Origin of the sequence: Escherichia sp. MOD1-EC6098, from assembly GCF_002965865.1 — a bacterium.
In the GTDB taxonomy this organism is placed as follows: domain Bacteria; phylum Pseudomonadota; class Gammaproteobacteria; order Enterobacterales; family Enterobacteriaceae; genus Escherichia; species Escherichia marmotae.
On record NZ_PTSN01000019.1, the window covers coordinates 56174 to 97508 of the forward strand.

45 protein-coding genes and 1 other annotated feature (1 of these 46 only partly in view) are annotated in these 41335 nt (G+C 46.4%); of the genes, 26 read left to right on the plus strand and 19 right to left on the minus strand.

The features are described from left to right. The 16 genes in view from C0K55_RS18985 to C0K55_RS19060 are tightly spaced (at most 23 nt apart) and all read left to right on the plus strand, a layout consistent with a single transcriptional unit that may run on beyond the window. Positions 1 to 137, plus strand: the 3' portion of a protein-coding gene (locus C0K55_RS18985) for a propanediol/glycerol family dehydratase medium subunit (RefSeq protein WP_000405038.1). It extends 532 nt beyond the left edge of the window; 137 of the gene's 669 nt are visible here — the last part of the coding sequence; its start codon lies off the left edge, out of view; it ends in the stop codon at positions 135 to 137. A gap of 14 nt (positions 138 to 151) precedes the next feature. Further along, a complete protein-coding gene (gene pduE / locus C0K55_RS18990; RefSeq protein ID WP_001090590.1) occupies positions 152 to 670 on the plus strand; it encodes a propanediol dehydratase small subunit PduE in 519 nt (172 codons plus the stop codon). Positions 671 to 679: 9 nt separating this feature from the next. Then, positions 680 to 2512, plus strand: a complete 1833-nt coding sequence (locus tag C0K55_RS18995) for a diol dehydratase reactivase subunit alpha (protein WP_061090453.1) — start codon at positions 680 to 682, stop codon at positions 2510 to 2512. Continuing rightward, positions 2502 to 2852, plus strand: coding sequence for a glycerol dehydratase reactivase beta/small subunit family protein (locus C0K55_RS19000; protein ID WP_061090452.1), 351 nt, complete (start codon positions 2502 to 2504; stop codon positions 2850 to 2852). Before C0K55_RS18995 ends, C0K55_RS19000 begins: the two co-directional genes overlap by 11 nt. A gap of 19 nt (positions 2853 to 2871) precedes the next feature. Further along, a complete protein-coding gene (gene pduJ / locus C0K55_RS19005) occupies positions 2872 to 3147 on the plus strand; it encodes a propanediol utilization microcompartment protein PduJ (RefSeq protein WP_001057752.1) in 276 nt (91 codons plus the stop codon). 23 nt (positions 3148 to 3170) lie between these two features. Then, a complete protein-coding gene (locus C0K55_RS19010) occupies positions 3171 to 3593 on the plus strand; it encodes a BMC domain-containing protein (RefSeq protein ID WP_105266576.1) in 423 nt (140 codons plus the stop codon). Positions 3594 to 3595: 2 nt separating this feature from the next. Next, positions 3596 to 4228 (plus strand): phosphate propanoyltransferase, encoded by a 633-nt coding sequence (locus C0K55_RS19015; RefSeq protein WP_000361033.1) that lies wholly within the window; start codon positions 3596 to 3598, stop codon positions 4226 to 4228. Beyond that, positions 4225 to 4716, plus strand: coding sequence for a microcompartment protein PduM (pduM, locus tag C0K55_RS19020; RefSeq protein WP_001067061.1), 492 nt, complete (start codon positions 4225 to 4227; stop codon positions 4714 to 4716). Before C0K55_RS19015 ends, pduM begins: the two co-directional genes overlap by 4 nt. A 3-nt stretch (positions 4717 to 4719) precedes the next feature. Beyond that, positions 4720 to 4995, plus strand: a complete 276-nt coding sequence (locus C0K55_RS19025) for a EutN/CcmL family microcompartment protein (protein WP_000549830.1) — start codon at positions 4720 to 4722, stop codon at positions 4993 to 4995. Positions 4996 to 5006: 11 nt separating this feature from the next. Next, the gene (pduO, locus tag C0K55_RS19030) at positions 5007 to 6014 is read left to right on the plus strand and encodes a two-domain cob(I)yrinic acid a,c-diamide adenosyltransferase PduO (protein ID WP_001516597.1); all 1008 of its coding nucleotides are present in this window, start codon (positions 5007 to 5009) and stop codon (positions 6012 to 6014) included. After that, positions 6011 to 7396, plus strand: coding sequence for a CoA-acylating propionaldehyde dehydrogenase PduP (gene pduP / locus C0K55_RS19035; protein ID WP_061090451.1), 1386 nt, complete (start codon positions 6011 to 6013; stop codon positions 7394 to 7396). Before pduO ends, pduP begins: the two co-directional genes overlap by 4 nt. A 10-nt stretch (positions 7397 to 7406) precedes the next feature. Beyond that, positions 7407 to 8519, plus strand: coding sequence for a 1-propanol dehydrogenase PduQ (locus tag C0K55_RS19040; RefSeq protein ID WP_001091444.1), 1113 nt, complete (start codon positions 7407 to 7409; stop codon positions 8517 to 8519). After that, positions 8516 to 9859, plus strand: coding sequence for a 4Fe-4S dicluster domain-containing protein (locus tag C0K55_RS19045; RefSeq protein WP_016262095.1), 1344 nt, complete (start codon positions 8516 to 8518; stop codon positions 9857 to 9859). Before C0K55_RS19040 ends, C0K55_RS19045 begins: the two co-directional genes overlap by 4 nt. A 2-nt stretch (positions 9860 to 9861) precedes the next feature. Then, positions 9862 to 10416, plus strand: a complete 555-nt coding sequence (gene pduT / locus C0K55_RS19050) for a propanediol utilization microcompartment protein PduT (protein ID WP_105266577.1) — start codon at positions 9862 to 9864, stop codon at positions 10414 to 10416. Next, entirely contained in the window at positions 10416 to 10766 is a 351-nt protein-coding gene (gene pduU, locus C0K55_RS19055) for a propanediol utilization microcompartment protein PduU (RefSeq protein WP_000107121.1), read from the plus strand. The genes pduT and pduU overlap by 1 nt, the downstream gene beginning before the upstream one ends. Positions 10767 to 10770: 4 nt before the next feature. Beyond that, the gene (locus C0K55_RS19060; RefSeq protein ID WP_085449036.1) at positions 10771 to 11214 is read left to right on the plus strand and encodes a EutP/PduV family microcompartment system protein; all 444 of its coding nucleotides are present in this window, start codon (positions 10771 to 10773) and stop codon (positions 11212 to 11214) included. Between the two features lie 108 nt (positions 11215 to 11322). Here C0K55_RS19060 and C0K55_RS19065 read toward each other — a convergent pair whose 3' ends face one another. From C0K55_RS19065 to dacD, 4 genes are all read right to left on the minus strand, one after another. Continuing rightward, positions 11323 to 11652 carry a DUF496 family protein gene (locus tag C0K55_RS19065; RefSeq protein WP_000450409.1) on the minus strand — a complete coding sequence of 110 codons (330 nt, stop codon included), beginning with the start codon at positions 11650 to 11652 and terminating at the stop codon, positions 11323 to 11325. A 168-nt stretch (positions 11653 to 11820) separates the two neighbouring features. Beyond that, positions 11821 to 12879, minus strand: a complete 1059-nt coding sequence (locus C0K55_RS19070; protein WP_001516604.1) for an FUSC family protein — start codon at positions 12877 to 12879, stop codon at positions 11821 to 11823. A gap of 208 nt (positions 12880 to 13087) precedes the next feature. Next, positions 13088 to 13561: a DNA gyrase inhibitor SbmC gene (gene sbmC / locus C0K55_RS19075; protein WP_001105399.1), complete on the minus strand. Its 474-nt coding sequence runs from the start codon at positions 13559 to 13561 to the stop codon at positions 13088 to 13090. 118 nt (positions 13562 to 13679) lie between these two features. Next, a complete protein-coding gene (dacD, locus tag C0K55_RS19080) occupies positions 13680 to 14846 on the minus strand; it encodes a serine-type D-Ala-D-Ala carboxypeptidase DacD (protein ID WP_001516605.1) in 1167 nt (388 codons plus the stop codon). A 208-nt stretch (positions 14847 to 15054) separates the two neighbouring features. On the opposite strand from dacD, the gene sbcB reads away from it, so the two are divergent. After that, entirely contained in the window at positions 15055 to 16482 is a 1428-nt protein-coding gene (sbcB, locus tag C0K55_RS19085; protein ID WP_105266578.1) for an exodeoxyribonuclease I, read from the plus strand. 74 nt (positions 16483 to 16556) lie between these two features. Here the strand turns inward: sbcB and plaP are convergent, their stop codons facing one another. From plaP to C0K55_RS19105, 4 genes are all read right to left on the minus strand, one after another. After that, a complete protein-coding gene (plaP, locus tag C0K55_RS19090; RefSeq protein WP_000019194.1) occupies positions 16557 to 17915 on the minus strand; it encodes a putrescine/proton symporter PlaP in 1359 nt (452 codons plus the stop codon). Continuing rightward, entirely contained in the window at positions 17905 to 17967 is a 63-nt protein-coding gene (gene yoeI / locus C0K55_RS19095) for a membrane protein YoeI (protein WP_097433929.1), read from the minus strand. Before yoeI ends, plaP begins: the two co-directional genes overlap by 11 nt. A gap of 214 nt (positions 17968 to 18181) precedes the next feature. Continuing rightward, on the minus strand, positions 18182 to 19111 hold the full coding sequence (locus tag C0K55_RS19100; protein ID WP_000803328.1) for a LysR substrate-binding domain-containing protein: 930 nt from the start codon (positions 19109 to 19111) through the stop codon (positions 18182 to 18184). A 45-nt stretch (positions 19112 to 19156) separates the two neighbouring features. Further along, on the minus strand, positions 19157 to 19981 hold the full coding sequence (locus C0K55_RS19105; protein ID WP_038355108.1) for an SDR family oxidoreductase: 825 nt from the start codon (positions 19979 to 19981) through the stop codon (positions 19157 to 19159). A 426-nt stretch (positions 19982 to 20407) separates the two neighbouring features. Between C0K55_RS19105 and hisL the strand changes: the two genes are divergently transcribed. The 9 genes from hisL (at position 20408) to hisIE (ending at position 27637) form a co-directional block, all read left to right on the plus strand. After that, on the plus strand, positions 20408 to 20458 hold the full coding sequence (hisL, locus tag C0K55_RS19115) for a his operon leader peptide (RefSeq protein WP_001364200.1): 51 nt from the start codon (positions 20408 to 20410) through the stop codon (positions 20456 to 20458). Further along, positions 20434 to 20557: a sequence feature (His leader region), on the plus strand. Its footprint overlaps the gene before it by 25 nt. 46 nt (positions 20558 to 20603) lie before the next feature. Beyond that, the gene (gene hisG, locus C0K55_RS19125; protein WP_000131781.1) at positions 20604 to 21503 is read left to right on the plus strand and encodes an ATP phosphoribosyltransferase; all 900 of its coding nucleotides are present in this window, start codon (positions 20604 to 20606) and stop codon (positions 21501 to 21503) included. 5 nt (positions 21504 to 21508) lie between these two features. Next, the gene (gene hisD, locus C0K55_RS19130; RefSeq protein ID WP_000009579.1) at positions 21509 to 22813 is read left to right on the plus strand and encodes a histidinol dehydrogenase; all 1305 of its coding nucleotides are present in this window, start codon (positions 21509 to 21511) and stop codon (positions 22811 to 22813) included. Continuing rightward, complete coding sequence (gene hisC / locus C0K55_RS19135; RefSeq protein WP_105266579.1) at positions 22810 to 23880, plus strand: histidinol-phosphate transaminase; 1071 nt, start codon at positions 22810 to 22812, stop codon at positions 23878 to 23880. The genes hisD and hisC overlap by 4 nt, the downstream gene beginning before the upstream one ends. Beyond that, entirely contained in the window at positions 23880 to 24947 is a 1068-nt protein-coding gene (gene hisB, locus C0K55_RS19140; RefSeq protein ID WP_105266580.1) for a bifunctional histidinol-phosphatase/imidazoleglycerol-phosphate dehydratase HisB, read from the plus strand. Before hisC ends, hisB begins: the two co-directional genes overlap by 1 nt. After that, positions 24947 to 25537 (plus strand): imidazole glycerol phosphate synthase subunit HisH, encoded by a 591-nt coding sequence (gene hisH / locus C0K55_RS19145; protein ID WP_001103550.1) that lies wholly within the window; start codon positions 24947 to 24949, stop codon positions 25535 to 25537. Before hisB ends, hisH begins: the two co-directional genes overlap by 1 nt. Further along, complete coding sequence (hisA, locus tag C0K55_RS19150; protein ID WP_016248872.1) at positions 25537 to 26274, plus strand: 1-(5-phosphoribosyl)-5-[(5-phosphoribosylamino)methylideneamino]imidazole-4-carboxamide isomerase; 738 nt, start codon at positions 25537 to 25539, stop codon at positions 26272 to 26274. Before hisH ends, hisA begins: the two co-directional genes overlap by 1 nt. Then, complete coding sequence (hisF, locus tag C0K55_RS19155; RefSeq protein ID WP_000880156.1) at positions 26256 to 27032, plus strand: imidazole glycerol phosphate synthase subunit HisF; 777 nt, start codon at positions 26256 to 26258, stop codon at positions 27030 to 27032. The genes hisA and hisF overlap by 19 nt, the downstream gene beginning before the upstream one ends. Then, the gene (hisIE, locus tag C0K55_RS19160) at positions 27026 to 27637 is read left to right on the plus strand and encodes a bifunctional phosphoribosyl-AMP cyclohydrolase/phosphoribosyl-ATP diphosphatase HisIE (protein ID WP_085449041.1); all 612 of its coding nucleotides are present in this window, start codon (positions 27026 to 27028) and stop codon (positions 27635 to 27637) included. Before hisF ends, hisIE begins: the two co-directional genes overlap by 7 nt. A gap of 181 nt (positions 27638 to 27818) precedes the next feature. Here the strand turns inward: hisIE and wzzB are convergent, their stop codons facing one another. The 11 genes from wzzB to C0K55_RS19220 all read right to left on the minus strand — a co-directional run bounded on the left by wzzB (position 27819) and on the right by C0K55_RS19220 (position 41250). Then, the gene (wzzB, locus tag C0K55_RS19170; RefSeq protein ID WP_105266582.1) at positions 27819 to 28796 is read right to left on the minus strand and encodes an LPS O-antigen chain length determinant protein WzzB; all 978 of its coding nucleotides are present in this window, start codon (positions 28794 to 28796) and stop codon (positions 27819 to 27821) included. A 145-nt stretch (positions 28797 to 28941) separates the two neighbouring features. Further along, positions 28942 to 30108, minus strand: coding sequence for a UDP-glucose 6-dehydrogenase (gene ugd, locus C0K55_RS19175; RefSeq protein WP_105266583.1), 1167 nt, complete (start codon positions 30106 to 30108; stop codon positions 28942 to 28944). A gap of 247 nt (positions 30109 to 30355) precedes the next feature. Continuing rightward, a complete protein-coding gene (gndA, locus tag C0K55_RS19180; RefSeq protein WP_105266584.1) occupies positions 30356 to 31762 on the minus strand; it encodes an NADP-dependent phosphogluconate dehydrogenase in 1407 nt (468 codons plus the stop codon). Positions 31763 to 31896: 134 nt separating this feature from the next. Then, positions 31897 to 33525: an LTA synthase family protein gene (locus C0K55_RS19185; protein ID WP_236942222.1), complete on the minus strand. Its 1629-nt coding sequence runs from the start codon at positions 33523 to 33525 to the stop codon at positions 31897 to 31899. 88 nt (positions 33526 to 33613) lie between these two features. Further along, positions 33614 to 34750 carry an ISAs1 family transposase gene (locus tag C0K55_RS19190; RefSeq protein ID WP_105283422.1) on the minus strand — a complete coding sequence of 379 codons (1137 nt, stop codon included), beginning with the start codon at positions 34748 to 34750 and terminating at the stop codon, positions 33614 to 33616. Positions 34751 to 35204: 454 nt separating this feature from the next. Continuing rightward, on the minus strand, positions 35205 to 35765 hold the full coding sequence (locus C0K55_RS19195; protein WP_105283073.1) for an acyltransferase: 561 nt from the start codon (positions 35763 to 35765) through the stop codon (positions 35205 to 35207). A gap of 253 nt (positions 35766 to 36018) precedes the next feature. Further along, positions 36019 to 37149, minus strand: a complete 1131-nt coding sequence (locus C0K55_RS19200) for a glycosyltransferase family 4 protein (RefSeq protein ID WP_105283423.1) — start codon at positions 37147 to 37149, stop codon at positions 36019 to 36021. A gap of 9 nt (positions 37150 to 37158) precedes the next feature. Continuing rightward, positions 37159 to 38094 carry a glycosyltransferase gene (locus tag C0K55_RS19205; RefSeq protein WP_105269012.1) on the minus strand — a complete coding sequence of 312 codons (936 nt, stop codon included), beginning with the start codon at positions 38092 to 38094 and terminating at the stop codon, positions 37159 to 37161. An 89-nt stretch (positions 38095 to 38183) separates the two neighbouring features. Beyond that, positions 38184 to 39227 carry an EpsG family protein gene (locus C0K55_RS19210; RefSeq protein WP_105269013.1) on the minus strand — a complete coding sequence of 348 codons (1044 nt, stop codon included), beginning with the start codon at positions 39225 to 39227 and terminating at the stop codon, positions 38184 to 38186. 69 nt (positions 39228 to 39296) lie between these two features. After that, a complete protein-coding gene (locus tag C0K55_RS19215; protein WP_105269014.1) occupies positions 39297 to 40217 on the minus strand; it encodes a glycosyltransferase family 2 protein in 921 nt (306 codons plus the stop codon). Between the two features lie 109 nt (positions 40218 to 40326). After that, on the minus strand, positions 40327 to 41250 hold the full coding sequence (locus tag C0K55_RS19220; protein ID WP_105267059.1) for a WavQ: 924 nt from the start codon (positions 41248 to 41250) through the stop codon (positions 40327 to 40329). Between the last annotated feature and the right edge of the window lie 85 nt (positions 41251 to 41335).

A 41335-nucleotide genomic window follows, 5' to 3' on the forward strand; every position in this document is an offset into this window, starting at 1 on the left:
CTCCACAACCCGTTCCGACCCTCAACGATCAGATGGCGCGACCGAAATACCAGGCCAAATCTGCCATTTTGCATATCAAAGAGACCAGGTACGTGGTCACTGGCAAAAAGCCGCAAGAACTGCGCGTGACGTTTTAACAAAGGAAACCTTCATGAATACCGATGCAATTGAGTCGATGGTCAGGGACGTGTTGAACCGTATGAATAGTCTACAGGATACAACTCCTGTTTCTGCGGCCCCCCACTCATCAACACTGAGCGCCAAAGTGACTGATTACCCGCTGGCAAATAAACACCCAGAATGGGTCAAAACGGCAACCAATAAAACGCTCGACGATTTCACTCTGGAAAATGTACTCAGCGATAAAGTTACCGCCCAGGATATGCGCATAACCCCTGAAACATTGCGTATTCAGGCCGAGATTGCCAGAGATGCTGGTCGTGATCGCCTGGCGGTGAATTTTGAACGTGCTGCCGAACTTACCTCAGTGCCGGATGATCGCATCCTTGAAATCTACAATGCGTTGCGCCCTTATCGTTCGACTAAGCAAGAACTCATTGCCATTGCCGACGATCTTGAACAGCGTTATCAAGCCCAAATTTGCGCTGCATTTGTCCGTGAAGCCGCAGAACTCTATGTCGAGCGTAAAAAACTGAAAGGCGACGATTAAGGACGAACTATGCGCTATATAGCAGGCATTGATATCGGCAATTCATCGACAGAGGTTGCGCTGGCAACGCTCAGTGCGTCTGGAGAATTGTCGTTCGTGAGCAGCGCTCTGGCAGAAACCACCGGAATCAAAGGTACGTTGCGTAACGTACATGGTATTCAGGAGGCGCTCGCACAGGCAACGAAAAAAGTCGGTATCACTGTCAGCGATATTTCGCTTATTCGTATCAACGAAGCAACTCCGGTCATTGGTGATGTAGCGATGGAAACCATTACGGAAACCATCATCACCGAATCAACCATGATCGGCCACAACCCGAAAACGCCAGGCGGAGTAGGTCTGGGAGTGGGACTCACCATCACTCCGCAAGAGTTGTTAACACGCCCGGCGGAAGCACCATACATCCTGGTCGTGTCATCGGCATTTGATTTTGCCGATATCGCGACCATGATAAACGCCTCCGTGCGTGCCGGATATCAACTGACTGGCGTAATTCTGCAACGCGATGATGGCGTGCTGGTCAGTAACCGACTGGAAATCCCTTTACCCATTGTTGATGAAGTCCTCTATATCGAGCGTATTCCACTCGGTATGCTGGCCGCGATTGAAGTTGCCGTTCCCGGGAAAGTTATCGAAACCCTGTCTAACCCGTATGGGATTGCCACTGTTTTTGCCCTCAATGCTGAAGAGACTCAAAACATTGTTCCTGTGGCACGAGCGCTTATCGGCAACCGTTCAGCAGTAGTAGTGAAAACACCGTCTGGTGACGTTAAAGCTCGTTCGATACCCGCCGGAAACATTGAGCTGCTTTCTGCCGGGCGCACAATGCGGGTCGATGTTGCCGCAGGTGCCGACACCATTATGAAAGCGGTCGGTGAGTGCCCAAAACTGGAGAACGTGACGGGCGAACCGGGCACCAACATCGGCGGAATGCTGGAACATGTTCGCCAGACCATGGCGGTGCTGACCAATAAACCCAGCCACGAAATTTTTATTCAGGATTTGCTGGCGATAGATACGTCTGTTCCGGTCAGCGTAACCGGTGGTCTGGCTGGAGAATTTTCACTGGAACAGGCAGTGGGTATCGCCTCAATGGTGAAATCAGACCGCCTGCAAATGGCGATGATCGCCAGTGAAATTAAGCAAAAACTGCATATTGATGTTCAGGTCGGAGGCGCAGAAGCAGAAGCCGCAATTCAGGGAGCATTAACTACCCCGGGGACAACGCGCCCTCTGGCAATTCTGGACTTAGGCGCCGGTTCTACCGATGCCTCCATCATCAATCAGAAAGGGGAAATGATTGCCACTCACCTTGCAGGAGCAGGCGACATGGTGACGATGATTATCGCCCGGGAACTGGGCTTAAATGATCGTTATCTGGCTGAAGAAATCAAAAAGCACCCGTTGGCAAAAGTAGAAAGCCTGTTCCATTTACGCCATGAAGACGGCAGCGTTCAGTTCTTCCCTACTCCGCTATCCCCTCATGTCTTTGCCCGCGTTTGTGTGGTGAAACCCGACGAGCTGGTGCCGCTTCCCGGCGATTTAACACTGGAAAAAGTGCGTGCCGTTCGTCGCAGTGCGAAAGAGCGCGTCTTCGTAACAAACGCTCTGCGTGCGTTACGTCAGGTAAGCCCAGGTGGAAATATTCGCAACATTCCATTCGTCGTGCTGGTGGGCGGCTCTTCGCTGGATTTTGAAGTACCACAGTTAGTCACCGATGCGTTGGCGCATTATCGACTGGTCGCCGGGCGGGGGAATATCCGTGGCAACGAAGGACCGCGCAATGCGGTAGCTACCGGGCTACTCATCGCCTGGCACAAGGAGTCGGCTTATGGAAAGTAAAGGACGAGCCCCCGCCATTGTCGTCATGGTAATCGGTGCTTACACCAACGCATGGGATGAGGTGCTTTTCGGTATTGAAGAAGAGGGGATCCCCTTTAGCATTCAACAAATCCCGTCAGGTGCGGTGATCGATAGCGCCTGGCAGGCCGCTCGTCAGTCCCCCCTGTTGGTTGGCATAGCCTGCGACCGGGAAAAACTGATTGTACATTACAAAAATTTACCGGCATCAGCACCGTTGTTTACGCTGATGTATCAACAAGATAACTATGCCCGGCGTAGCATCGGCAATAACGCCGCCCGCCTGGTCAAAGGCATTCCCTTCAGGGAATACCACCCATAATCCACAGGAGAAATGCTGTATGAATAACGCACTAGGACTGGTTGAAACAAAAGGGTTAGTTGGCGCAATTGAAGCCGCGGATGCCATGGTTAAATCCGCCAACGTGCAACTGGTTGGCTATGAAAAGATTGGTTCGGGTCTGATTACGGTGATGGTCCGCGGCGATGTCGGCGCAGTAAAAGCCGCCGTTGATGCGGGGAGCGCAGCAGCAAGCGCCGTTGGTGAAGTGAAATCCTGCCATGTCATTCCACGACCGCACAGCGATGTTGAGGCCATTTTACCTAAATCTGCATAACCCCATTCGCTAAGGAGCACAGCGTGAAGCAATCACTGGGATTACTTGAAGTCAGTGGTCTGGCACTCGCCATCAGTTGCGCGGACGCTATGGCTAAGGCCGCGTCCATCACGCTGGTTGGCCTTGAGAAGACCAATGGTTCGGGCTGGACGCTCATCAAAATTATCGGTGACGTCGCCTCGATTAATGCAGCGATCGCAACAGGCGTCAGTTTCGCCAGACAGCGAAATGGTCTTGTCGCGCACAAAGTGATTGCCCGACCTGGAGAAGGAATACTGCCCCGCACAACAGAAGCATTGGATGCGACAGTCGAAGCAAGCGAAACTCCTGCAACAACAGTCACCGCAGAAATTATCAGTTGTAATTTGTGTCTTGACCCGGCGTGCCAACGGCAAAAAGGTGAACCCCGTTCACTTTGCCTGCATTCCGATAAGCGAGGGATGTAGTAATGGATAAACAAACCTTGCAGGAGGCTGTTAGCCTGGTCCTGGATGAGATGCGCGAGCGCCCTATCCCTCTGGGCGTCTCCAGTCGTCACATTCATCTTTCAACGGCGGATTATGTGCGCCTTTTTCCTGAACAACCGATCAGCGAGAAAAAGTCGTTATTACAACCTGGTCAGTTCGCTGCTGAACAGGTTGTTACGCTGGTGGGACCAAAAGGTAAATTACACAACGTTCGCTTGTTGGGGCCATTACGTAACTCAAGTCAGGTGGAGATTTCCCGGACTGACGCCAGAACGTTAGGGATCGCCGCTCCGCTACGCATGTCTGGCGATCTCAGCGACACACCGGGAATTCGTCTGATAAGCCCTTTTGCAGAGCTGGAAATCGCTTCTGGCGTTATTGTCGCGCAACGGCATATTCATATGTCTCCGCTTGATGCCCTGATTTATGGCGTTACACATGGTGATAAGGTGGCGGTCGCCATTGAAGGGGATGAGCGACGACTGATATTCGATAACGTTGCCGTTCGCGTCTCACCGGATATGCGTCTTGAAATGCATATAGATACCGACGAAGCCAACGCTGCAGGCGCTGATAATCCTGACGTTTTTGCCACGCTGGTGTCGGTGCCATGAATAACGTGCTGATGCAACACATTGTTGACGAAGTGATTTTTCGCCTGAAACAGCGTGCGGGAAAAACACTCGCGCTAACTGTTTCGCAACTGCGAGAAGCCAGCGTTCACGAGATAGTTCATCAGTATGCATCGTTACAAATTCAATATGTCGATCTGCCGTTGTTGCGACAACTCGCGGAAAACGAAACGTCAGATCGTGCAGCAATCCACATTCACGAGGCGTTAGCCTGGGGAATGCACATTCAATTGTCGTTGCAGCATCATTTTCTGAACGCCATCAAATTAAAGTCACTCGCCCGTCTACCGTTAACCTGGTGCGACGAACAAGGGCAACCGGTCTACCTTCATCGTGGTCGACTTTTAAGTTATGTCGACATAGCGCAGTTATGCACGGGAATACTGGTGCTGCAACGGAAATGTTGTGTGACCGCTCTTGCGCGTGAAGCGGCAATTACCCGAAACATTCAGTTAATCAGGCAGGAGTAACCCATGCATCTGGCTCGAGTCACTGGCGCGGTGGTATCCACGCAAAAATCACCTTCTCTGGTCGGGAAAAAACTGCTGTTGGTTCGCCGGGTCAGCGCTGACGGTGAACTGCCTCTCACGCCATTAACCGGTGACGAAGTTGCCGTTGATTCAGTCGGTGCTGGCGTCGGTGAGTTGGTACTCCTCAGCAGCGGTTCCAGCGCCAGACATGTGTTTTCCGGACCTAACGAAGCCATCGACCTGGCAGTGGTTGGCATTGTCGATACGCTTTCGCGCTAAGGAGTTGAAAGATGGCGATTTATACCAGAACAGGCGATTCAGGAAATACGTCCCTATTTACCGGGCAACGTGTCAGCAAAACTCATCTACGTGTCGAAGCCTATGGCACGCTGGATGAACTGAACGCGACACTCAGTCTGTGTTATTGCGCCACCACCATCGAAAGTCATCGCATCTTACTGGAAGCCATTCAGCAACAGATATTCTGGTTTAGTGCCGAGCTCGCCAGTGAAAGCGAACAGCCATCAGCGCAGCAACGTTACATCAGTACGGAAGAAATCGCCGCGCTGGAAAAAGCGATCGACAGTGCAATGAACGCGGTTCCTCCAGTTCGCAGCTTCATTCTACCTGGTCGTTGTGAAGCCGCAAGCCGCATGCATTTCGCCCGCACAGTGGCTCGCAGGGCCGAAAGACGTCTGGTTGAACTGACAACGGAAGCCACCGTTCGCCATGTTTTACTGCACTACATCAATCGGCTTTCCGATTGCCTGTATGCCCTCGCCCGCGTGGAAGACAATGTTGCTCATCAGAACCTGATGATTCAGGAAATAACAAAACGTTATCACGAAGCTAACCACACTCCAGCATTGAAGGAACGCACGATGCCGCTCACTTTTCAGGATCTTCATCAGCTCATTCGTAGCGCGGCAATGCGCGCAGATGAACTGCATATTCCCGTAGTCATTAGCATCGTTGATGCCAACGGTACGGAAAGCGTTACCTGGCGGATGCCTGATGCGCTGCTGGTTAGCAGTGAACTGGCACCGAAAAAAGCCTGGACCGCCGTGGCGATGAAAACGGCAACACACAAGCTTGCTGACGCCGTGCAACCCGGAGCGCCGCTTTATGGACTCGAAAGCCATATGCAAGGCAAAGTTGTCACTTTTGGTGGCGGTTTCCCCCTCTGGCGTGACGGAATATTGCTTGGAGGGCTTGGTATCAGCGGCGGTAGCGTTGAACAAGACATGGATATTGCACAAACCGCAATGGCAGCAATTAACGCAGGAGCAAACCTATGAATACCACTGAATTAGAAACGATTATCCGCAATATCCTGCGCGAACAAATGATGCCCACTGCGTCACAAACGCAAAGAAATGGTATTTTCCAGACTGTCGATGACGCCGTCTGCGCTGCACACCAGGCCTTTTTGCGCTTTCAACAGTGCCCACTTAAAACCCGCAGTGCCATTATCAACACCATTCGCGAAGAATTATCCCCCCGCCTTACCGAACTGGCAGAAGAGAGCGCTATCGAAACGGGGATGGGAAATAAAGAAGATAAGTATCTAAAAAACAAAGCGGCTCTCGATAACACACCTGGAATTGAAGACTTAACCACCACTGCGCTAACCGGTGATGGTGGCATGGTTTTATTTGAATACTCTCCGTTTGGGGTTATTGGCTCAGTCACGCCAAGTACCAATCCAACGGAAACCATCATTAACAACAGCATCAGCATGTTGGCTGCAGGCAATAGTGTCTATTTCAGTCCTCACCCGGGAGCCAAAAACGTATCGCTGAAACTGATCGCCATAATCGAAGACATCGCGTTTCGCTGTAGTGGCATTCATAACCTTATCGTTACCGTGTCTGAACCAACCTTTGCCGCCACCGAACAGATGATGACGCACCCTAAAATCGTCGTTCTGGCAATTACTGGCGGTCCAGGTATCGTCGCGATGGGAATGAAAAGTGGCAAGAAAGTGATTGGTGCCGGTGCGGGTAACCCGCCCTGCATCGTCGATGAAACGGCGGATATTGTGAAAGCCGCCGAAGACATCATCAACGGCGCTTCATTCGATTACAACCTGCCGTGTATCGCTGAAAAAAGCCTGATAGTCGTTGAATCAGTAGCAGATTACCTAATCCAACAGATGCAAAGTTTTGGCGCTTTTCTTCTTAACCGGGAACAAACTGACCAATTGCGTGCTATTTGCCTTCCTGGCAATGTTGCCAACAAAAAGCTGGTGGGTAAAAGTCCTTCAGCCATGCTGGAAGCAGCGGGAATTCCTTTACCGCAGAAAGCCCCTCGATTACTAATTGCTATTGTCGACGCCGATGATAGCTGGGTTACCTGCGAACAACTGATGCCAATGTTGCCCATTGTAAAAGTTAATGATTTTGATAGCGCCCTCACCCTGGCGCTGAAAGTGGAAGACAGCTTGCACCACACGGCAATTATGCACTCGCAGAATGTCTCTCGGCTCAACCTTGCCGCGCGCGTTATGCAAACCTCCATCTTTGTCAAAAACGGCCCCTCCTGGGCAGGCATTGGCGTCGGCGGTGAAGGATTTACGACCTTCACCATTGCTACACCGACCGGAGAGGGGACAACGTCAGCACGGACTTTTGCCCGCTCACGACGCTGCGTGTTGACCACTGGTTTTTCCATTCGCTAGAGAAACGGAAATGAATACTTTTTCACTGCAGACGCGTTTATACAGCGGACCTGGAAGTCTTAAAGTGCTTAGCCGTTTCACCAATAAGCACATCTGGATTATTTGCGACGCCTTTCTGGCACGCTCACCACTGATTGACACGTTGCGCCAGGCGCTGCCTGACAGCAACCGCCTCAGTATTTTTAGCGAAATAACACCCGACCCAACTATCCAGACCGTGGTAAAAGGCATTGCACAAATGCAGACTTTACGCCCGGATGTGGTTATCGGTTTTGGCGGCGGCTCTGCGCTGGACGCCGCAAAAGCGATTGTCTGGTTTAGTCGCCAGTGTGCTATTGAGATTGACACCTGCGTAGCCATTCCCACCACCAGCGGCACCGGCTCAGAAGTGACCAGCGCCTGTGTCATCAGCGATCCAGAGAAAGGGATTAAATATCCCCTTTTCGATAATGCACTTTATCCGGATATTGCAGTCCTCGATCCCTCGCTGGTCGTCAGCGTGCCTCCCGCGATAACTGCCAATACCGGAATGGATGTTTTAACCCATGCGCTAGAAGCCTATGTTTCTCCACGCGCCAGTGATTTCTCGGATGCTCTGGTCGAAAAAGCCGTGCAAATTGTTTTTCACTACCTGCCTACAGCAGTGAATAAAGGCGATTGTCTTGCTACTCGCGGCAAAATGCATAATGCCTCGACGCTTGCCGGAATGGCCTTTAGCCAGGCTGGGCTTGGGTTAAATCATGCAATTGCCCATCAACTCGGCGGGCAGTTTCATCTGCCACACGGCCTGGCGAATGCTCTCCTGCTCACGGCGGTTATCCGCTTTAATGCTGGCGATCCGCGCGCCGCCAAACGCTACGTCCGGCTGGCAAAAACGTGTCATTTATGCCCTGATAACGCCAATGACACCGCCAGCCTGAATGCACTCATTCAACATATTGAACAGCTTAAAAAAGCCTGTGCAATACCGACTCTCGCTAATGCACTGAAAGAAAAAAAAGCAGAATGGTCAGCACGTCTTCCAGATATGGTTCAGGCAGCGCTGGCGGATGCAACATTGCGTACCAACCCACGAGCGGCTGATGCCTCCGCTATTGAGGAACTGCTTGAGGAGTTGTTATGAACGTCGAGTTAACGTCCTGTGACAGTCAGACGATCCGTGAGCGAGTTCAGGCAGCCGGGGTTGTGGGTGCTGGCGGCGCAGGCTTTCCAACACATATCAAGCTGCAGGCGTGTGTTGACACTTTCCTGGTAAATGCCGCGGAATGCGAACCAATGTTGAAAGTGGACCAGCAGTTAATGGCACAACAAGCCAGCCGCCTGCTGCGCGGTGTTCACTATGCGATGAAAGCCACCGGGGCTGCTAGCGGAATCATCGCGCTGAAAGAGAAGTATCAACCCGCAATAAAAGCACTTACACCATTACTTCCAACGGATATCCGCCTGCATATTTTGCCCGACGTTTATCCCGCTGGGGATGAGGTGCTGACCATCTGGATGGCAACAGGTCGTCGCGTTCCACCCGCCGCGTTGCCCGTTAGCGTCGGCGTGGTGGTGAATAACGTCCAGACCGTGCTGAATGTTGCCAGAGCCGTTGAGCAACAGTATCCGGTAACGCGCCGCACGTTAACCGTTAATGGTGCAGTTGCTAAACCAGTAACAGTGACCGTTCCCATCGGAATGTCTTTACGCGAGGTACTGGCGCTGGCGGGAGGCGCTACGGTAGATAATCCCGGTTTTATCAATGGCGGGCCGATGATGGGGAGTTTGATCCCATCGCTCGATACGCCAGTCAGCAAAACCACCGGCGGCTTGCTGGTCTTACCCAACTCTCATTCACTGATCCAACGTCGAATGCAGGATGATCGCAACGTACTTGCCGTCGCGAAAACCGTTTGTGAACAATGCCGCTTATGTACCGATCTCTGTCCACGTCATTTAATCGGTCACGAACTGTCACCACATTTGTTAGTACGTGCGGTTAACTACCAACAGCTCACTACACCGCAACTGTTACTGACAGCACTCACCTGTTCGGAGTGCAACGTCTGTGCCAGCGTCGCCTGCCCGGTAGGTATTTCACCAATGCGCATAAATCGCCTGCTTAAGCAGGAATTACGCGCTAAAAATCTCCGCTACGAAGGCACCTTAAACCCTGCGGATGTCATGGCAAATTATCGACTGATTCCCGTAAAACGGCTGGTAACCAGACTGGGCTTAGCACCGTGGTATCAGGATGCGCCATGGTCTGAACACGTGCCACAGCCCGAAAAAGTGACGCTATTGTTACGCCAGCACATCGGAGCCAGCGCAATTGCGTGTGTCCAAAAAGGCGATCGTGTCGTTCGTGGGCAATGTGTAGGCCAAATTCCACACGGCACATTAGGTGCCCCCATTCATGCCAGTATTGATGGCACGATCAGTGATGTGACAGAAAACGCGATTACGGTTGTGAGAGGTTAACCATGTCAAAAGCGGTAGGTATTTTAGAACTTAGCAGTATCGCGAAAGGGATGGAAACCGGCGATGCCATGCTGAAAAGCGCCAACGTTGAGTTACTGGTCAGCAAAACGCTATGCCCCGGTAAATTTCTGCTGATGCTCGGTGGCGATGTCGGTGCGGTGCAACAGGCCATCGATAATGGCACGTCCCTTGCTGGTGAAATGTTGGTCGACAGTCTGGTTCTTCCTAATATTCATCCCACTATCCTGTCTGCAATCAGCGGTCTGAACCATGTTGACCAGCGACGGGCTGTCGGTGTAGTAGAAACCTGGAGTGTAGCAGCCTGCATTAACGCTGCCGATTGTGCAGTGAAAGCGGCAAACGTCACGCTCGTGCGGGTGCATATGGCCTTCGGTATTGGCGGTAAATGCTACATGGTAGTGGCAGGCGATATTTCTGATGTTAATAACGCGGTCTCTGTCGCCAGCGAGCGCGCGGGGGAAAAAGGTTTGTTGGTCTATCGTTCGGTGATTGCCCGTCCGCATGAAGCCATGTGGCATCAGATGGTGGAGGGATAATGTCAACTCAACACACGACTGAACGGATGATTCAGGAATATGTTCCCGGTAAACAGGTCACACTGGCGCATGTGATTGCGAATCCCGGAAAGGATCTGTTTAAGAAATTAGGTTTACCAGACACCGTTTCTGCCATTGGCATTCTGACGATTACCCCCAGTGAAGCATCTATCATCGCGTGTGATATCGCCACAAAATCAGGCGCTGTAGAGATTGGTTTTCTTGATCGTTTTACCGGCGCGGTAGTTCTGACTGGCGATGTTTCTGCTATCGAATATGCACTTAGCCAGGTTACACGCACGCTGGGCGAAATGATGCACTTTACCGCCTGTTCCATTACACGGACCTGACACTATGCAACGGATGATGCTCATCGGCCCCAGTCAGTGCGGAAAAACGTCACTCACACAATGCCTGCGCGGAGAGAATATTCAGTATCAGAAGACGCAGGCAATCGTCTGGTCACCGGCCACCATTGACACACCCGGGGAATACCTCGAAAACCGCAGCCTTTACAGCGCACTGCTGGTCTGTGCCTGCGAAGCGGACATTATCGCACTGGTACTTAATGCGAACGCACCGTGGTCCCCTTTTTCGCCAGGCTTTACTACATCGATGAATCGCCCGGTCATTGGGGTAGTAACCAAAGCGGATTTAGCCAGCGTAGAACAAATATCTTTGGTGAAATGCTGGTTACGGGAAGCCGGGGCACGCAACGTATTAGTAACCAGCGCGATAAATAACATCGGGGTTGCAGAACTTTTTACCTTGTTACATACAGAAGAAGGTTGTCGTTAATTTCGACATTTCAATATGTTATCAGATGGGAATGATGACTTGTGACACAGAGAAAGGAATCATGAACAATGAGGGTTGCCGGGCAACCCTCATTGAATAAAGCAGAAATTACTTCGCTTCGCCGTTTTTCATTTCACCCATAGCTTTCAGCTTTTTGGAGATATCGCGGCGTTCTTTGGAAAGCTCAGCATTTTTGATGATGTAATCATCAACGCGATCTTCATAGTCGCCTTTCATGCTGGCGATGATGCCCTGAATTGCTTCGACGCTCATACCCGGTTTGATGTAATCGCTCAGGTTGTCCAGCAGCAGAACGCGTTTCTGGTTGTCACGGATCTTTTTCTCAACGTCCTGGATTTCACGTTGCAGTTTGTTCTTACGACGGAACAGGCGAACAAATTCCAGTACGTCCTGGAATGAAGGCTTGGTAGTTTCCATTTTTATACCCCTGATAATGTGAGAGTCGGATTCGTTTAAGCAGCCACTATTCGTTAGGGCCAACATTACTCATAGCTGCCGCAGATGACAATGCTTTTATCCCTTTTCACTATCATACCCTTTATCTTTGCTGAATCGAAGCAGCAAGATGATTCTGAAGATCGGGAATTATTTGCGCAAGGCCCGGCAAATCAGATTTGACAACAACTCCAGTTGATGCGCCGTTTCCATGTTAAGCCACACATAGCCATAAATCGGGGTCTCAACGACCTTGAGATCATGGTGGTTATCGAGCAACTGACGCAGCTCTTCCACAGCATCGTTCAATTTTTCCGTATTAGCAAAAACCGGCTGCGGATTACCTTCGTACAGGGCATGAACAAGGCTCAACACGATTTGCTGCATCATGTGCTGTGTATCGCGCAGTTTTTGCGCGTTCAATAACACGAAATGGCTGGGGCGCGTGGCCCAGTAAGCATTGATTTGCAGTTCCAGCATACAAACCAGATTACGGTTAATTGTCTGGATCCCTTCATATATCGATTTTGGGATACGGGTTTCTTTGCTGGCGGGCGCAATCAGCCCACGCATTTTCACGGCATCGGTCAGGAGTTTTTGCAGATGTTTTTCCAGACGTGGACGTTCGAGTAAGTTCGGTGAGAACGCTGACTGATAGACGCGATTATATTCAGTGAGACTTTTCGCCAGTTGAATGCGCCAGTGGATAAAAGCACGTTGCGGCCAGATGCCGGTAAACAACATTGCCAGTAAAGAGCCGAGGATCACATCGCCGCTTCGCCATAATGCAGTATCAATTTCACCGGTTGGCGAGCCAACAACAATTGCCAGCGTCACACCAATCAATAAACCTTGATATGGCTTCTTACCCAGCGCCAGCCAACCGCAAAGGAACATGGCTGCAGCACACCAGACTAACATCAACGGTAAAGAGATTAACTCCAGTTGCAGAGCGATAAGACCTAATATCGAACCCAACACAGTACCGCCAATACGTTCAAAGGCGCGAGGGACAACGTTGCCCCAGAACGAAATTGGCCCCATGATCACCACCATAGTGACCAGCGGCCAGGTGCTTTCCGGGATGGTAAACAAGCGAATGATGAGAAAGGTGAGCAAGAACGCCAGCGCAACTCGCGTACCATGCACAATGCGGTAATGGCGGTACACTCGAATTTCAAACGGGCTTAAGGACTTATCGGCACGCACGCGGGCACTCCGTGGAATAAGAGAAAAAACGGTCATAATGCAATCTGGCAGTCCGGGAACGATAACGCTATGTAACAAATCTGTCCGGCAAACCGGGAATAGCAGACGTTCCCGGTTTGGTTGTCAGAAAACTGCAGACGAATCTTACTCTTTTACATAACGAAAAACAGCGTAGCAATCGGGTTATCCTCTGATCCAGTGCCACTTATCAGCGCTGTTTAGGCTGCACCGCAACATACATTTCGATATCCCAATACCCCTCTTCCGCACCATTGTTCAGATAAACCTCAAAGCAGGGCTTTGGCAACATTTCGTAAGCGCTGTCCTGCAAGAGAGTATTAAAGAACTGATACCAGGGTTTAGCAAAGTCATCACCCACTACGCGTGCAACCGCCACCGCATACTGACCTCCAGAAATTTCCGTCAGGATGACGCCCTCACTGTTTTCGGGGAGAGTGAAGTCATCTGCCACCGAGACGACGGTGTCACAACGTAACTTTTCGGCGGGTGTTTCGTCTGGATTATCGTAATAGACCGCTACCCACTCCTTTGGCACGATATTTTTGTCGTCTACCCACATCATCAACTGCTCAAAACCTTGCTTTACCGTCTGTTCCCACGGGCCAACGAGATGGAAACCTGCAACGGTACGTTTATCTTCCTGTTTAATCTCGTAGTTCATGATGCCTCCATTAATACTGGTTTTATGTACAGTATATTTGCAATATAAAAACCACAAGGAATGAGTGTTGATTATGCGAGCAGACTCGCACTCCTGCCAGTCTGCTGCAAAAGAAAGGTCAGGCCTTATGGTGGAAATAATCGCTCAACCGGGAAAACATGCCGCCTTCACTGACGGATTCCAGGGTGACCAGCGGCCAGTGCGCCACCTGTTTATCCCGATCGTAAAGTTCAATTTCCCCAACCTGCTGATGGGCATTAATTGGCGCGGTCAGTTCTTTATCATTAAGGGTGTATTTTGCTTTGATATTCGGAATCTCCGCTTTTGGCAGCACCATCCAGAACTCTTGTTCGGTTCCAAGCGCAATCTTTTCTTTATCGCCATACCAGATGCGTTCTGTGCCAATCTTTTTCCCACGATGTAAAATTTGCACCGTAGTAAAGTTCTGTTGTCCCCAACGCAGTAGCTTTCTCGCCTCTTCTTCACGACCTTTTGCGCTTTCAGCCCCCATCACCACCGCAATGAGTCGACGCTGACCATCCACAGCCGAAGCAATGAGATTAAACCCGGCCCCGGAAGTATGTCCGGTTTTCAGGCCATCGACATTCATGGTTTTATCCCATAATAAGCCGTTACGGTTTTGCTGGGTGATGCCGTTCCAGGTGAGGCTTTTCTCACTGTACATATGATAAAACTCAGGTTCACCATGAATGATGGCGCGCGAAAGTACGGCTAAATCGTAGGCTGAACTATGCTGACCCGGCGCATCCAGACCATGTACCGTTTCAAAATGCGTATCCTTTAGATGCAACTTCTCGGCGTAATTGTTCATCATTTCAACAAACTGCCGTTGCCCACCAGCAATATAATCAGCCAGCGCAACACAAGCATCATTGCCGGAGTCGACAATTAATCCACGGCTTAAATCACGTACCGATACGCGATCCCCCTCTTTCAAAAACATCAGTGAAGAACCGACAAATACCGGGTTATCTTTTGCCCACGCATCACGCCCCACAGTGACAATATCGTCTGGTGTAATGCGATGACTATCGATAGCACGATCAACGACATAGCCAGTCATCAGCTTAGTCAGGCTGGCAGGATTACGTTGTTGATGCTCATTACCCGCCGTGAGGATCTGTCCGGTTGTGTAATCCATCAATACCCATGACCCCGCATGAATTTCTGGAGGCTGGGGTGAAAAAGGAATATTTTCTGCTGCAAAAGCAGACGATAAATTAAAAACGAACAAAGAAGCAGCAATAACAAGACGGCGTTTCAACAGCAAATCCTCAGGAGTTTCAAATAGCTGTTCTTTTTACGGAAATCCTGATGAACTGGCTGGAATAAAGTGCAAGAAAATGTGACATTTATCTCATTTTAATCTGACATTATCTGTTTCCACACGCTGCCAAATTGTCGCTCTAAAGCTGATTAGCGTTGTGATATTTGGTACTCTGGCATACAGCAGAAATAACGGATTTAACCTAATGATGAATGACGGTAAGCAACAATCTACCTTTTTGTTTCACGATTACGAAACCTTTGGCACGCACCCCGCGTTAGATCGCCCTGCGCAGTTTGCCGCCATTCGCACCGATAGCGAATTCAATATCATTGGCGAACCAGAAGTCTTTTACTGCAAACCTGCTGATGATTATTTACCTCAACCAGGGGCGGTGTTAATCACCGGCATCACACCGCAGGAAGCACGGGCGAAAGGAGAAAACGAAGCCGCCTTTGCCGCCCGCATCCACTCGCTTTTTACCGTACCGAAAACCTGCATTCTTGGTTACAACAATGTGCGTTTCGACGACGAAGTCACGCGCAATGTTTTTTATCGTAATTTCTACGATCCCTATGCCTGGAGCTGGCAGCATGATAACTCTCGCTGGGATCTGCTGGACGTCATGCGTGCCTGTTATGCCCTACGTCCGGAGGGGATCAACTGGCCTGAAAATGATGACGGTCTGCCGAGTTTTCGTCTTGAACATTTAACCAAAGCGAATGGTATAGAGCATAGCAACGCCCACGATGCGATGGCCGATGTATACGCCACTATCGCGATGGCGAAGCTGGTGAAAACGCGTCAGCCACGCCTGTTTGATTATCTCTTTACCCATCGTAATAAGCACAAACTGATGGCATTGATTGATGTGCCACAGATGAAACCACTGGTGCACGTTTCCGGCATGTTTGGTGCGTGGCGCGGCAATACCAGTTGGGTTGCGCCGCTGGCGTGGCATCCTGAAAATCGCAATGCCGTGATTATGGTGGATTTAGCTGGAGATATTTCGCCATTACTGGAACTGGATAGCGACATGCTGCGCGAGCGTCTGTATACCGCAAAAGCCGATCTGGGCAATAACGCCGCAGTCCCGGTTAAGCTGGTGCATATTAATAAATGTCCGGTGCTGGCACAGGCGAATACACTTCGCCCGGAGGATGCCGACCGTCTGGGAATTAATCGTCAGCATTGCCTTGATAACCTGAAAATTTTGCGTGAAAACCCGCAAGTGCGCGAAAAAGTGGTGGCAATATTTGCTGAAGCCGACCCGTTTATGCCTTCAGATAACGTGGATGCCCAGCTTTATAATGGCTTTTTCAGTGACGCCGATCGCGCGGCAATGAAAATTGTGCTGGAAACCGAGCCACGTAACTTACCGGCACTGGATATCACCTTTGTCGATAAACGCATAGAGAAGCTGTTGTTCAATTATCGGGCGCGTAACTTCCCCGGCACGTTAGATTACGCCGAACAGCAACGCTGGCTGGAGCATCGCCGTCAGGTCTTCACTCCAGATTTTTTGCAAGGCTATGCTGATGAACTGCAGATGCTGGCGCAGCAATATGCCGATGATAAAGAGAAAGTGGCACTGTTAAAGGCGCTTTGGCAGTACGCGGAAGAGATCGTCTGATACAAAAAAGCCGGAGCGTTAAACTCCGGCTTTTTGAGACTTACCGGATGATGACACCATCCGGTTTTATAAAATTATGCAACGTCTTCGTACTGCGGAACCGGGTTGCGGAAGCTCTTAGTTACGCAAGCCAGGTAAATCAGACCGATAGCCGCCCAAATCAGCCCCAGAACCATCGAGCTTTCTTCCAGGTTAACCCACAGCGCACCAACGGTCAGCGCACCACACATCGGCAGGAACAGATACTGGAAGTGATCTTTCAGCGTCTTGTTACGCTTCTCACGGATCCAGAACTGCGAGATAACCGACAGGTTAACGAAGGTGAACGCCACCAGCGCACCAAAGTTAATCAGCGCCGTTGCCATTACCAGGTCAAAGTTGATTGCCAGCAGAGCAATCGCACCAACCAGGATGATGTTCATCGCCGGAGTACGCCATTTCGGGTGTACATAACCGAAGAAGCTTTTCGGGAACACGCCGTCACGCCCCATCACGTACATCAGACGCGCTACGCCTGCGTGCGCCGCCATACCAGACGCCAGTACGGTAATGGTGGAGAAGATCAGCGCGCCAACCTGGAATGCTTTACCCGCAACATACAGCATGATTTCAGGCTGTGACGCATCCGGATCTTTAAAGCGAGAGATATCCGGGAAGTACAGTTGCAGGAAGTAGGTCGCAAAGATGAAGATCATACCGCCAATCAGCGCGGTCAGGAAAATCGCACGCGGGATCACGCGCTCTGCATCTTTGGTTTCTTCCGACAGGTTGCTGATGCCGTCAAAACCGGTAAAGGAGAAGCACAGGATCGTCGCACCGGTAATCATCGGGATGACATGCGCATCGCCAGACCAGAACGGACGGGTGCTCGCCAGCGTACCAGCGCCTTCACCTTCAAATACGCCGTAGACCACCATGCCCAGAATCACCGCGATCAGCACAATCTGCAACACCACAATGACGGTGTTGAAGTTCGCTACGGATTTCAGGCTACGCAGGTTAAAGGCTGTCATAAAGGCCACCAGCGCCACCACAAACATCCACGATGGGATGGAAGGCACCAGAGCTTCAAAATAGATTTTCGCCAACAGGATGTTGATCATCGGCGCGAACAGATAGTCGAGCAGAGAAGACCAACCCACCATAAAGCCAACGGTCGGGCTAATAGATTTCTGGGCGTAAGTGTACGCAGAGCCAGCAGAAGGATAGCGGCGAACCAACTTCCCGTAGCTCAGAGCCGTGAACAGGATCGCAATCAATGCGAACGCATAGGCTGTCGGCACATGACCATCCGTGAGGCCTGAAACGATACCAAAAGTATCAAACAGCGTCATCGGCTGCATATAGGCAAGACCCATCATTACAACCGGAACTAACGTAAGCGTTTTACGCAATTCCACGCGAGAGGTGTTTGGAGTAACGTTATGCGACATGGTTATTCTCCTTTACGGTGATAACCGTCGCGTAAGCAAAAAATTGCCCCATTTTTTTGGATTCCTCAGCGACAACAACTGTCGATTTTTAGTAAATATCTATCCGGTACGAAGCCCGGCCTCTTGGTATGAATGATTGGTTTGAAGCAAAAAATAACCGACGCGGATAAAACGTCGGTTTTTAGTCATTTTTTGACAGCGGCGCATTGTGCCTAAATGGGGGGTAAATGACAAGAGAATGAGGGGCTTGACAGATGATTTTTTATTTAAATGGCTGATTTTCCGTCACCAGATTTTGCATAAACACCGGCGATAGCACTATTTGCTAAAATCTCGTCTCGCCACCACGCACTGGCAAGCCCTGCGGTTTGTTCGTTCCAGCCAATCCAGACAGGTTCAAAGAGGGTTTGCGCGACCACTTTCTTCTCGATTAACGCACCACTATCAAGAAAGCGTTGCGCCAGATAACGGGGTAAATAACCACAACCAAGACCACTGATTTGCAGCTCCAGCTTGGTTTTAAAATCAAATACGGTAATAGCTTCTTGTTCATCAAGTATTTGTGAAGCTGTAGACGCGGCTGCCTGCGCAGTGTCACCGACGACTATCGCCCGATATCGTTTAATGATTCGTCGATTTAACGGTTCTTCTTCCAGCGCTAACGGATGATGGGGTGCCACAACGAACACTTGCTCCAGATCACCCAGACGAGAAAAACCAAATTCGCTGGAAGATGGCGGCTCGTGCATAGCGCCGACAATAATATCTGCCCGGCCCTGGGTCAGCGCCTCCCAGGAACCACCGAGCACGCCATTGATAAATTTCAACCGCGTTACACTGTGATGTTGATAAAAGAGTTCAATAAGCGGCGCAAGCAGAGAAAAAGGAAAGGTGTCATCAACCCCGATAATCAGCTCGTTCTCCCAGCCTTCGTGAAGTTTTATTGCCTGTTTTTCCAGCTCATGAACAGTGTGAAGAATTTCCCGCCCTTTCTCTAATAACATTTTTCCGGTGCGGGTGAATTTAGCGCGGTGACCGCTGCGATCAAGCAATTGAATATTAAGATCACTTTCCAGCTTATGAACGGTGTAACTCAGTGCAGACGGCGTCTTGTACAGTTTGGCTGACGCCGCCGCAAAACTGCCCTCTTTTTCTAAGGCATCGAGGATCATCAACACATCCAGCAGTGGTTTCATACACGCCCCCTTGCGGTGTATGCGGCATTCTGCTGGCGTGATGCTTTACTCCAGCGGCATTACCAGTGGATCGGGATACTGGTATTCAAATCCCAATTCATTACAGATCCGGCTGCCATCAATAATTTTACCTTTGCCGCTGTCCAGGCTGTTTCTGAACTGCGGAGGTTCCAGCCCCAGTAAACGGGCCATCTGCGGATAGAAAACATTACGCGCAGGGTGAGCTGGCGCACATATATTATAGATGTGTCCGCCTTTAGGTGCCTGTAACAACAGAGTGATAGCGCCAATAACATCTTCCAGGTGAACTAAATTGACACCATGTTCACCGTCTGGCGCAGTTTTTCCGGCAAAGAAGCGCCCTGGATGACGCCCCGGCCCCACCAGGCCAGCAAGACGCAAAATATCGACCGAAGTTCCAGGTAAATTGTGCAGCCAGTCTTCGAGTTCTTTTAACACTCGTCCACTGTTGGTCACGGGATTGCGTGGTGTGGTTTCTTTTACTATGCCTTGCGTATCGCCATAGACAGAGGTTGAACTGGTGAAAATAATGCGGGGAATATGGTGAGCCAGCGCGCTGTCTACCAGCTCTTGCACTGCCTGCAAATAGAACTCGTCGCCAGGACCGCTGCGTCGCGCCGGAAGCGTAATGACCAACGCATCAGCATCCATCAGGGCATCCAGATCGTCAGAATCGCAAACTAACTCGGGATCCATGCGAAGCGTATAGCTATCAATCCCACTCATTCGGGCCGCTTCGACGCCATCTTGTGTGGTTTTACTCCCGGTGACTTGCCAGCCCCGCGCTGAAAGTGACATCGCCAGCGGCATACCTAACCACCCTAACCCGACAATTGCGACCTTTTTCATCCGTTTTCTCCTGATACACCTTAGATCTATAAGGCTACGCCAGCGTATCAAAACTGACAATTCATTCTATGAATGAATCGAAGCTGTTAGCAAATGTACAATTGCCTGATGCGCTCCGCTTATCAGGCCTACAAAAACACCAATATATTGAATTTAGGCAACATTTGTAGGCCAGATAAGGCGTTCACGCCGCATCCGGCATGAACAAAGGCCACTTTAGTTACAGAACACAATGTTCTTGAGGGCTTTAAAGACATATTTTCACGATTACTTTTTTTAACGTAGTCACTCTTAGCGCCCTTCTTTCCCTGCTCATTCATTAAACAAATCTATCGCCGCAAAATATATAAAAAAGCCCTTGCTTTCTATCGTGAAAGTGGTTTAGGTTAAAAGGCATCAGTTGAATAAACATTCACAGAGATTTTTATGACACGCGTTCAATTTAAACACCACCATCATCACCATCATCCTGACTAGTCTTTCAGGCGATGTGTGCTGGAAGACATTCAGATCTTCCAGTGGTGCATGAACGCATGAGAAAGCCCCCGGAAGATCACCTTCCGGGGGCTTTTTTATTGCGCGGTTGATAACGATTCAGACAGGTTAAAAGAGGAATAAGAAAATGACAGACAACACTCGTTTACGCATAGCTATGCAAAAATCCGGCCGTTTAAGTGATGATTCACGCGAATTGCTGGCGCGCTGCGGCATTAAAATTAATCTTCACACCCAGCGCCTGATCGCGATGGCAGAAAACATGCCGATTGATATTCTGCGCGTGCGTGACGACGATATTCCCGGTCTGGTAATGGATGGCGTGGTAGACCTCGGGATCATCGGTGAGAACGTACTGGAAGAAGAGTTGCTCAACCGCCGCGCCCAGGGTGAAGATCCGCGCTACTTTACCCTGCGCCGTCTTGATTTCGGTGGCTGTCGCCTTTCACTGGCAACGCCCGTTGATGAAGCCTGGGACGGCCCGCTCTCCTTAAACGGTAAACGTATCGCCACCTCTTATCCTCACTTGCTCAAGCGTTATCTCGACCAGAAAGGTATCTCTTTCAAATCCTGCTTATTGAACGGTTCTGTCGAAGTTGCCCCGCGCGCCGGACTGGCGGATGCGATTTGCGATCTGGTTTCCACCGGTGCCACGCTGGAAGCCAACGGCCTGCGCGAAGTGGAAGTTATCTACCGCTCGAAAGCCTGCCTGATCCAGCGCGATGGTGAAATGGAAGAATCCAAACAGCAACTAATCGACAAGCTACTGACCCGTATTCAGGGCGTAATTCAGGCGCGTGAATCGAAATACATCATGATGCATGCACCAACCGAGCGTCTGGATGATGTCATCGCCCTGCTGCCAGGTGCCGAACGACCAACCATTCTGCCGCTGGCGGGTGATCAACAGCGCGTCGCCATGCACATGGTGAGTAGCGAAACCCTGTTCTGGGAAACGATGGAAAAACTGAAGGAACTGGGCGCGAGTTCGATTCTGGTCCTGCCAATTGAGAAGATGATGGAGTAATAGCCATGAGCTTTAACACAATCATTGACTGGAATAACTGTACTGCGGAGCAACAACGCCAACTGTTAATGCGCCCGGCGATCTCCGCCTCTGAAAGCATCACCCGTATCGTCCGTGAAATTTTAGATAACGTGAAAGCACGCGGCGATGACGCCTTACGGGAATACAGCGCGAAGTTTGATAAAACCAAGGTTACCGCGCTGAAAGTGTCTGCTGAAGAAATCGCCGCAGCCTGCGAACGCCTGAGCGACGACCTGAAACAGGCGATGGCGGTAGCAGTAAAGAACATTGAAACCTTCCACAATGCGCAAAAACTGCCGACGGTAGATGTCGAAACCCAGCCAGGCGTACGTTGCCAGCAAGTCACGCGCCCGGTAGCTTCAGTGGGTTTGTATATTCCTGGCGGCTCTGCCCCACTCTTCTCAACCGTATTAATGCTGGCGACTCCAGCGCGTATTGCAGGTTGTAATAAAGTGGTGCTGTGCTCACCGCCGCCGATTGCCGATGAGATCCTCTACGCGGCGCAACTGTGCGGCGTGCAGGACGTGTTTAACGTCGGTGGCGCACAAGCCATTGCCGCACTGGCCTTTGGTACTGAATCCGTACCAAAAGTGGACAAAATTTTCGGACCGGGTAACGCCTTTGTGACTGAAGCGAAACGTCAGGTGAGCCAGCGTCTGGACGGTGCAGCAATCGATATGCCCGCAGGCCCGTCGGAAGTGCTGGTGATTGCCGATAGCGGCGCAACGCCGGACTTCGTGGCTTCAGATTTGCTCTCTCAGGCTGAGCACGGCCCGGATTCACAGGTGATCTTACTGACGCCCGACGCCGATATGGCACGCCGCGTTGCCGAAGCTGTAGAACGTCAACTTGCAGAGTTACCGCGTGCTGAAACTGCACGCCAGGCACTGCTCACCAGCCGCCTGATTGTGACCAACGATTTAGCGCAGTGCGTGACAATCTCCAATCAGTACGGCCCGGAACACCTGATTATTCAAACCCGCAACGCCCGCGAACTGGTCGATAGCATCACCAGCGCCGGTTCGGTATTTCTTGGTGACTGGTCACCGGAATCGGCAGGTGACTACGCCTCCGGCACCAACCACGTTCTACCGACTTACGGTTACACCGCCACCTGTTCCAGCCTCGGACTGGCGGATTTCCAGAAGCGCATGACCGTGCAGGAATTGTCGAAAGAGGGTTTCTCTGCGTTGGCTTCGACCATTGAAACGCTGGCTACCGCCGAACGCCTGACAGCCCACAAAAATGCCGTGACTTTACGTGTCAACGCCCTTAAGGAGCAAGCATGAGCACCGTGACTATTACCGATTTAGCGCGTGAAAACGTCCGCAACCTGACACCATATCAGTCAGCGCGCCGACTGGGCGGTAACGGCGATGTCTGGCTGAACGCCAACGAATATCCTACAGCCGTGGAGTTTCAGCTCACTCAGCAAACGCTCAACCGCTATCCGGAATGTCAGCCAAAAGCGGTTATTGAAAATTACGCGCAATATGCTGGCGTAAAACCGGAACAAGTGCTGGTCAGCCGCGGCGCAGACGAAGGCATTGAACTACTGATTCGCGCCTTTTGTGAACCGGGTAAAGATGCCATCCTCTATTGCCCGCCAACGTACGGCATGTACAGCGTCAGCGCCGAAACTATTGGCGTCGAGTGTCGCACGGTGCCGACGCTGGAAAACTGGCAACTGGACTTGCAGGGGATTTCCGACAAGCTGGACGGCGTGAAAGTGGTTTATGTTTGCAGCCCTAACAACCCGACCGGGCAACTGATCAATCCGCAAGATTTTCGCACTCTGCTGGAGTTAACCCGCGGAAAAGCCATTGTGGTTGCCGATGAAGCCTATATTGAGTTTTGCCCGCAGGCATCGCTGGCGGGCTGGCTGGCGGAATATCCGCACCTGGCTATTTTGCGCACCCTTTCGAAAGCTTTTGCTCTGGCGGGTCTCCGTTGTGGGTTTACGCTGGCAAACGAAGAAGTCATCAACCTGCTGATGAAAGTGATCGCCCCCTACCCTCTCTCAACGCCGGTTGCCGACATTGCGTCCCAGGCGTTAAGCCCGCAGGGGATCGTCGCCATGCGCGAACGAGTGGCGCAAATTATTGCAGAACGCGAATACCTGATTGCCGCACTGAAAGAGATCCCCTGCGTGGAGCAGGTTTTCGACTCCGAAACCAACTACATTCTGGCACGCTTTAAAGCCTCCAGCGCAGTGTTTAAATCTTTGTGGGATCAGGGCATTATCTTACGTGATCAGAATAAACAACCCTCTTTAAGCGGCTGCCTGCGAATTACCGTCGGAACCCGTGAAGAAAGCCAGCGCGTCATTGACGCCTTACGTGCGGAGCTAGTTTGATGAGTCAGAAGTATCTTTTTATCGATCGCGATGGAACCCTGATTAGCGAGCCGCCGAGTGATTTTCAGGTGGACCGTTTTGACAAACTCGCCTTTGAACCGGGCGTGATCCCGGAACTGCTGAAGCTGCAAAAAGCAGGCTATAAGCTGGTGATGATCACCAACCAGGATGGTCTTGGAACACAACGTTTCCCGCAGGCGGATTTCGATGGCCCGCACAATCTGATGATGCAGATCTTTACCTCGCAAGGCGTGCAGTTTGATGAAGTGCTGATTTGCCCGCACCTGCCCGACGATGAATGTGACTGCCGCAAGCCGAAGGTAAAACTGGTGGAGCGTTATCTCGCTGAGCAGGCGATGGATCGCGCCAGCAGTTACGTGATTGGCGATCGTGCGACCGATATTCAACTTGCTGAAAACATGGGTATTAATGGTTTACGCTACAACCGCAAAACCCTGAACTGGCCAATGATTGGCGAGCAACTCACTAAACGCGATCGTTATGCCCATGTAGTGCGCAACACCAAAGAGACACAGATTGACGTTCAGGTATGGCTGGATCGCGAAGGTGGCAGCAAGATTAACACTGGTGTTGGTTTCTTTGATCACATGCTGGATCAGATTGCCACCCACGGCGGTTTCCGTATGGAAATCAACGTTAAAGGCGATCTCTATATTGACGATCACCACACCGTCGAAGATACCGGGCTGGCGCTGGGCGAAGCGTTAAAAATTGCCCTTGGCGACAAACGCGGCATCTGCCGCTTTGGTTTTGTCTTGCCGATGGATGAATGCCTCGCACGCTGCGCGCTGGATATCTCTGGTCGCCCGCACCTGGAATATAAAGCTGAGTTTACCTACCAGCGCGTGGGCGATCTCAGCACCGAAATGATCGAACACTTCTTCCGTTCACTCTCTTACACCATGGGCGTGACTCTGCACCTGAAAACCAAAGGTAAAAACGATCACCACCGTGTAGAGAGCCTGTTCAAAGCCTTTGGTCGCACCCTGCGCCAGGCCATCCGCGTGGAAGGTGACACCCTGCCCTCGTCGAAAGGAGTGCTGTAATGAACGTGGTGATCCTTGATACCGGCTGCGCCAACCTGAACTCGGTGAAGTCTGCCATTGCGCGTCACGGCTATGAACCAAAGGTCAGCCGTGACCCGGACGTCGTGTTGCTGGCCGATAAACTGTTTTTACCCGGCGTTGGCACCGCGCAAGCGGCGATGGACCAGGTGCGTGAGCGCGAACTGTTTGATCTCATCAAAGCCTGTACTCAACCGGTGCTGGGCATCTGTTTAGGAATGCAACTGCTGGGGCGACGCAGCGAAGAGAGTAACGGCATCGATTTGCTGGGCATCATCGACGAAGATGTACCGAAAATGACCGACTTTGGTCTGCCATTGCCGCATATGGGCTGGAACCGCGTTTACCCACAGGCTGGCAACCGCCTGTTTCAGGGGATTGAAGACGGCGCGTACTTTTACTTTGTTCACAGCTACGCCATGCCGGTCAATCCGTGGACCATCGCCCAGTGCAACTACGGCGAACCGTTCACCGCGGCGGTACAAAAAGATAACTTCTATGGCGTGCAGTTCCACCCGGAACGCTCCGGTGCCGCTGGCGCTAAGTTGCTGAAAAACTTCCTGGAGATGTGATGATTATTCCGGCATTAGATTTAATCGACGGCACCGTGGTGCGTCTCCATCAGGGCGATTACGGCAAGCAGCGTGATTATGGCAACGACCCGCTGCCGCGCTTACAGGATTACGCCGCCCAAGGTGCTGAAGTGCTGCACCTGGTGGATCTGACCGGGGCAAAAAATCCGGCTAAACGTCAAATCCCGCTGATTAAAACCCTGGTCGCGGGCGTTAACGTTCCGGTGCAGGTTGGCGGCGGCGTGCGTAGCGAAGAAGACGTGGCGGCGTTACTGGAAGCAGGCGTTGCGCGCGTGGTGGTTGGCTCCACCGCGGTGAAGTCACCAGAAATGGTGAAAGGCTGGTTTGAACGTTTTGGTGCCGATGCGTTAGTGCTGGCGCTGGATGTCCGTATTGACGAGCAAGGCAACAAACAGGTGGCGGTCAGCGGCTGGCAAGAGAACTCAGGCGTTTCGCTGGAACAACTGGTGGAAACCTATCTGCCCGTCGGCCTGAAACATGTGCTGTGTACCGATATCTCGCGCGACGGCACGCTGGCAGGTTCTAACGTCTCTTTATATGAAGAAGTCTGCGCCAGATATCCACAGGTGGCGTTTCAGTCCTCCGGCGGTATTGGCAACATTGAAGATGTCGCGGCTCTGCGTGGCACTGGCGTGCGCGGCGTAATAGTTGGCCGGGCATTACTGGAAGGTAAATTCACCGTGAAGGAGGCCATCGCATGCTGGCAAAACGCATAATTCCGTGTCTTGACGTTCGTGATGGTCAGGTGGTGAAAGGCGTACAGTTTCGCAACCATGAAATCATTGGCGATATTGTGCCGCTGGCAAAACGCTACGCCGAAGAAGGTGCAGACGAACTGGTGTTCTACGATATCACCGCTTCCAGCGATGGCCGCGTGGTAGATAAAAGCTGGGTATCTCGCGTGGCGGAAGTGATCGACATTCCGTTCTGCGTGGCGGGTGGGATTAAGTCGCTGGATGACGCCGCGAAAATTCTTTCCTTTGGCGCGGATAAAATCTCCATCAACTCCCCTGCACTGGCCGATCCGACATTGATCACCCGTCTGGCAGATCGTTTTGGCGTGCAGTGTATTGTGGTCGGTATTGATACCTGGTACGACGCCGAAACCGGCAAATATCACGTTAATCAATATACCGGCGATGAAAGCCGTACCCGCGTTACACAGTGGGAAACGCTCGACTGGGTACAGGAAGTGCAAAAACGCGGTGCCGGAGAAATCGTCCTCAACATGATGAATCAGGACGGCGTGCGTAACGGTTACGACCTCGAACAACTGAAAAAAGTGCGTGAAGTTTGCCACGTCCCGCTGATTGCCTCCGGTGGCGCAGGCACTATGGAACACTTCCTTGAAGCCTTCCGCGATGCCGACGTTGACGGCGCGCTGGCAGCTTCCGTATTCCACAAACAAATAATCAATATTGGTGAATTAAAAGCGTACCTGGCAACACAGGGCGTGGAGATCAGGATATGTTAACAGAACAACAACGCCGCGAACTGGACTGGGAAAAAACCGACGGACTGATGCCGGTGATTGTGCAACACGCGGTATCTGGCGAAGTGTTAATGCTGGGCTACATGAACTCGCAAGCGCTGGATAAAACCATCGAAAGCGGCAAAGTCACTTTTTTCTCACGCACCAAACAGCGACTGTGGACTAAAGGTGAAACGTCGGGGAACTTCCTCAACGTAGTCAGCATTGCACCGGACTGCGACAACGACACCCTGCTGGTGCTGGCGAATCCCATCGGCCCAACCTGCCACAAAGGCACCAGCAGTTGTTTTGGCGATACCGCTCACCAGTGGTTGTTTCTCTACCAGCTTGAACAACTGCTCGCTGAACGCAAATCTGCCGATCCGGAAACCTCCTACACCGCCAAACTGTATGCCAGTGGCACCAAACGCATCGCGCAGAAAGTAGGAGAAGAAGGCGTGGAAACCGCACTGGCCGCGACAGTACATGACCGCTTTGAGCTGACTAACGAGGCGTCTGACTTGATGTATCACCTGCTGGTGTTGTTGCAGGATCAGGATCTGGATTTAACGACGGTGATTGAAAACCTGCGCAAACGGCATCAGTGAGTTACGGGGTAAGCGGATGCGATATTGTTGTCGCATCCGGAGCCATTGCCCGATGCACAAGCTTATCGGGCCTACACATTCTCTCTGCACACACAGGCTGGATAAGATGCCCAGCATCACATTCGGCAAAAAAATGGGCAAGGTGTCACCACCCTGCCCATTTTGTTTAAAACCGAAAAGATTACTTCGCGTTGTAATTACGCAGCGCATTACGCCCCAGCACAATCCCCGCGCCAACCATACCGCCCAGCAGCACAGCCAGAATCAGAGTGATAGCCTTTTTCGGGCTATCGCGACGCACTGGCAGTGTGGGTTTCATAACGTAACGGTAGGCATGAATATCAAGATCATCAACCTTCAGACTTTCAATATCCAGCAGGTTTTGACGAGTCTGATAATAGTTTGACGAGAACACCAACGGACGGCTCGCTTCGTGCTTAACCATCGACTCCAGTGCATCACTCCCCAAAAGGAACATAGTGTCCTGGGTCACGTCCTGTGTCTGCTGAATCTGCGGCTTTGTCACCTGCGCCTGATTCGCATACTGCAACGCTTCCTGAATCTGACGGATACGCAGATCTTTCTGCTCCTGCGCGACCACTTCCTGCGTTTTCAAAGAATCCTGCAAGTTTTTCACACTCAGTGCGATGTTGTCTTTCAGGTCTTTTTCCAGCTCTTCATTCACCTGTTCATCAACTTGCTGAATATATTGAGCTAGCTGTTTCTGCGCACCTTCAGGCGTTTGCCCGACATAAGAAACAACCAGGGGTAATGGCTGGTTTTTAACAGAAGGTTCGATAGTCAGTTTTTCGGGTTGTTCCTGATTATCCAGCGTTTCTGCTAATGCAGAAAATGTCGTACTGAAACGACCAACTAACGTCGCCTGGATATCAGACACTTTCGGCGCAGCCGTACCATAAATCACATTCATGGCATTGTTATAACCCGCGATTTGTCCCACATCAGGTTGAGTAACGATAGCTGTGGAAGTCCATTTTTCTTTGGCAACGGCCAGATACCCTATTGCCAGGGCAATCGCTACAATGACAGAGATGATGATAGTCATCTTGCCACGCCACAACTGCACCAGTAAATCAATCAAATCAATCTGTTCCGGGTCATGGTTTTGACCAGGAATATTATTATTTTCAACTCTCATCATTACCCTAACTGACGGAAAATTTCAGGTTCGCATAGTGTAGCGATAATCTTCATGAATGCTATAGGATAAGTGATAAAAATAATGAATTATTACATGGGTAACAAAAGACAATCAGGGCGAAAATCGCCCTGATTACAGAAGGTTAGTCGCTGCCAAACAAATCGCGGGTGTAGACCTTGTCTGCCACATCCTTAAGCTCTTCTGCCATTCGGTTGGAAATAATGACGTCGGCTTGTTGTTTGAAGGTGGCGAGATCACGTTCCAGGCGAGAGTTGAAGAATGAGTCTTCTTTCATCACCGGCTCATAAATGATCACCTCCACACCTTTCGCCTTGATACGCTTCATAATCCCCTGAATGGAAGATGCGCGGAAGTTGTCTGAACCGCTCTTCATAATCAGACGATATATTCCCACTACTTTAGGTTTACGCGACAAGATAGCATCCGCAATAAAGTCCTTACGCGTGCGGTTAGCATCAACAATTGCCGAGATCAGGTTATTCGGCACAGACTGGTAGTTCGCCAGTAACTGTTTAGTATCTTTCGGCAGACAATAACCACCATAGCCAAACGACGGGTTGTTGTAATGGTTGCCAATACGCGGATCAAGACAAACGCCTTCAATAATTTGGCGTGTATTCAGACCTAAACTTTCAGCATAGCTATCCAGCTCGTTAAAGTACGCCACACGCATTGCCAGGTAGGTATTAGCGAAAAGTTTAATCGCTTCTGCTTCAGTGGAGTCAGTAAACAGAGTCGGGATATTTTGCTTAATCGCGCCTTCCTGTAATAACGCAGCAAAGCGTTCTGCGCGTTCTGAACGCTCACCGATGACAATACGTGACGGATGGAGATTATCGTAAAGAGCTTTACCTTCACGGAGAAATTCCGGAGAAAAAATAATATTTTCAGTACGATATTTCTTATGCATCGCTTCGGTAAAACCAACGGGAACCGTTGATTTGATGACCATAACCGCATAAGGATTTATCTCAACTACGTCTTTAATTACTGATTCTACACTGGATGTATTGAAATAATTAGTTTTAGGATCATAGTCGGTTGGAGTGGCGATGATGACATAATCAGCATCCCGGTAGGCTTCATTTTTATCTAATGTGGCATTAAAGTGTATTTTATCTGATTGCAAAAACTGCTGAATTTCCTTATCAACAATAGGAGATATCCGATCATTCAGCATAGCAACGCGTGACGGTAAAATATCTAATGCCACAACCTCATGATTTTGTGCGATTAGAAGCCCGTTTGACAAGCCTACATAGCCAGTACCGGAAATGGTGATTTTCATTTCATGCTCTCAGAATTAACTTAACTGTGAATCATGATGTTTTTAGCATCCTGATAAGAGTTAAAAGTTTTAACGCTACGATGATGACTGGTCAACGCAACGAAAAACAATTCAGATTTTCTTTATGAGAGTAGCTGATATTTATTAGGTTAATATTAAGCAGTAAAATTTAGTCTATAAGATAATTGGTAAAAAAAAGCCCGGCGCAATATACGCCGGGCCTCAATTTATTGTTGGTTAGATCAGATTAATCCAGCCATTCGGTATGGAACACACCTTCTTTATCAATGCGCTTATAAGTATGCGCACCGAAATAGTCACGCTGTGCCTGGATCAGGTTCGCTGGCAGCACTGCGGCACGATAGCTGTCATAGTAAGCAACCGCTGCAGAGAAGGTTGGTACTGGAATGCCGTTCTGCACTGCATAAGCAACAACATCACGCAGCGCTTGCTGGTAGTCGTCGGCAATTTTCTTAAAATACGGGGCTAACAGCAGGTTAGCGATCTGCGGATTTTCAGCGTAAGCATCAGTGATTTTCTGCAGGAACTGCGCACGGATGATGCAGCCAGCACGGAAAATCTTCGCGATTTCGCCGTAATTCAGATCCCAGTTGTACTCTTCAGACGCGGCACGCAGTTGAGAGAAGCCCTGAGCATAAGAAACAATTTTGCCCAGATACAGCGCACGGCGAACTTTCTCGATGAATTCAGCTTTGTTACCTGCTGGCTGTGCTTGTGGGCCAGACAGTACTTTAGACGCGGCAACGCGCTGATCTTTGAGAGAAGAGATATAACGTGCAAACACTGATTCAGTGATCAGCGACAGAGGCTCACCGAGATCCAGTGCACTCTGGCTGGTCCACTTACCAGTACCTTTGTTTGCTGCTTCATCCAGGATCACATCAACCAGGTAGTTACCGTCTTCATCTTTTTTAGTGAAAATGTCTTTAGTGATGTCGATCAGGTAGCTGCTCAGTTCACCGTTATTCCACTCGGTAAAGGTCTGTGCCAGTTCTTCGTTGGAGAGGTTCAGGCCACCTTTCAGCAGAGAATAGGCTTCCGCAATCAGTTGCATATCACCGTATTCAATACCGTTGTGAACCATCTTCACATAGTGACCTGCGCCATCGGCACCAATATAGGTAACGCACGGTTCACCATCTTCAGCCACGGCGGCGATTTTGGTAAGGATTGGCGCAACCAGTTCATAGGCTTCCTTCTGCCCACCCGGCATAATGGAAGGACCTTTCAGCGCACCCTCTTCACCACCGGAAACACCCGTACCGATGAAGTTAAACCCTTCTGCGGAAAGCTCACGGTTGCGACGAATAGTGTCCTGGAAGAAGGTGTTACCACCATCAATAATGATGTCACCTTTATCGAGATATGGCTTGAGGGAATCAATAGCAGCATCCGTGCCTGCACCTGCTTTCACCATTAACAGGATGCGACGAGGCGTTTCAAGAGATTCAACGAACTCTTTCACCGTATAGTAAGGAACCAGTTTCTTGCCTGGATTTTCGGCAATCACTTTTTCCGTCTTTTCACGGGAACGGTTGAAAATAGAGACGGTATAACCACGGCTTTCGATGTTGAGCGCAAGGTTGCGTCCCATCACTGCCATACCGACGACGCCGATCTGTTGCTTTGACATTGTTTACTCCTGTCAGGGGTGGTCACCGCGGGGTTGCGGCTTATTTAAGATAAAGAATAGCTTAATTTATATCTTATTTTACAGTCATATTTTTCATAACTAGGGGATCGATTGTTTCTTACCCAATTATCTACTTATCCACTGATATTATAAAAACGTTCAGCAAGTTTTATTAATTCACTATCACTATTATTTGGTATTAGTTCAACATGATTTTCTTTGCTTGTGATGAAATAGTCGCTACCAATAGCAGAAAGATGTGAAAATGGCGATATGCATTCCTTATCAAAAAGAGAACATCCCAAAAAATAGTTCATTGAATACTGAATCCCTAACATGTGCAATACTGTTGGCGCAAAGCTTAATGAATTTTTACCGTCTGCATCTAAAACTTCAGGCGTGATATCTCCCCCAATAACCAGAAATGGTATGTTATCCACAAAATAATGGGAGTCACTATTAAATGCTTTTTTATACTCTGTCGAAGGAAATGTTGAATGATCTGATGTTATTATTAATAATGTATTATTGTAAAATGAACTACGCCGAAAAAAGTCAACAAATTTTCCTAACTGAAAATCATAGTTATAGAATTTATTAAGGAGTGGGTTGCTACCATCAAAATATTTTTCATTTGGACTATCTTGTCCATGATGAGTACCAGATGGATAGACACCAATAAAGAAGTGTTCTTTTTTATTTTCCAATGAACTCAAGAAATTTCGCAGCGCATTAAATGTTTGCTTATCCGTCATTCTGTCTCGTTGATAACCAATAAAGTCCCCCATTCCAAGGACTTTATCAAAATTAAGTGTTTTCAACATTGTATTGAGTGGGCTATTTTTTTCGGTAGAAGCTATAAAATAACTTTTATAACCATACTCTTTCAATATATCCGGTAAAGATGTTTGACGATGAAGATAAATGTTATTGATTTCTGAGTTAGATAATTGTGCGATACCTGTACCAGAATCAGTTAAGCCATCCCGAAATTGATAACCAGATGTTAACTGACCTCTTAAACCTCTAAAGGTTGCAGCTGTATGATTATAATAATTTTTAAAACTCAGAGCTTCATTAGATAACTTATTTAAATTAGGCGTAACTGGAAGTACTCCAGATTTTGTATTGCCAATAATTTCAGATGAAAATCCCTCAGTAAATATTACAATAACATTACGTTCTTTGAAACTATTGTTATTTTCTATAGGATTAATAAAAAGACTTGATTTTAAAAAAGATTTCCCTGCATCTCCAATCTTCTTACTAGGCTTATAGGTTTGCTGTAAATAATACAATTTCGCCGTTTCATAAAAAGCATATACCGGTCCCGAACTTATGAAAGAACACATAAGCAATAATACTATACAGAAAAGATTAAATTTATAATATTTAATACGTTTTATTAAAGCACCTGAAGGCATCGTAACAAATGAAACTATAACAAATAAAACAAAAATAAAAACAACTTTAATTACCTCGCCAATGCCTAGAGATTCAATTTCTGCAGCATTCGATAAGGCGAGAGGCATCAAATATTGTCCTGAACTAAATAGCGACGCTGCCTGTACACCTAAAATGGAGAGATACCCCCCCCACAAAATATTGCTTACAATTTTTCTTTTTATTAGAAAAATTGCTACACTTGTAAGTGTATATTCAATAGTAAATAAAAAAACACAATCTGACCTTCCAGTGTAAAGTAAAACACTCAAAAAAATACAGAAAGGTAAAATTATTCTAATTGCATTCATAAAATTCATATTGGATTAAACCATTGCATTTAAAGTTTTTAATGTTATTTATTCAATATTATATTATCGGGGTAAGAATACATAAACCAGGGCAAGATTACGAAAGTCCGCTCCCCGCAAGGACTGACGTCAGATAGTTTCTGTCCATAGCTGCTTTTCGCATCTTACGTCTTAACCCTGCCTTGAATACCTTATCATTCGTCAAAATATTAATAGCGATGTGCCGTATCCCTGAAAATAATTCTGCTGCATTTCCTCTTCTTATTTTGCAGTCGTCTTCATTCATTACCACGTCCAGACGCCAGTGCAGATTATTCTCCACGTGCCAGTGATTTCGGATCGCTGTGGCGAACTTCTCAGCGGTTAAATCAGCAGAACTGATATAATATCTGACCGTCATTTCTGGCTCTTTCTTTTGCTCTGCTATTGTTGACCGAAAGGAGACTGCCACGCATAATTTCTTCAGCTCTTTCCATTCAAACGTGAAATCAATAAGTTCATCAGGGACATCGCAAACACTGTGAAGACGGAGTTCTTCTCTGCCGTGACTCTTTTCACTAATTGCGTAACTGTCATGCTCTGGATTATTTAATTCTTTCAGTGGAAATTTTTCCTCAAAGGCTTTATTAAGCCGCCCCTGGTTTCCTTTTACAGCGAATAAATAATCACCTCCCTGTTTTTGTATCTTCTCTGCAATATCTTTCTGGCACCCCATCGCATCAGTTGTGATAATTTTTCCTTTAATATCCAACATGTTAAGAAATTCAGGGATAGCTGTGATCTCATTGGATTTCTCATCCGTCTTGATCTGTCCGATGACCAGACTGTGCATTGTTGAGAACGCACTAATGACATGAATCACTCCCTTGCGGCGACTCTTGTCATAAGAGTGCCGGAGCGTTTTTCCATCAATTACGATGACGTCTTTATCATCTGAAGAATGGCAGTCACGCATCCAGTTAATAAAGCACTCATGAAATTTTGCAGGACTGATACAGGATACAACTCTGGCAATAGTATCGTGAACAGGAATACCATTTTCAAAATCACCATATTGCTTCAAAAAATCGAGATGCGTTTCACCAAAATCCTCTATATCTTCCCAACCTTCTGCACCAGAAATAACGGCACAAATAGTCAACAGTAGAATATCAGATAATTTATGTTCCACTTTCCAGGCTTGTCTGTAACCGGGGATAATAGAAATATGTTCCATCAATTTTTTAAGTTCCATTTTGTTCTCCTTAATTATGTAAGGAGTATTTGATCATGTATAAGCAAAGAAAAACAGCTTTAGGTAATAAGGAATATCTTAATTATTGAACACTTAGTGCGAATTATTTAGTACAAAAAAGCAGCGTTACGTGATCTTTCCCTGATGTTATACTTTCCAGACTTGTCTGTAAGTTGGGATAATAGAAACATATTCCATCAACTTTTAAGTTCCATTTTGTTCTCCTTATTTATATAAGGAGTATTTGAACATATAAAAGCTGTGAAAAACAGTTTTAAGCAATAAGGAATATCTTAATTATTGAACATAAAATGCGAATTATTTAGTGCAACAAGTGTACGCCTGATGAGCTTTCCTGGCTCCCTAGTACAAGAAACATCATTACGTAACTCTTCTCGGAACAAATAACTAAACTGAAAAATCTTAAATATTGAACAGAGCTACTAACTTGCTTTCATTTATTTTCTTTATGAAAGAGTTGTTCAAGCTCCAGCAGATCTTTTTTTCTTTCCTTTATTCTCTTTGCAGGAATCCCGAAATAACACCCCCAAGCTTTTGTAGACTTTGTAACCATTGTCATAGCTCCGATTGAGCATCCTTCTTCAATTGTTACGCCGGGAAAAACTAATGAATTTGTACCAACAATCACGTGTTTGCCAATTATAACTCGCTTAATTATTTCTTTTTTATATTTTTTAGGGATCGTTGGGTTGGTCAGAGTACGTCCAGTATAATCATCAGACTGAGAAAAGACATGACAACCATATGCCAACCCAGAGAAGTCATCAAATGTGATGCCTTCTATTCCCCCTGCAATATTACAGTATGCGGCAATATGAACATTATTTCCTATGGAGATTTTTCCAGACAAAAGACAAAAATCATCTATTCGAGAATTATCCCCAACCTCAATTTTTTCAGGATTATAAATTGACGCTTTTTCACTTATTTTGACATTTTTCCCAAGTTTTTTAAAACATATTTTTCTGAGTTCCGAATCTGATAAGAATGACATTTTTATCCTCTTTTACATTAAAATTATAATCAAAATATTTTTTAGTCTCAACTACTGAACTGAATTTCCACTGCGATCTCAAAAAACCATGATATTATAAAAAATTTCACTTTAACCAAAAGTACACCTTTTTAAGCTATAGATACACATGACATGAGATAAATTTTTAAAGCATAAAATTTAACATATATCCAACAGCTCAAGGATACATTTCTATCTAGTGGATTTTTTTAATAAAAACTTTCAACACAATTTAAGACATATATTTTATTAATGTATCATGGTATATTTTTATTATTTTTCTTTCATCAAAATTTTTAATGATATAGTCCCGCCCTTTTTTGCCCATAGTTTCTCTTTCTTGTGGGGTGAGTTCAATAAATTTACGCATTACATTCGCTAACCCAATGTAATCACGTACATTGCAAAGGTATCCCGTTTCACCATCGACTACAACATCCTTGCAACCTACATTGTTTGTGGTAATTATTGGCTTACACATTGATGAAGCTTCCATCAACACACGAGGTACCCCCTCTCTATAGAATGAAGGCAAAACAATACAATCTGCGCTAATTATGTGCGGTCTAACATCACTTTCGACACCTAAATATTCGATAATACCTTTAATTTGCCAGTTTTCAATTTCCTGTCTTGTAATCGCTCCGGGGTTTTGGCTATCGCAAGCCCCCAGCAGCTGGAATCTAATGCCAGGAAACTCAGACTTTAGAATATTAGCAGCATCAATATATACACCAATTCCCTTTTCCCATAGCATCCGAGCTATAAGAAGAAATGTAATATTATCATTATATTTAGTCTTGCACGAAACCTGGCTGGGGGTGAAATAACTAGTATCAACGCCCTCGCTTGCCAGAATAAATGATTTACTCTCATTGATTATTCTTTTTCTCAGAAATACATTTCTATCATCCTCATTCAGAAACCAGACCTCTTTTGCAAAGCGAAAAGAAAAAGCATACAATTGAGTTATGAATTTAGTCAGAAGTGTTTCTTTATTAAAAACAAACCCTAATCCTGTAGTTATCGCTATAGATTTACAATTCGCAATACCAGCGGCTATAGAACCATAGATATTTAGTTTGATTGTGTAATGAAAAATAAAATCAGGTTTTATTTTCTTATATATTTTTATTAACTTTAATAATAGCATTAAATCTTTAAGTGGGTTTTTCCCTTGCGAGGAAACAGAAATTGATTCAAATTTACACCCTAAATCGACAATTTTTTCCAAATGGTCATCTTCTGGAGAAACAATGGTAACATCATATCCTTTTTCAATTAAACTTTTTATTAATCCTTTTCGGAAATTGTATATCGACCAGAGTGTATTTGCGACAAGCAAAATTTTTTTACGAGGCATCTTTTATCCTTACTTAAACCATCCAATAATAAACAAAACTTTAAAAAGCACATCATCAATGAACCTAACTCTTTTTACATACCCGGAAAAAACATACCTCAATCTTTTTACCAAGTTTGCTTGAGACTCTACAAACCCATGAGTTATTTCATATACTGCTTCTTTATTATGCTTTAAACAATACATGGAGACCAAATCCATCTGAAGCGATAGAAGATGTCTCCCATTTTGCTTATATTTTTTGACCTGTTTTAATCTATTACATAGAATATTCTTAAAACCAGACTTTATACCTACGACGTTATTATCATGCTGCCTATAACTTAGGTAGCTATTATGATCATATATTAGGTGGCCAAATGTTCTTGCCAGTATTAAAAAAAACCAATCATGCATAACAATACGATTGGCTATATTGGCTTCATTTAGATCCAAGTATAATTTACGCAAAGATTGATTAAACACAAAAGTACAGCCTGGCGCACAATTTTCAATTAAAATATTGTTTAAAGAAAAATTACTTTGAGAATTATAACGGCCGATATAATTTAATTCTTTGTCAACATAGTTATATGAGGAGCAATACCCTATTGCTATATCTTGCTTATATTTAATAATCTTCGTTGTAGCTGCAATCAATTTAAGAGGTTCCCATACATCATCCTGATCGCAAAAAGCGTAATAGTCATAATCTCCAACATTCTCAACCAACCACAAAAAACTAGCTATGACGCCAACGTTATCACCCTCATACAAAAATATAGAGTCATTTTTTGATATATACTCTTTAATAATTTCACATGTTGAATCAACTGAACCATCATCTCTTATATGAATATGTAAATCGAAATCTCTATAGCATTTTATTATTGAGTCCAATTGTTCTCTAATATATTTTTCCCCATTGTAACTCGATAATAAAACAGCCATGGTTTTTAATTTCATTTTTTTTCCACATTATTAACACTGATTTTGATTTGTATCCATCAATGGTGCCAAACAATCGCCATAATCACATATAACATCTTCTTAGCTTACAATGTCGAATACTCATTTAAAATCTCAAGATGATATATATTAATATAAAACATAATAAAACATATTCCTATAACCGCTAATTTAGCAAACTGTTTTTGTCTAAAAAGAAGGGGCAAGGCTGGAAGTAGAATTATTTCACTAATAGCAAAAAGTTCACTAACGCGCAAAGCGAATACTGGCATAGAAGATAATATGATGAAAGCAAGCGGAGATAATGAATAAATTTTAATGAAAAGCACCTTATCACGAGATAAGTTTTTTTTCCGAGAAAAAACAAAAGATAATATAACTATAAGTAAATGCAATATTTGCATTACAGAGAAAATATTGACAGGAACAAAGTCAGCACCTTGACTTTGGCTAATATAGTCACTAAATTTATATTGTACATAAGCAACAGGGATATATTTTAATAAGGTTAAGAAATTGATGCCTGCATAATAACAACAATAAGCCCCAAATAAAGTCAAGAAATAAACAAAGATATACCTTCGGCTAATTACATTAGTATCGAATGCAAGAACAATAAAAAATAACAACGCAGTTATATGAAATGTCGATGCTAGGAAAATCAATATCACAAAACTCATGATATTTTTGTTTTTCGCATATTGTAACACTGAATATAGTACTATAGCACCTGCAACTCCAGCCCGGATCTGAGTCATATCTTGCAGTAAAAATGTATTTGAGTAATACACAAGTACAGATAGCAGTAAAAATGGTGAGGATTTTTTTATTATATCGTATTTTAAGTAGATAGATATTAGTGCAAAAATGATAAAAACAAAACAATATCCATCAAGCATATTAACCGCAATAAAACTTATTAATTTAAATGATAACTCTATTGGATAGAATAAGTTATTTGCTGACTCAAAAATTAGCGTAATATAGTTTGTATAATCCCTATCGACAAACTCGCTACGGAATGCACACATCAAAAGCAAAAAGATCATTATTGCTTTTAACAAATATTTCTGGTTAGGAAGAAAAGATAGAATAGAAATACACATAAATATTGAGAGGTATAAAAACATTACAATCTCATTTCATGATTAGGTTAAGCGGCCATTATTAATGTTTAGTTTACATTGCCAATATATTTATCAAGAATTAGAGAAGTAACCTTTTCCCATCTTACCCACAACACCATCTTTTATTGCAGTTGCTAACAGTTTGATTTTTTTTAACTTCGAAGATGAATTAAAAGTGTGAACAGCTATAAATAATGGCAACCGGATGAATAAATATACACGATGATTGAATGAAAGTTTATCTTTAAGAATCAAATAAATTGAATTCCTTACTATGAAATAATGCCTAAAATCACTATGCATTATTACATTTTTACCCAATACTCGTTTTGCTTCATTTCCAATATTGTGCATCATGACAATATCAGGCACAACATAAGATCGCAATCCCATTTTCTTCGCCCGTTCGCACCATTCAATATCAACGAAATCTATAAACAACTCCTCATCCATAAATCCGATTTTTTGCAGCACCTCCATCCTAATCAGGCTTCCTGAAGAAATTAGAAAATCTGTTTCTAACGGATGGACACTATGACACAGCTTGGTTTTATAAAATAGACCAATATGAATTGCACCTGTTATCTTTCCAGTTTTCTCATCCTTAAATGCTGGACCTAATACAGCGACTTGTTTTCCACCATTTAAAAGATCACGCTCATTAATTAGCAATGTTTTAATCATTCCTTCTGGAACGATACTGTCTTGATCCAAAAATAAAATATGAGATGCTTTCGATTTTTCGGCATAATGAATTCCAATATTCTGAGCTTTTGCAATGCCTAGATTGTTGTTCAGTCGATAATGTTCAATTTTTTCTCCGTATGGCTCAAACTCGGAATCAGGCATTATTAAATTAGATTCGTCTGTGTTGTCGATAAGAACAACCTTGTCAACTTGCATAACTATACTTTTCAGCAATCCATGTATGCGTGCAATTTCAGGTCTGAAAAGGACCACGACTGCAATAATACATTCATCTTGTTCTATCATTTTTTATCTGCCTTATTTGCATACTACTAATAAAATATAGCATTAACTCATTTAAATATTATTTTTCTAAAAGCAGTTAATTGTTATAAAATAAATAATGTGTTATCCACTATTTAGTAGTTCCATTCCCACCAAAAAAGAATTCAATTTCTTGTAAACAATCAATCACTCTATCTATTGATTTGTTATGCTCATCTATTATATGTCTATAAACTCTATCTTTGGTCTCTTCTGCCCATTTAGCTTGCTCATCAGTAAAACCATATGATATCCCATAACGATCTCTTTCATCAGGATACCAATCATTAACCGTTTGCCCTTCTGTCGGTACTACATAAGATGGACAACCACACAGAACAGAAAATATAGAATATGCTGTATAATCATCATATGAAATAAATTTCTGTGAGCGTCTAAAAACATCAGCTATTTCCTGATGAGTTAATCCGTCAATTTTTATTGCTTTAGGAGGATGGATGTTTTTTTTATAAAATCCCTTCCGTACAAGATAACAACACTCGATATCCCTTTCTTGATTTACCTTTTCATTGTATATTTGAATTGGATAATAAATTACCTTTAGTTCATTTGATGCTGTATAAGAACCATCATTATCAAAGTCATGAATCGCTGAGTTAAATTTAAAATACAGTTCGTTTTTCCCATAATCAATGACATTAGTATGATGACCGGGTTGATGTAATAACCACCTTACAACATTTTTTATTTTTAAAGGATTACCATTAATTATTTCCGGATAAATTACCACTGAATCTGAAGGGATATTGTTTAATTTATACCAAACAGGAGTATCCCAATCAGCATTAGTTTTAAATTTAAACTTATTACAAAATTCCCATTTTAATTTTGACAGATATTTTCTAATTGTTTTTTTACCGTAATGAAATGGATCCAATTTAACTAAATATGCACTATGGGCACTGTGTTTATTTATGATATGGCATAGTCTATGTAGGACTACAGAGCCACCACTATTTTCATCATATGAGCTTGCATAAATATATATATTCATTTGTCAACAATCTTTAATATCACTTGTGATTTTTTTTTATCTAGCAGCCTGCAGTAAATAATAGCTAAAGCAAGCCCTACTAAGC

Coding starts and splice junctions, on each gene's coding strand:
- C0K55_RS19205 (WP_105269012.1), bottom strand. CDS start 38,094: ATGAAATTAAAAACCATGGCTGTTTTATTATCGAGTTACAATGGGGAA.
- hisC (WP_105266579.1), top strand. CDS start 22,810: ATGAGCACCGTGACTATTACCGATTTAGCGCGTGAAAACGTCCGCAAC.
- pduJ (WP_001057752.1), top strand. CDS start 2,872: ATGAATAACGCACTAGGACTGGTTGAAACAAAAGGGTTAGTTGGCGCA.
- pduP (WP_061090451.1), top strand. CDS start 6,011: ATGAATACCACTGAATTAGAAACGATTATCCGCAATATCCTGCGCGAA.
- pduE (WP_001090590.1), top strand. CDS start 152: ATGAATACCGATGCAATTGAGTCGATGGTCAGGGACGTGTTGAACCGT.
- C0K55_RS19105 (WP_038355108.1), bottom strand. CDS start 19,981: ATGAAAAAGGTCGCAATTGTCGGGTTAGGGTGGTTAGGTATGCCGCTG.
- C0K55_RS19185 (WP_236942222.1), bottom strand. CDS start 33,525: ATGAATTTTATGAATGCAATTAGAATAATTTTACCTTTCTGTATTTTT.
- ugd (WP_105266583.1), bottom strand. CDS start 30,108: ATGAAAATCACCATTTCCGGTACTGGCTATGTAGGCTTGTCAAACGGG.
- C0K55_RS19220 (WP_105267059.1), bottom strand. CDS start 41,250: ATGAATATATATATTTATGCAAGCTCATATGATGAAAATAGTGGTGGC.
- sbmC (WP_001105399.1), bottom strand. CDS start 13,561: ATGAACTACGAGATTAAACAGGAAGATAAACGTACCGTTGCAGGTTTC.
- hisIE (WP_085449041.1), top strand. CDS start 27,026: ATGTTAACAGAACAACAACGCCGCGAACTGGACTGGGAAAAAACCGAC.
- hisA (WP_016248872.1), top strand. CDS start 25,537: ATGATTATTCCGGCATTAGATTTAATCGACGGCACCGTGGTGCGTCTC.
- C0K55_RS19190 (WP_105283422.1), bottom strand. CDS start 34,750: ATGGAACTTAAAAAATTGATGGAACATATTTCTATTATCCCCGGTTAC.
- C0K55_RS19060 (WP_085449036.1), top strand. CDS start 10,771: ATGCAACGGATGATGCTCATCGGCCCCAGTCAGTGCGGAAAAACGTCA.
- C0K55_RS19000 (WP_061090452.1), top strand. CDS start 2,502: ATGGAAAGTAAAGGACGAGCCCCCGCCATTGTCGTCATGGTAATCGGT.
- C0K55_RS19040 (WP_001091444.1), top strand. CDS start 7,407: ATGAATACTTTTTCACTGCAGACGCGTTTATACAGCGGACCTGGAAGT.
- hisF (WP_000880156.1), top strand. CDS start 26,256: ATGCTGGCAAAACGCATAATTCCGTGTCTTGACGTTCGTGATGGTCAG.
- pduU (WP_000107121.1), top strand. CDS start 10,416: ATGTCAACTCAACACACGACTGAACGGATGATTCAGGAATATGTTCCC.
- hisB (WP_105266580.1), top strand. CDS start 23,880: ATGAGTCAGAAGTATCTTTTTATCGATCGCGATGGAACCCTGATTAGC.
- C0K55_RS19210 (WP_105269013.1), bottom strand. CDS start 39,227: ATGTTTTTATACCTCTCAATATTTATGTGTATTTCTATTCTATCTTTT.
- hisG (WP_000131781.1), top strand. CDS start 20,604: ATGACAGACAACACTCGTTTACGCATAGCTATGCAAAAATCCGGCCGT.
- C0K55_RS19065 (WP_000450409.1), bottom strand. CDS start 11,652: ATGGAAACTACCAAGCCTTCATTCCAGGACGTACTGGAATTTGTTCGC.
- C0K55_RS19100 (WP_000803328.1), bottom strand. CDS start 19,111: ATGAAACCACTGCTGGATGTGTTGATGATCCTCGATGCCTTAGAAAAA.
- pduO (WP_001516597.1), top strand. CDS start 5,007: ATGGCGATTTATACCAGAACAGGCGATTCAGGAAATACGTCCCTATTT.
- wzzB (WP_105266582.1), bottom strand. CDS start 28,796: ATGAGAGTTGAAAATAATAATATTCCTGGTCAAAACCATGACCCGGAA.
- hisD (WP_000009579.1), top strand. CDS start 21,509: ATGAGCTTTAACACAATCATTGACTGGAATAACTGTACTGCGGAGCAA.
- C0K55_RS19015 (WP_000361033.1), top strand. CDS start 3,596: ATGGATAAACAAACCTTGCAGGAGGCTGTTAGCCTGGTCCTGGATGAG.
- plaP (WP_000019194.1), bottom strand. CDS start 17,915: ATGTCGCATAACGTTACTCCAAACACCTCTCGCGTGGAATTGCGTAAA.
- sbcB (WP_105266578.1), top strand. CDS start 15,055: ATGATGAATGACGGTAAGCAACAATCTACCTTTTTGTTTCACGATTAC.
- pduT (WP_105266577.1), top strand. CDS start 9,862: ATGTCAAAAGCGGTAGGTATTTTAGAACTTAGCAGTATCGCGAAAGGG.
- C0K55_RS19195 (WP_105283073.1), bottom strand. CDS start 35,765: ATGTCATTCTTATCAGATTCGGAACTCAGAAAAATATGTTTTAAAAAA.
- C0K55_RS19025 (WP_000549830.1), top strand. CDS start 4,720: ATGCATCTGGCTCGAGTCACTGGCGCGGTGGTATCCACGCAAAAATCA.
- pduM (WP_001067061.1), top strand. CDS start 4,225: ATGAATAACGTGCTGATGCAACACATTGTTGACGAAGTGATTTTTCGC.
- C0K55_RS19200 (WP_105283423.1), bottom strand. CDS start 37,149: ATGCCTCGTAAAAAAATTTTGCTTGTCGCAAATACACTCTGGTCGATA.
- C0K55_RS19045 (WP_016262095.1), top strand. CDS start 8,516: ATGAACGTCGAGTTAACGTCCTGTGACAGTCAGACGATCCGTGAGCGA.
- hisH (WP_001103550.1), top strand. CDS start 24,947: ATGAACGTGGTGATCCTTGATACCGGCTGCGCCAACCTGAACTCGGTG.
- gndA (WP_105266584.1), bottom strand. CDS start 31,762: ATGTCAAAGCAACAGATCGGCGTCGTCGGTATGGCAGTGATGGGACGC.
- C0K55_RS19215 (WP_105269014.1), bottom strand. CDS start 40,217: ATGATAGAACAAGATGAATGTATTATTGCAGTCGTGGTCCTTTTCAGA.
- C0K55_RS18995 (WP_061090453.1), top strand. CDS start 680: ATGCGCTATATAGCAGGCATTGATATCGGCAATTCATCGACAGAGGTT.